The sequence below is a fragment of the Bacteroidota bacterium genome (genome assembly GCA_018692315.1).
Taxonomy (GTDB): Bacteria; Bacteroidota; Bacteroidia; order Bacteroidales; family JABHKC01; genus JABHKC01.
Genome location: JABHKC010000106.1, coordinates 1 through 57671, shown reverse-complemented (window position 1 = coordinate 57671; position 57671 = coordinate 1). Strand labels below are relative to the sequence as shown.

Genomic DNA, 57671 nt, shown 5'->3' with positions numbered 1-57671 from the left:
CAAAATCGAAATTTGCCCATTTTAGTAAAGACAAACTTGCCTGATGATCTTCATCGCTTTCGTTGCAAAATCCGGCAATAATATCTGTTGAAATTGAGCATTCAGGAATAATTTTTCTTATCGATTTAATTCTATCCATATACCATTCGCGAGAATAACCTCTTTTCATAAGCTCAAGAATTTTGGTACTCCCCGATTGTGCCGGCAGGTGAATGCTTTTGCAAATATTTTTGTGCCTTGCCATAGTTTCCAATACTTCGTCATTCATATCTTGCGGATAAGATGTTGAAAATCTAATTCTTAAGTTTGGAAAAGCATTTGCTACCATTTCCAACAAATTAGCAAAATTCACATTACTTTCTTCATTTTTCCATGAATATTTATCCACATTTTGCCCAAGCAAGCTTACCTCCTTAAAATTGTTTTCAGCTAATTTCGTAATTTCCTGCAAAATTGTTTCGGGCTCGCGGCTTCGTTCTCTACCCCTTGTGAACGGAACAACACAATAAGCACACATATTGTCGCAACCTCTCATTATTGAAACAAAAGCTGAAACCCCATTCGTACTATATCTGACAGGACTAATATCCGCATAAGTTTCTTCGCGTGACAATAGCACATTTATTGCCTGCTGTCCGCCTTCGGTTTGTTTTATCAAGTTTGGTAAATCTCTGTAGGCATCTGGACCTACAACTATGTCGATAAGTTTTTCATCTTCTAACAATTTCTTTTTCAAACGCTCAGCCATGCAGCCAATTACGCCAACTATCAGCCCGGGATTTTTCTTTTTTTGTTGCCTGAAAACATCCAATCGCCCTCGTACTCTTTGTTCTGCATTTTCGCGAATAGAGCATGTGTTTACAAGAATCAAATCTGCATTTGAAATTTCTTTTGTAACTTCAAAGTTTTCTTTTTGCAAAACAGATACTACAATTTCGCTATCGGCAACATTCATTTGGCAGCCATAGGTTTCTATATATAAATTTCGTTTTTCGGCGGCATCACTGTCTTCATAGTCAATCGCTTGGTTTTGAGATTGTGTCGCCAATTTTTCCTTTCTTTCTCTTTGCATATTTCGTTAAATTCAAATTTTGGCAAATATAGAAAATTGGAAATTAGAAATTGGGAATTGAAAGTATATACAAACTTTACTAATTTTTTATTGGAAAATTTAACTAAGATTTTTTCTTCGAAAGAAATTTATTTTTCAAAAAATATGTTTATATTTACATTGATTTTTGTTATTTAATGCTTTTAAGAATATTTTCTAAAGTCAATAGCGAAAACAAAATTTTTATCTTTTCTCAAAAAAAAATTTAGAAATTATGAAATGCAAAAACTTTTTTACTATAGTTTTTCTATGCTTAATCAGCTTAACGATTTATTCGCAAAATATTCAGTGGCAAGAGGCTTGTAGTTTTGGTGGTTCAAATTATTTCTATGGAAGTACTTTTGATTATGATGACAATGTAATAGTTCAAGCTGAGTACTGGGTACCTATTGTATTTAATGATACAATAGTTCCATGTCCTCAATGTTATAATGGAACTATTCATGTTGATCTAACATCTAAAACTGATTTAGACGGTAATTTATTAATCCAGAATTTACCATTATCACGAGATATGGTTGTTGACCAACAAAATAACTTCTATTGTACAGACGGGTACTTCGGTTCAGGCAATTTATTTAAAAAAGATAGCAATGGCAATCATTTATGGTCGAAGCAATTCTCAAGTAATTCTGCTTCATCAAATGTTTACATAAACACAATCTCAATTTCTGATAATAATTCTGTTTGTGTTGCAGGTGTATTTTTTGGAGGTACAGCACTTATTGCTGGGTATGATACTTTAGCTATGCAGGATACAATTCAAGCTTTTGCAGCATTGATGGATTTTACAGGCAATATTGAATGGATTGGTGCATTTCCAAGCTTGGATAATGTTTTTAGCAATAATGAGTATAGAATGGCATCAGCATTAGATTCGAACGAAAATGCATATGTTTACTGGGATTATGCAATATATAAAATTAATCAAGGAAATATTGTGTGGCAGCAACATTTTCCTGATTTTATTATATTTGAGATTGAAGCTTTTAACAATGACGACTTGTTTTGTATTGGTTCTTTTTATTGTGACACCATAAATATTGGCAATTTTCAAATAATAAACGATTCGTATCAACCTTCATTAGATTTTCTCATGGCAAGAATAGTATCTGTAAACGCAAATGTTATCTGGGCGAAAAGTGGCATTAATATCTCAGGGAATGTTCCGTTTTACTTATTTTCTATAGACCAATATGATAATATATATTTTACAACAAGGTCAGGTGGTAATATTTACCTCGATTCTATTTATTTACAACCAACCAATTATGTAAGAAAAGATATTTTAATGTGTAATTCTAATGGAATATGTCAATGGGTTGAAGAAGTGTTACCTGATAAGGAATTTTATATTTGGGATTTCCAGTTTAATCAAGATGATGATTTACTTTTGCTTGGGGAAATATGGGATCTAGGGAATTATTTTTTCGGTGAAGATACCCTTAACATAACTCAAAATCAATTCATCTTCGCCAAAGCAAACCTCTCCTCAGCCCAAATGCAAAGCCAAAATATTACTTTAGATTCAAGCTGGAGTATGTTTTCTACTTATATTGAACCTGCAAATAATGATATAGAAAATATATTTTCACCTATTGTTCAGAATGTAATAATTGTAAAAGATGGAGTAGGGATGGTTTATTGGCCTCAGTATAATCTCGATAATCTCGATAGCTTTTCGGTTGGTATGGGCTATCAGATAAAAATGAATGCTCAAAATACTTTGCAAGTTTCTGGTGAGCAAATTATTCCTGAAAATGTGATAATTCCATACCCTGCCGGCTGGAGTTTAATTGGATTTTTGTTGGATAGTATAGCTCCATTAGAAACATATCTAAGCCCAATTGTCTCAGAAATTTCTCTTGTAAAAGACGATTTGGGAAATGTTTTTTGGCCGCTTTATAATATCAATAATATTGGAAATATGACACCCGGAAAAGGCTATCAGATGAAACTTGCAAATGCTATGAATTTTACTTATACACCACCCCAATAAAAATCTACTCCATTTTTATTTTACCATTGTTTTATTTTTTGATACTCTAAGAAAATCTTTATAGACCCAGTGGGTTTTAAAAACCCGCCGGGTCATCCAAATAACAAGATGCCACCAACCACAAGTTTGAAATTATTGCAATTTTTTAAAAACTGAAAAGTAGCATCAATGAGTTGAACCTACCTTTCATTTTTTCATTCATAAAAATTTCATTATAAAAATTCAAATCTCTATTTTTGGGCTTTTGTATTTTAGTTTTTGAGGAGTTTATTAATAAAAATAAAGTAATATGTCAGGACATAGTAAATGGTCAACCATTAAGAGAAAAAAGGGAGCTGCCGATGCAAAACGTTCGAAAATGTTTTCGAGAATAGTTAAAGAAATTACTATAGCAGTGAAAGAAGGTGGAGGTTCGGATGAAGATTCAAATCCACGCTTACGAATGGCTATTCAAAACGCCAAAGGTGTAAATATGCCAAAAGATAATATCAGCAGGGCAATATCGAAAGCAAATAAAGATGAATCAAATTTTCAGGAAATTACTTTTGAAGGTTATGCACCGCACGGAATTGCAATTTATGTTGAATGTTTGACAGACAACAATAATAGAACGATAAGCAATATTCGGGCAATTTTTACCAAAAAGGGTGGTAGCCTTGGCACAAATGGTTCTTTAAGTTTTTTGTTCGATAGAAAAGGAGTTTTTAATATTCCTAAAGGAGAATTGGACCCAGACGAATTTGAGTTGGAAATTATTGATGCCGGAGTTGAAGATTTTGAGTTTGATGGCGATAATTTTATTATTACCACTGCCCTCGAAGATTTCGGAAACGTACAAAAAAAACTTGACGAAATGAAGATAGTTCCCGAAAATGCCGAACTTCAAAGAATCCCTAACGATGCAAAATCTTTAGATATTCAAGATGCAAAAAAAATACTGGCTATGGTCGAGACTTTTGAAGAAGATGATGATGTTCAGAATGTTTTTCATAATCTCGAAATTACTGATGAGCTTTTGGAGGAATTGTAGTTTGCATTTTTTTCGTTACAAACTATTAATAATCATGAAATTATAACTCTCATCATGTGTATTATTTTTGTGAATCTTTGATTCTACTGATTTAAGGTTTTGCATTTTTTATAAAAACTCAACTATTAAATTATTACAACTCAGCATATTATAATATGGGAAAAAAGAAAATTCAGAAACAAAATAAAACCAAAAAGGCTAATCAAAATGTTTCAAAACCAGCAAAACAATCAAAACAAAAATCTCTTTCATTTTTAGAAAAAGATACAAAAACAAGGAACAATTATATACTTGCTTTTTTCGTGGTTTTTGCATTTATCCTTTACGGAAATACTATCCCAAATAGCTATTCTTTCGACGATATTTATGTAACAAACAATCCCGAAATTAAAAAAGGATTCGATGCAATTCCCTCTTTGTTTACTTCACTTTATGCAAACATGTATGAAGACGGGAAACCGCTGAAGTTTGGCTATCGCCCGATAGTGAAAGCCACTTTTGCCTTCGAATACGGGCTTTTTGGAGAAGCACCCGGCATGAGTCATTTAATAAATATTCTGCTCTATGCCCTCACCGGCATTATTTTGTTTTTATTACTAAAAAAAATATTACACAATTATCATATATTCTTCTCCATAGCTACAACAATGATTTTTATGGCTCATCCAACTCACACAGAAGTAGTTGCCAGCCTTAAAAATCGAGACGAGATTCTTGCTTTTCTTGGTGTAATAAGCACCTTGTTTATTTTTGTAAAGTATATCGAAACTAAAAAGTTTTATTATATAATTTTTGGGCTATTAGTTTATTCGATTGCATACCTGTCGAAACCCACAGTTTTAGTTTTCGTATTTGTATATCCGCTTGTTTTATACTTTTTCACAAAAGCAAAAACAAGGCAAATTGTGCTTCTTACTCTAAGTGTTTTGGTAGTGGCATGGCTAACGAAAACTATTCCTCGATTCTATCTCGAAAGTGCTCAAAGACCAGTTTTATATATTGAAAATCCATTGTTGTACGATGGAACTTTTATGACAAAAATAACCACAGGTTTATACATTTTAATGTTTTATGTGAAGCAAATGATTTTTCCAATATCACTGAAATTTTATTATGGATTTAATACCATTCCCATTGTATCCTGGTCTAACTTTTGGGTGCTATTTTCAGTAGTTTTTCACTCGGCATTGTTTGTCGTTGCAATATTAAAAATCCGTAAAAAACATATACTATCTTTCGGAATCTTATATTATTTAATGACCATCTTTATTTTTTCTAATCTTCTGAAACCTGCAATGGGTATAGTTGCTGATAGATTTACTTATTATCCTTCATTGGGTTTTGCAATACTTATTACTTTTTTATTTTTCAAAATAGTGAAAGCAAATCCCAACAAATTGTCATTATCTTCGAAAAAAAGAAGTGGGATAATGGCAATTGTTGTTTTGCTTATGATTGCCTACACCATAAAAACCATTGATAGAAATAAAGATTGGGATACTCAAATGACACTTATGGAAGCCGATATAGACGATTTGGAAAACTCTGCAAAAGCAAATTTTATTTATGCCGGCTCATTAAAATCGCAAGTTTTTGCATCCTTCAAAAGAGGTGCTCCTTACGAAAAAAATAAACGAAATATCGATTTGGCATTCAAACACTTAGATATTGCAACCAAAGTATATCCCAATTATTATCAGGCATGGAACATGAAAGGGCAAATGTATATGTTCCTTTTTAAAGAATACAAACGAGCTATGACAAATTTTGAAAAAGCCAAAAGCATAGAAAATGATTATGCGCCGGCATATTTCAACATTGCTTTCTGCCATCATCAGACAAAAAAATTAGATTTAGCCATAGAATTTTACAACAAAACCATAGATTTAAATCCTGAAAATTTTCAGGCATACAAAAACCTGGCAGATATCTATAAAGAAAAAGATGATGTACGAAAATCGAATTTCTATATGGAAAAAGCCAACGAAATTAAAGAAATGCTTAAAGCAAGAGACAGTTAGAGAATTATCTATAAAATACACTAAAACCTAAACCGCTAATTACAAAATAATTAATAATCAAATTATTTATGACAAGACATAATAATAACCCAAATCAAAATAAAAAACATAAGAAGCCAGCAAAAGTTGATCTTGAAAAAACTCAAAAAAACAGATCATTTTTAGAGAAATTTTTTGGAAGCACTCTTGCAATATCCATCTTTTTTGTAATTGTTTCTTTAATTCTGTACGGAAATACTATCCCACATGGTTATACTGTCGATGATAATTATGTTACCGGAGCAAATCCTACAGTACAGAAAGGATTTGAAGGAATTGGTGAAATTTTCGTAACACCATATTACGACAAAGGTAAAAAAAATAGTTTCGAGTATCGGCCTATCGTAAAAGCAAGCTATGCAATAGAATATGGCTTTTTCGGGCGAAACCCAAATGCTGCTCATTTTTTTAATCTTATATTCTATGCCTTCACACTAATCCTGATTTTCTTTTTCCTGAAAAGAATAATGCGAGATTATAATATTATTTTTCCTTTTCTCGTAACTCTATTATTTGCTGCACATCCAATACATACCGAAGTTGTAAATAGTTTGAAAAACAGAGATGAAACTTTATGCTTTATTGGAGTTTTACTCGCCACAATTTTCATGATCAGATATTTCGACACAAACAAAATTTATAATCTCTTCGTGGGAATATTCTTTTTCTTTTTTGCTTTTCTATCGAAAGCAGGAGCACTTGCATTTATTGCGTTGATACCTTTGACTCTATACTTTTTCACGAAAATTTCTCCATGGAAAATTGTAATGATATTTTTTATATTATTTATGGTTCTTTTTTTGATAAAATATGTTCCCCGATTTTTCCTACCACCGCCCTTTCGCGACAAAGAATATTATGAAAACCCTTTAATGTTTATCGACAATATTTGGATACATTTTGGTACAGGTGCATGGATTTTACTCTTTTATATAAAAATGCTTATACTGCCGCACCCAATGTGCTACTATTATGGTTTCGACACTGTGCCGATAACAAATTTTGCAAATTTTTGGTCGTTCCTGTCTGTTGCAATTCATTTGGTTTTGTTCATTTACGCATTGAAAAAACTGAAAGAAAAGCATATAGTTTCTTATGGAATTTTATTCTATTTAATGACAATTGCAATGTATTCGAATGTAATTAAAAAAGCAATGGGAATAGTTGCCGATAGATTTATGTATGTTCCATCGCTGGGTTTTGCAATAATTATTATTTTTCTCTTGTTTACGGTTTTTAAAATTGATTTTAAAGGGAAGAAAATTCCAAAATTCCCAATCGGACTAAAAATTGTTCTTCTGGCAATTCTTATTCCATATACTTTAAAAACAATAGCAAGAAACAACGATTGGAAAGACAATCTTACTTTATACGAAAGAGATTCTAATGCAAATCCGAAATCATTTATTGCAACCAAAGGATATGCAAACGAAATAATCAGGAGTTTAAAGAGAGATGATAAAATAAAAGATAAAGAAAAATTAAGGGATATAGCAATTACTTATTACAACAGGTCTATTGATATTTATCCCGATCATCCTGATCCATGGCGAAATCTTGGCAAAATTTATCTGCAACGAAAAGAATATGAAAAATGTATCTATCATTTTAAGAAGGCTATAGAAATAACTCCCGACAAGTTTTCTTACAATTACTATAATGTGGGCTTGGCTTTTACAAAGCTTAATAGAAATTTAGAAGCAATTCCCTATTTCGAAAAAGCATTGGAGATTTATCCTGAAGACAGAGGATATATTTCTATGGCAAATTCACAAATAAATTTGGGGAATTTTGAAGTTGCAGCCCAATATGCCGATAAAGCTTTAGAGTTAAATTCTTTGTATTCACCTGCATTTTTCGTCAAAGCTTTTTGTGCACAGCAATTAGGCGATTTAAATAGTGCTATTTCATTTTATGAAAAAACTTTAGAAATCAATCCATCTGACCGATCAGCATTGATGTATCTATCAAACATATACTTAAGTTTGGATGACGAGGAAAAATTCAATCACTACAAGCAGCTTCTTCAGAAAGAAAAAAGCAGAAACTAAAAAAGGTAGTTTGCTATTGGTTAAATAAAATATTTCAAATTTTAAGATAATATTGAAATCAGATTTATGATAAAAACTAATTACATTAAAACTCTTGGACCGGGATTAATGTGGGCTGCGGCTGCAATTGGGGTATCGCATTTGGTACAATCTACTCGAGCAGGAGCTTCCTTTGGTTTTGAACTAATTTGGTTAATAGTAATTGCTAATCTTCTGAAATATCCATTTTTTGAATTTGCTCCGCGCTACACAGCTTCCACCGGCGAAAGCTTGATTGACGGCTACAGACGACTTGGAATTCTTGCGGTGATAGTTTATGTAGTTCTCACAATTTCTACAATGTTTACAATTCAATCAGCAGTTACTGCAGTAACAGCCGGTTTGTTTGCTCATGTTTTTGTAGATTCCTTCGATAGTTTCTCCTGGGCAATTATAATAATCTGTGTTTCTGCCTTAATAATTGCAATTGGAAGGTATTCATTGTTAGATAAATTTATTAAGGTTATTATTATAATTTTAACTCTTTCGACAATCATAGCCATATTTTCGGCAAGTTTTAAAGGATTCAATCCAAACCCGAGATTCTCAAAATCATTTAGTTGGGATACCGATATTGCGTTCATAATAGCTTTTGTTGGTTGGATGCCCTCGGCGATTGACATTTCGGTGTGGCATTCGATGTGGATACTTGCCAAAAAAAAAGCAACAGGATATGTCCCAAAACTTAAAGAGGCTCTGTTCGATTTTAATATTGGATACATTGGAACATCAATTCTTTCAGTAATTTTCCTAATGCTCGGAGCTTTTGTAATGTACGGCACAGGCGAAACTTTCTCCGACAAAGGAACTATTTTTGCTTCTCAGCTCATAAATTTATATACTGAAAGCATTGGCAATTGGGCAAACATATTTATTGCCATTGCAGCCCTTACAACAATGTTTAGCACAACAATAACTTGTCTCGACGCATTTCCGCGAGTTTTAAGCCCAAGCACAGAAATAATCTTCCCGAAATTGAAATTCAAAACAAATATTTTGACATGGATTTGGCTTCTAATATTAATAGTTGGGACATTAACTATTCTTCGATATTTTGCCGAAAGCCTGAAAACTCTGGTTGATATAGCTACAACTTTATCGTTTATGACTGCACCGATTTTAGGTTACCTAAATTTTAAGGTGGTAATGGGAAAAAATGTCCCTGAAGATTCAAAACCAAAGTTATGGCTTAAAATATTAACGTACATTGGTTTAAGCTTTCTAACAGGATTTGGAATATATTTTCTGATATGGCGATTTATATGATAATAATCTTATTTGAATTATTCAATATTAACTATTTTTGCGTTTTAAAAAATTATATAAAAAGTTATGACATATATTATTACAGGTAGTAATCTTACAATTGAAGATGTAGTTAGAGTAGCCAGAAATGGCGAAAAAGTAGAACTTCACTCCGATGCCTTAGAAAGAATTAAAGTTTGCCGTGCAATGCTCGAAAGAAAAATTGCTGCAGGTGAAATAATGTATGGTGTAAATACCGGCATAGGAGAATTTTCAGAGGTAGTTTTAAACAAAGACCAAGTTAAAGATTTCCAAAAGTATTTAATCTATAATCATGCTGCCGGAATTGGCGATCCTGCACCAATTGAATACATTCGAGGAGCTATGCTTGGCAGAATCAATGTTCATGCACATGGAAATTCAGGTTGCCGTCCGGAAATCACTCAAACTTTGGTTGAAATGCTAAACAAAGGTGTAACACCTTTTGTTTGCCAAAAAGGATCGGTAGGAGCTTGTGGAGATTTGGCTCCAATGTCGCAAATTGCTCTATTGCTGATGGGCGAAGGAAAAGCCTATTTCGAAGGTGAATTATTGGAAGGTAAAGAAGCTTTGAATAGAGCAAACATTCCAGTTCCAGGACTTAAAGCTCGTGATGGATTAGCCACTATCAATGGTTCAAATGTTCTCACTGCTATGAGTGCTATTTTTCTGTACGATGCAAATAATTGGCTCAAACAAGCAGAAATTGCCACAGCCATGTCGTTAGAAGCTCTAAAAGCAAATATGCGACCATATTCTGCAAAACTCCACGAAGTCAGAGGATTTAAAGGCGCAGTACGAAGTGCTGAATCTATTAGAAAAATGGTAGCAAACGGAGATTTGGCAGAAAATAGAGTGAAATGCAAAGTACAAGATGCTTATTCTATGCGTTCGAGCCCACAAGTAATTGGTGCAGCTCACGATGCACTTGCTTACGCACGCTCGCAAGTAGAAATTGAATTAAACGGAGTTGGAGACAATCCTATATTTTTTCCGGAAGAAGACCTTCAATTATCGGGTGCAAACTTTCAAGGAAGTCCGGTATCAGTACCAATGGACATGGCCGGATATGTAATTACCATGGTTTCAGTTCTATCAGAACGCCGACTGAACAGATTAAATAATCCTGCACTAAGTGTCGGATTGCCAGCATTTCTAACAAAAGGAGCAGGAATGTTTTCAGGATTAATGTTAAGCCAATATACTGCCGATATGCAAATTGTTGAGCAAAGAATTTTATCAGCTCCGGCTTCAATACAATCCATTCCGGCTGCTGCCGACCAGGAAGACTTTGTCTCGATGGGAATGAATACTGCAATAAAAAATTTCCAGATTTTAGATAATGCCTATGGAGTGCTGGGTATTGAATTTATGGCTGCTTCACAAGCTTTAGATTTCCGTGAATATAATTTTGGAAACGGAGTTTCAAAAGCAAAAGAAATTGTAAGAAAATATGTCGATTTCTTAGATATCGATCGTCCTCTATACCCAGATCATACTAAAATGAAAGAATTAGTAAAATCTTGCGAAATTCTTGAGGAGGTAGAAAAAGAAGTTGGAAGTTTGGAGTAAAACTTAGATAAATTATGAATTTTTGATTTGAATAGCAACCTTAAATAACAATTTACAATCTATAATTCATAATTTGAAAAACATAATTTGAAGAAAAAGTTTGTAACAAATCTTGGCTTAGTTCTATTACTAAATCTGCTGATAAAACCATTTTGGATTTTTGGCATAGAAGTAAAAGTGCAAAATGTAGTTGGAGCAGAAAACTATGGTTTGTATTTTTCACTGCTAAGTTTTTCGCTAATTATAAATATTGTTTTAGACTTAGGTGTTACAAACTACAACAACAAAAATATTTCTCAACACAACCAATTGTTGACAAAATTTTTGTCGAATATAATTGTACTCAAACTAATATTAGCTGTTGCCTATTTTGCTATTAGCATGATTGCAGCAGTTATTATTGGTTATAATATTGTTCAAATAAAATTGTTACTGTTCTTGGTTTTTAACCAATTTCTAATCTCATTTACACTTTATCTGAGGTCAAATCTAAGCGGCTTGCAATTGTACAGAACCGATAGTATTTTGTCTGTTCTAGACAAAACTATCATGATAATAATTTGCAGTTTTTTACTTTGGGGGAATTTTTCTACAAAACCTTTCCGAATAGAATGGTTCGTTTATGCTCAGACTGCTGCATATGTTTTAAGCTCAACAATAATTTTTTTGATTGTATTTTCTAATGCAAAATTTTTAAGATTAAAATTCGATTATAATTATTTACGAGTTATAATAAAACAGAGCTACCCTTTTGCAATATTAGTTCTAATAATGGCAACATACAACAGAATTGACTCAGTTTTATTAGAACGACTATTAGAAAATGGGAAAGAACAAGCAGGAATTTATGCTCAATCTTTTAGAATTTTAGATGCAGGAGCAATGTTCGGATTTTTGTTTGCAGGCTTGCTTCTGCCAATGTTTTCCAGAATGCTAAAACAAAAAGAAAATATAGGTCAATTATTACAACTTTCTTCACTTCTTATCTTAATTCCTGCAATAATTCTTGCAATTTGCTCATATTTCTATAATGTCGAAATTATGGACTTGTTGTACAAAGAACACATTCTTGAATCCTCAAAAATATTCACCCTTCTGATGATAGGATTTGTAGGAATTTCTACAACCTACATTTTCGGAAGCCTTCTCACAGCTAATGGCAGTCTTAGAGAGCTTAACATTATGGCTAGCATAGGATTAGTTATAAATATTGTTTTAAACATAATTTTAATTCCAAAATATCAGGCACTTGGAGCAGCCAGCTCAAGTCTTGCAACTCAACTGTTTACAGCAGTTGCCCAAATATTTATAGTGAAAAAGAAGTTTAATTTTCCCACAAACTATATTTTAATTTTTTCAATACTGTTTTTTATAGTTACTATTTTTATTTTTGGGTATGTATCTAAATTATATTTTACAAATTGGATATACGGATTTTTTGCAATTGTAATATTTAGTACATTATTAGCATTTTTTACAAAACTTATCAGCGTCAAAACACTTTTTGAAATTGTGAAAGGAGACGAATAAAAAAAATATTCCAATAGAATATAGTTGTAAACTTGCGGCAAATGGGAAACAAATTCCAATAACAATCAGTATTCATTTATAAAGTTGTAAATACAAAAGTTACAAAGGAACATCTATTTGTAGCCCTCTACCACCTTTTAGAAAAATTACGAAAAAATTTCAAGCTAAACTAATTATATATATTTTTGCCAGCTAAATTTTTAAAAAATATATAATGGCAAAAGCAGAAATTCAAACGGAGAAAGGAATCATGAAAGTCAAATTTTATGAAAAAGACGCTCCAAAAACGGTTAACAATTTCATTAAATTATCGAAAGAATCATTTTACGATGGATTGACTTTTCACAGAGTAATTCCCGATTTTGTAATCCAAGGAGGATGTCCCGATGGAACTGGTGCTGGTGGCCCCGGATATTCTATCGATTGTGAGTTAGATGGCGAAAATCAGCATCACGAAGAAGGTGTATTATCGATGGCACATGCCGGTAGAAATACAGGCGGATCTCAATTTTTCGTATGTTTTAATCGCGATAACACTCAACATTTAGATAGAAACCATACGGTTTTCGGAAAAGTTTACGAAGGTTTAGATGTAATCGGAAAAATTCAGGGAGGCGATAAAATTGAAAAAATTATTATCTTTGACGAATAGAAGAATCTGACGTAATAGATAATTAAATAAACCAAAAAATCAGACAAATGAGTTTTGAAATATTAGGAAAAATAATTGAAATTTACGATGAAGTTCAAATTTCAGAAAAGTTTAGAAAACGCGAATTTGTAATTGAAAATACCAGAAGAAGCAACGATTATGAATTTGTTGAAACAATAAAATTTCAGCTAACCCAAGACAGAACCAATGTTTTGAAATCGTATAATATTGGCGATGAAGTTAAGGTAGGATTCAATATTAGAGGCAGACGCTGGGAAAAAGACGGGAATGTAAATTATTTTACGAATTTGGAAGCCTGGAAAATTGAAAGACAAAGTCAATCGAATGGGCAGGCTGCTCCTCCCCCACCATCAATTAACGACATTCCACCCGAAACAGAGGATGAAGGGAATGATTTGCCGTTCTAAAGTTTATATGCAGGCAAAATCTTTCATAGGATTTGGTTTTTAGTAATTGGTAAATAAGTAGATGCTTATGTAAATAATTATTAGCGAAAATTAAGAAAACGCCAATAACAAGTTTATCGATCTGTATAAATTCAGAAATCCCTTAGTTTTGGAAAGACGATTTTTAACATTAGAGAAACCAAGTTATTGGCGTTTTTTGTTGCCAATATTTTAATTTCTTTGCATAAAATAGATTGACTTAAATAATAAACCATTATGAATTATTATAGATAATAGCAAAATATATATTGGAATTTAAACTCAACCATAAATTAATCTAATACATCTTGATAAAAGCATAATATGAATATGATAAGGTTCCTAATTTTAATTGGTTTTATTTTAGTACATAATAATTGTACTAAATCTGATGATACCCCAGTTGAGATAGATTATGATTTTATCCTTGCTGGAGTATCTGACTCAGCAAATTATATTCAAATAAATGACACAATTACTTCTGATAATTGGCACACAATATATAAGTTAGATATCAATAATGATGCAATTAATGATTTTGAATTTGTCTCAAAATCTCATGTGGATCAAGGTGGAATGGGGGGCGATTTTTCTAGTTCGATACATGGAATTAATAATACTGAAATCATGGTAGGTATTACTAAGAGATTAATATACACTTATACTGATACACAACTTTCAGATAGCACACATGTACTTGATACATTAATTAATTCGACTGATGAAATCATTCCTATTATACTTAGCCAGCATGATATAGTAGATAGCAATGGAGTATGATTAAAGGATTCAGAAATTAAATTCTGTCATACCTGGACGGGTTTTTCGTACGAACCTCCTTTGGTTACATTTAATCGTGGATATTTATATGGCTGGAGTAATTTAGAAAATAAATATTTAGGATTTAGAACTATAACTGCTAATGATTCAATATATGGCTGGATAAACATTAAGATAGATGGTTTTACTAAGATAAATATTATTAATGCTGCTTACAGATAAAACTGGCACTAATGAATAGAACTATCAACAATAGATTGTAAAGTAATTGCTGTTTGTGGCAATTTCGAGCCTTTGAAATCAAAACCTGAAATTATCTACACTACTCTAACAATTTTCTCATTAGAAACATACCAAAGATAAGCTTCAATATTTGAATAATTCTACTTATTATAACCAAAATTTTGAAAGGTTGTACCTAATCTTATGTTTAGATTAAAATTTACCTCCCAAAACAATGCTTTTTAACAGTATTGGCTTTACTATATTTTTACCAATAGTTTGCAGCAGATAAGGTCAGAGTAATTTTAATTTTTAACAATTCATATGACTATTCCGGATTTTCATTGATTATAGTCGCATTGATTTTTATATTTCAAATATATGGTGACTTTTCAGGCTGCTCCAATATTCTAATTGTACTTTAAGACTATCCAGATTCAATTTGAAGCAGAAAAATCTAGTAGTATAATATTGCTAAGCCATATTAGCATAAATTCTCGTCATCTGGGCTAAATACATTTTATCAGTCATCGTCCACCTTCGAAAAATAAACCAAGTAGTATCAATCAATCAATTTATATCCTATCCCCCTTACATTAACAATCTCAATTCTTGAATCTTTGATAAGATACTTTCTTAATTTGGTGATAAACACATCCATGGAACGTGCATTAAAGAAACTGTTATCTCCCCACAATTTCATCAATACAGCATCTCGTTCTAACACCTGATTCCGATTTTCACAAAGCATTCTTAAAATCTCTGTTTCCCGGTGAGTCAATTTTTTTTCATTTCCTTCAAATAGCAAGGTCTGCCTTTCGGTGTGGAATTTATAGTTACCAATATTGAAAATTATGTCCATTACTTCTCTGCTTAATTCACTCTTCTCTCTTCTTAGAATAAATTGCATGCGAACAAGTAGCTCTTCAATACTAAAAGGTTTTTTGATGTAATCATGAGCTCCCAATTCAAATCCTTTTACTACGTCGCTGGTTTGTGATTTAGCAGTTAAAAAAATGATAGGGATATTCTTGTCAACAGTCCTTATCTCTTTAGCCATTTCAAATCCATCCATCCCGGGCATCATCACATCTAATATACAAATTTCGGGTGACATGGTTTTGAAAGCCTGCAGACCTTCTTTTGCATTCTTACAAAAAAGTACATCAAAGCCACGACTTTCCATACTCTCCTTTACAATCATACCTAAAGACTCTTCGTCTTCGACATATAAAACTCTAATTGCTTCCATCGCTTAATGGTAATTGAATTACAAATTCACTTCCGACACCTGGCATACTAAAAACATAGATTTGTCCTTCGTGTTGTTCAACAACATGTTTCACATAACTCAAGCCCAATCCAAAACCTTTCACTGAATGCATACTATTTCCAGGAGCCCTGTAAAATTTATCGAAAATCAACCTTTGATGATCTTTGGAAATACCAATACCATTGTCTTTTATCCTTAATTCAGCCATACCATCTTTTATTTTGCATTTCACATTTATAACAGGAATTTTATCACAATACTTCACTCCATTATCCAGAAGGTTATTAATAAGATTCTGAATATGCATCCTATCAGCAAATATTTGTATATCACCCATTATCTCTTCTACAATCGAAGTTTTATCCTCATCCTGTAATCTGAAACGCTCAACAACATCTTTTGCAATATCAGAAAGATATATGACTTCTTTATTAAGAACAACTTTCTGCTTCTCATATGCAGAAATATCAAGTACTTTATCAACCATTGAATTCAAGCGAACCAGTTCTTTTTGGGAAATGTTCAGATAGTTTTTTGTTTTTACTTTATCATCCAATACTCCAAAGTTTTGCATCGATTCAATAGCTGCACTAACAGTAGCAATTGGAGTCTTACATTCATGTGTCATATTATTAATAAAATCATTCTTCATATCCGACAACTTCTTTTGTCGCATAATCACCGTAAGCATATAAATGAAAGTCCCTATAACAACAATAACCAATAATAATGAAGTAGACAAAGACATCCACATATTCAATAATAGAAAACTTGCTTTCTCAGGAATGACAACTCTTAACTCAGGACTCTCAGTGTAAAGTTTGTCAATGCAAGCCTTAGTATCTGGATTTTGAAAATCAACAGAATCACCTTTTGTTGATCCTATAAATTTTCCTCCTTTATACAGAGCCATTTTATAATCCAATTCAAGTCCCGTTTCGAGTAAACTTTCTTTATAAAGAGAATCAATTGATTCAAGTTGTGTTGCATGACCAGTTAAATCAGCAATAACTCTTAGCATCATATCTTTCAACGAACCATCCATACTAAAATCGGAGGATGTTTCAACAATGAAGGTCGTATCACCCATAATTTTTGCAGAATCAGGAAGCTTATCAAATGGAAGACCTTCGAAAGGTATCATTTCATCATCAGTTCCGGATATATGAATAGTAACATTTTCAGGAGGAATAGTGTCACTTCCACTCAACATTCCAATTAATTCTTCAAGTATAGTTGAATCACCTGATTGATACATATTAGATGATATATCTATCTGGCCTGCTCCATTCAGTGTACTATCCAACATAGGGAGTTTATCCTTTGTCTGATTAATGATATCATTTTTAATAGCACTTTGTAAAGCAGCCTTGATGTCTTTTTGAAAGCCTTCCTCATTAATTTTATAGGTATTAATAATCCAGTAGGACTGAAAACCGATAACACCTATTATCGGTAAGATCATTAATAGTAATATGTAATGTAATTTCTTCATATTTAAAATTTATAAAACAAAAGTACTTACAATTAAATTATTACCAAGTTTGTTAACACTCGATAACAATAGATAACCTTTCGATAACATATATTCTTTGATATTAGTAATACATTTGCATCAAAATAAAACCAAAAAACTTTTAAAATGAAACAAAGACATTTAATCCTTACATTATTTCTGGGAATCATCTCATATTCACTTTCAGCACAGAAAATTATTGAAGGTATTATTACTTACGAACAAAAGATTAATGTTCATGCAAACCTCAAAGGTGCTCAGAAAGCGATGAAAGCTTTTATTCCTGAATTTGCATCTTCCAAAATGCAATTACATTTTAAAGATGGTAAAGCCAGAATACAGGAAGTAAAGGAAGAGTCTAAAGATGGAATCATGATCAACACATCATCAGCTGATATGTTACTGGATGCTGAGAATAAGAAAATGCTCTCATTTACTAAATTGGGTGAAGAGAAGTTCTATACCGTAAATGAATTCGACCCGGAAGAATATAAGCTGGAATTATTAGAGGATACTAAAGAATTAGGTGGTTACACCTGTAAAGCAGCAAATATGGTATCTAAAGATGATATGACTTTCACAATATGGTATTGTCCTGAACTTTTAATGTATTATTCTCCTATGGGATTATTACCAATAGAAGGAATGGTTCTTGAAATTGAAAGTAACATGCTTAGCTATTTATTCCAAAGTATTGAAGAAAAAGTGGTTGATGAAAAACTACTTACAAAACCGGAAGGATATACACTGGTAACTGAAGAGCAATTGATGGATCTTACTGAAGAACATATGGAAGAAATACAAAAATCTATGGAAGGAGCGCATTAATTATCAAAAATCGGCACTCTATATTCAAATTTCAAATATTAAAAAATAAAAATCATGAAACTCAATATAACAGAATTATCGAAAACATATTCCAATGGTGTTAGGGCTTTGAATGATCTTTCACTTGAAATTGGAGAAGGAATGTTTGGACTACTAGGACCTAATGGCTCCGGTAAAAGCACATTAATGAGAACCATTGCTACATTACAATCTGCAGATGCCGGCAGTATTATGCTGGATGATATAGATGTGTTAAAGCAATCTGATGAAGTAAAGAAAGTCCTTGGATATTTACCTCAGGAATTTGGTGTTTATCCAAGAATAAGTGCACAGGATTTATTGGATCACTATGCATTACTAAAAGGCATCATTAAGAAGAAAGAACGAAAAGAAAGTGTTACTAACCTTTTGGAGATGGTGAATCTTTATCAATACAGAAAGAAGTATGTTAGCACATTTTCTGGAGGTATGAAGCAGCGTTTTGGAATAGCTATAGCACTATTGGGTAATCCTAAACTCATAATAGTGGATGAACCTACTGCCGGACTTGATCCTGCCGAAAGAGTTAAGTTTAATAATCTGTTAAGTGATATCAGCGAAGAGAAAATCGTAATTCTTTCTACACATATTGTGGATGATATCAGCGACTTATGTAACAATATGGGTATTATAAACAACGGTAAATTGGTTGTTCATGGAAAACCAGATTTACTAATAAATGAGATTAATGGTAAGATCTGGACAAAAAGGATTGAAAAAGCAGAATACTCTGATGTATCAAACTCATTTAATGTAATCTATTCCCACCTTAATTCAGGAAAACCTTTGGTTCATGTATTTGATGAAGAGCACCCCGGAGATGGTTTTGATAATTCACCGGCTTGTCTTGAAGATGTTTATTTCACAGCATTACGTAATTAAACCTATAAAAATCATGCTTCTACAAATAATATCGTTTGAATTACGTACAGCATTGAACAGCAAGGTAACTTATATCTACTTTGCAATAATGTTTGCCCTGACATTTATGTTTATTAATGCTGTGGGTGGAGCCTTTCCTGCTATACAAATAGGAATAGCAGGAGATAATATCAAGCTCAACTCCCCAATGGTAATTGATCTTGTATTATCATTCTTTAGTTTTCTTGGAATCTTTATCACTGCCGGAATTGTAAGTAATATCATTTATAAGGACTTTAAATATGATAGTTTGTCATTAACTTTCACTACACAGGTAAGCAAGTTCAATTACCTTATGGGAAGATATATAGCAGCATTACTGATTAATATTCTCGTTTTTCTTGGACCTGCTTTTGGAATTCTTATAGGATCAGAGATGCCCTATCTTAACAGCGATATGTTTGGAGACGTGATACCTATGGCATATATCAATACTTATCTTTCTCGTATTATTCCAAATCTGTTTTTCATTACAGCTCTATTCTTTACATTAACTCTATTATTAAGAAATATAGTAATCAACTGGTTTGTGATCATTGGATTATATGTGCTTTATGCTGTAGGTGGGAGAATGATCAACGATTTAGACAATCAAACTCTCGCTGCATTATTGGATCCATTTGGAATGGCTTCTTCAATGAAAGTAAGTTCAAATTTCTCTGCTGATGAAGCTAACACTCAATCTATTCCATTAGAAAGTGTTTATCTGTTAAATCGTATCCTATGGGTAATCATTGGTGCTATCACTTTAATAATTGGTTATTTCAGGTTTAATTTTTCGTTTGATATTGATAAAATTAAAATCAGAAAGAAGAAAGCAAAATCATTTGAGAACAATATACAAACAAATGGTTCTGAGAATTATATAGACCGACAAATTAATACTGTTCAACCTAATTATGGACTAAAACATAATTTACTGTCTTTTATTAGTCTGTTCAGAAGAGAGTTCAAAGGATTGATCACGAATATTTACTTTATTTTGATTATGATTATTGGTATTGGTTTTCTGATCACCACTTCTCAAGCAATAGGAAAGATATTTGACACAGTCACTTACCCTGTTACCTATCAGGTAATTGAAATCCTTGGAGGCACTTTCAATCTGTTTGTGATGATCATTATAATACTCTTTTCAGGAGAGATGGTATGGCAATCACGAAGTCTGAAAGTGCATGAAACAGAAAACATCTTACCTGTTAATAACTGGCACCTGTTGGGCTCTAAGATCACAGCTCTAATAACTATAATCTTTTCGATGTTAAGTATGCTTGTTATCACTGGAGTTATTGTTCAGGCATTTAATGGATATTATAATTTCGAAATTGGCTTGTATATTAAATCAGTTTTGGGATTACAATTCACATATTATATACTGATAATACTATTTGCATTTTTTGTACAAATATTGGTTAATCACAAATTTCTTGGCTATACCCTAATAATCATCTATTATATCTGGGATGCTCAATTTGCCGGTGCAGTTTTACAGAACAATCTGTTCATTTATGGTGAAGGTCCTTCTTATATGTATTCGGATATGAATGGATATTCTGAGGGTATGTGGGTAGTTTTAATATATCGTTTTTATTGGTTTGCCTTTGCAGTCTTGCTATCAATCCTTGCTAACCGATTTCTTGTAAGAGGAACAGAAGAAGGTTTTATTAAGAGATGGAAGAACTTTAAAACAAGCTGGTCAAAAATACGTATCGCTATTCCTATATCATTAATAGTTTTTCTTACAACAAGTGGATTCATTTTTTACAACACTAATATTTTAAATGATTTCAACCGTTCTTATGAATTTGAGAAAAGGATGGTGGAGTATGAAAGAAAATATAAGAAATATGAAAATATTACTCAGCCAAGAATAACTGCAGTCGATACAAAATTTGACTTATATCCTGAAGGCGGTGATGCACATATAGATGGTCAATATATTCTGAAGAACACCTCAAACACTCCTCTTGACACATTGATACTATCAATGGATAGAGAGACTGTAAAGTCAGTTAATGTAGATGGTGGGTACTCAACTCTGATTGAAGATGATATGCAAAAATTCCATATGTATAAGCTGAACCAAAGGCTTCAGCCAGATGATTCTACAGTGCTGACTTTTGAGTTTGATTATAAAGTAAAAGGCTTTACAAATAATGGTGTAAGAGTAATGACCAATAAGAATGGGACTTTCCTTAATAGTGGAATCTTACCTTCATTAGGATATAATTCAGGTGCAGAGCTCAATAGTAAAAAGCTTAGAAAGAAACATGATCTACCGAAAAAGGAAATCGAAAATCGCAGAGATGATGTAGAAGCTGTAAAGAATAACTTCATTACTGATGATGCCGACTTCGTCAGATTATCAGTTCAAATTAGCACTTCTGAAGATCAGACAGCCCTTGCTCCCGGTTATTGCAAAAAGCAATGGACAGAAAATGGCAGAAACTATTTCCAGTATGCAAGTGATGTACCGGTGATAAATTTCTTTGCAGTATTATCTGCAAAATATGAATTGGTAGAAGACAAATGGACTCCAGAAGACAGTGCACAAAATCCTGTGGCTATAAAGGTATATTATCATATGGGACATGAGTATAATATTCAAAATATTATTGATGGAGTGAAAGCTTCACTGTCATATTATTCGAAGAATTACTGCGAATATCCTCATCCGGAGCTTAAGATCATTGAGTTTCCTCGTTATGGATCTTTTGCTCAATCATTTCCGGCCATGATCCCATTTTCAGAAGGTCTTGGTTTTATTGCAGATCTTAGGGAAAAGGAGGATGAGGATATAGATTTTGCAGATCTTAAGATAGATTATCCATTTTGGGTAACAGCCCATGAAATGGCTCATCAGTGGTTGGCTCATCATATAATTGCTGCAGAAACAGAAGGAGCACAAATGTTGATGGAATCAGTAACACAGTTCAGTTCTCTTAAAGTTATTGAAGATTCATTCGGAAAGGAAAAATTGAAGAAATTCCTTCGTCAGGAGATGAACCGATATGCTATGTCACGTCAGAATGAGAATTTCGAAGAACAGCCACTTGCAACAGTCTGGGGACATCAGTCGGCAATATATTATCAAAAAGGGATAATTGTATTGAATGCTTTGAATGATTATTTAGGAGATGATAAACTTGTTAAAGTAACCAGTGATTTTATCAATAAGTATAAGTTCAAGGGAGCTCCTTATGCGACAACAGCAGAATACATTGATGAAATCAGAAAAGTAACTCCTGACTCATTACAATATATTGTAACAGACTGGATGGAAAAAATCACTTTCTATGATTTTGAAGTAAAAGAAGCTACATACGAAAGAAATGAAAAGCTGGAATACTTTATGAACCTGACTCTTGAAGCCAACAAGACATACTCAGATGGTCTGGGTAAAGCTACGCAAGCAGAAATGAACGATTATGTTGAAATAGGCGTGTACAATAGCAAAGAAAAGGAGATTTACCTTGAAAAGGTAAAGTTGAATTCAGATGAGAACAAGCTTAGAATAAAGTTAGGCCGTAAACCTTCGAAAGTAGTTATTGATCCATGGTATAAATTGATTACTAAAGATGTAGATCAAGCGAGCATGAAAGTAGTTAAGGATTATAATTAGCCCCATATTTTAGCCATTTTCAGAAATACTTAAACAATGTATCGGAAAATATGTCTATAATAAATCTACCCTACCATCACAATTTTCTCAATAGAAACATACCAAATATAAGCTTCAATATTTGAATAATCCATTTGTTGGAGACAAGCGACATATTCTTTTATTTGTGTTTTATGCGACTGACTTTCCTTATCTCCAAATTTATAGTCGATTACAATTACTTTATTTTCATCTACCAAAACACGGTCAGGAATTTTCGTTTTTCCATTTTTTAGCAAAATTGGACTTTCTCTTTTTACAAGCCACTTTTCTGAAAACCAATCGCCTACGACTTTATCTTCCAAAAGCCTACTTACTTTTTCTATATAGAAATTCATATTCTCCTTCGAAATTGAGCCCTCGCTAATTAAAATATTTACAGCAGGCAATAAATCTTCCTTTGTTTCAATTTTTTCGAGGAGGTTGTGTAAAACTATACCTTCCTGAATTTTATTTACCCTGCTTTCATCAGAAAGTTCCTTAATTTCTGAGTGTTTTAACCTAAGTTTCAACCTATTGTCCGACAGATTAATCGGATACTCTAAAATTTTATAATCAGACCTTTTTAGTTCAGCAGTTTGATTTTGAGATTTGATTTTCCCCAGTGTCAAACATTTTGTATCCGTATCCCAAAATTTATCAAGCTGAATAAGTTCTCTGCTATTTTCATTTTCTGAATTTTGGGAAATAGTATTTTGAATTAGATTTCCAATATTATCAATTTTGTCTTTTTGCTCATATGGCGAAAATGTTATGAGACCTTCTTTTGCACGTGTAAAGGCAACATAAAGCAAATTTAAATTGTCGATATATGTTTTTAGTTTCTCCTCAAAATATTCGTTACTAAATATAGTTTCTTCAAGTTTTGAAGAATAATTCAATGGAATATTTTCTAATTTATTGAATGGTTCAATTTTGGTTTTGCACCAAATTATATCACTGTTTAATCCGGTTTTGTCAATTTTCCAATCGCAAAAAGGAACAAAAACAAATTTAAATTCCAAACCTTTCGATTTATGAATAGTTAAAATCTTTATTGCATCCTGATCTTCTGAAGTACTTATTGCTTTTGTGTTGCCTTCTTCGTCCCACCATGCGATAAATGAATTTATGTCGGCAGCATCATTTTCTGTAAATTCATGAATTAAATTTAAAAAAGCATGCACGAAATGAAAATCTTCAGGTTTTTTATTCAAATTTAAAACACCAATAATGTATTCTGCCAATTCTAACAAAGGTAGTCTTGACATAAAAAGCAAATTTTCAGAAAACTCCTTTGGCAGAAAGTCATCGAACAAACAGTTTTCTTCATTTTGCAAATGATAAATAAAAACTGAATACAAATCCCTATTAAAACTTTCAGTTGAATTATGGTATCGCAAATATTTGTAAACAAAAGTAATTTTCGACAAAGAGTCTTTATTTGAATTCAAATATCTCAACACTAAAACAAGAATTTGTACAACTTCGGAACTGTCAATTTTCAGTGCTTCATCAGAAATCACATCATATTTGTATCTATCTGAGGCTTCATCGGAATTTTTATATGTCAAAATAAAATCTGCAATCTGTTCAGCCTGAGCTTTGGTTCTTACCAAAATTGCAATATCTCGCAATCTGAAATTTTTGTTTTGCAAATTTTCTATTTCCGAAACAAGATTAATTAAAGCTGTTTCCTTCCAATCTTTCGAATTTTCATCTTTTTCAATAAACTGGCATCGAATATAGCCACCATCATTTATATTATTGTCGGGAATTCGCTGAAAAACATCGGAATACGATTTATGAATTTGGCTTTCTAACTTTTCAAAAAAACTATGCTCAACATTACTTTCCTGCACTTTTGAATTAAATAAATCTTGCATTATTCTTACAGAAGCAGAAAAAATTGAATTATTAAAATCAATCACATTTTTTCTACTTCTCCAATTGTGATTCAAAATTCTAACATCAGATTCAAAAGGAAAAACGTCTTTTTCGATTTGTTGCGACAAAATTTTCCAATCACCGTTTCTCCAACGATAAATTGCTTGCTTTACATCTCCAACAATCATACATTGTCTATTTTCTGCCAAACTGTTTAATATCAGCGGCTTAAAATTATTCCATTGCATTGCCGAGGTGTCCTGAAATTCGTCTATCATAAAATGCTTAAATCTGTTGCCGGTTTTCTCGAAAATGAATGGCGAATCGTTCTGATTTATAACAGATTGAAGCAAATGAGCAGAATCATTTATCATAAACAAATTTTCATCTTCACAAACTTCCTTTACATTTTTGGAAATATCGGTAAGTATTCCAAGAATATAAATTCTGTCTAAAATCACTCTGGCACTATTTGCTATGTAAAATTGTTTATCGTATGTTTCTTTTGCACTAATTAATAATTGATTAAGACCATTTTGAAAAGCACTTTCAATATCAGAAATTCGTTTTGAAGATTTCTTATACCATTTTGAAACATCATCAATAGCCTCTTGAACTCTGGTTCCGTAGGAGAATTTCTTTTTTGTACTTAAATTAATAAAATGCCCAAAAACTCCATTTTTACCATATGAGAAATCATTTGTGTCGAGGCTATAACTATTTGCAAGCTCAATTGCACCATTTCCAATGTCAACCATTTTTTGCTGGAAATCCCTAATTATTATTTGCAATTGAGACATGTATGAATCTAAAAAATGTTTGTCTGACATTTTAACTATTGCAGCCAAATCGAAAGTTTTATAACTTTCCTTTAAAATTTCATTTGAGAATTTTAAAAGTTCATTTTTAATATTCCATGATTTGCCGTCCTCAATATTCAATTCGATAAATTTGAGCAACCACTTTTTTAAAGTATCACTTTTATTTATTGCCTGGAACAATCTATCTATGGCACTGTTCAGAATTTTTTGTGTATCAAGTTCAAGCGAAAAACCAATTTGTAATCCAATTTCTTTCACAAACGACTGAATTACAGATTGAAAAAATGTATCAATTGTTGATACTGAAAAATATGAATAGTTGTGAAGAATATTCGACAATACAATTTTTGCTCTTTTATCAATTTCATTGTTTTCAAGATTCAACTGCTTAGATATTAACTCTCTATAATTCGACTTTTCGCTTTTGCATAGATTATTCAATTCCGAAAGAATTCTACTTTTCATTTCTTCCGTAGCTTTGTTAGTGAAAGTTACAGAAAGAATATTTTTGTATAAATTTTCATTGCTTAAAACATTCAATAAATATTCTTCAGTAAGTTTAAATGTTTTACCAGAACCAGCCGATGCTTTATAAATTTGTAATTTCGACATATTTTATCTTTGAAGTTCAAAGATATTAAATAATTAGTAAGGAATTACTAATTTTCCTTTAAAATGATTTTAACATATCTGGGATGCTTTGAGAATAGTAAATATATACCATCAAAAAAAGACAGTTATGTTGTAAAACATAATTGTTTTGATAAATAAGATGTATTTTTAAAGTTTAAAATAATTAATAATTTAAAAAATATAAGATATGAAAAACATTGCTGTAATTGGTTCAGGAACAATGGGTAACGGAATTGCTCACACTTTTGCTCAATTTGGATATAAAGTTTCCTTAATAGACATTAATGGAAAAGCCCTTGAAAAAGCAATAGTAAAAATCACTAAAAATCTTGATAGACTTTTAAAGAAAGAAAAAATAAGTGAGGAGACTAAAACTCAAACACTTGAGAATATTAGTACTTTCACTACAATAAAAGAAGGTGTAGCCGATGCTGATCTTGTTGTGGAAGCTGCTACTGAAAACCCAGAACTTAAATTCAAAATATTTAGAGAATTAGATAATCTTTGCAAACCAGAGGCAATATTAGCTACTAATACTTCATCCATTTCAATAACAAAAATTGCAGCTGTAACCTCACGAGCTGATAAAGTAATAGGCATGCACTTTATGAATCCGGTGCCAATGATGAAACTCGTAGAAATTATTAATGGCTACAAAACTTCTGATGATATTTGTAAAACTATAGTTGAAACAGCCAAATCACTTAAGAAAGTTCCTGTTGTGGTGAACGATTATCCGGGCTTTGTTGCAAACAGAATATTAATGCCAATGATAAACGAAGCAATAATTAGCTTGCACGAAGGAGTTGCCGGTGTTGAAGAAATTGACACAGTTATGAAACTTGGAATGGCTCATCCAATGGGACCACTTCAATTGGCCGATTTTATTGGACTTGATGTTTGTCAATCAATTATGGAAGTACTGTATCAAGGTTTAGGAAACGACAAATATGCACCATGTCCGCTTCTTGTAAATATGGTAGCTGCCGGAAATCTTGGAATTAAATCGGGCGAAGGCTTTTATAGCTGGTCGCACGGAACGAAGGAATTGATTGTTTCAGAAAGCCTCAAATAATTTCAGATTCGCTTTATAAAAAAAGCCCTTTCAAGTAAATTGAAAGGGCTTTTTAATTTATAAGAATTTTACTTTTCTATTGTTGAACTTTTATTTCAATAGTAATTTCGCCATCGCCAGAGCCTCCTGTAATACCATTAATTTTGATAAGTCCCTTTTTACCATCTACGGTTTCGAAAGGTATCACGTCATCAGCACTCAAGTTAGTAGCAGCAGATAATGTTGCACTAGTACCAACAATTTGCTCATCGTCAGTAACTTCTGTCCATGTAACTGTAGTATTTGCTCCAAATTTAGTAGCATTTGGACTTGTCCAGTCTTTACAAACATAATTATCAACTAAAGATCCACCAGCTTGAAGTTCTGAATCGCTAGGGGCGCAAAGAGTAGCTCCATTGGTATCTCCAAAATAAAATACAAAATCAACTTCTGATTCGTGTCCAACAACTTGTGTTTGGTTAAATACGGAGCCATCAGCCGAAGCATAATAGCTACCTTCAGAACTTAGCCAAGAACCCATAGTTTCCTCGCCAAAAATATTAATAGGACCAAATTGTACTTCTGCAACAACTGTAAATGTTACAGATTCAATTGCTAAAGCTTCTTTGTCATTAACTTCAAAATCGATGGTGATTTCTGTTCCATCACCAACCGTAGTAGGAATGTTGTAAGTATAATCAAATTCTACTTTTGTAAGATTGTTCGTGAAATTCACCCAATCTCCTTCTTCAAATGCATCAGCGGGATCAACATTTGCAATAGAATGTCCGGGACTACTGGTTGTACTTTGTTCTCCCCAAAAATCAACTAAATCTTCATTGGCAGCAATTAATAGATGGTAAGTAACCGATGTGCCAGGAGCATAGGTTGGACTACCAGTTTCAGTAATTGCAATTGTGGGGGGATCCGATTCTTCTTCGGTACAACTGTTGAAAATGCCAACAGCTATTGTCAACATAATCATAAACAACAAATTAACTTTCTTCATAACTTAAAATTTTTGTTAATAATTTAATTCAAAATGCAAAAGTATAACAATTATTTATTTTAATTATTGCAGAATATAAATTAAACATTTTTAACATATAATTTAATCTTTAACAAATGGTATCTTCAATTCTACATTTGTGCCAGTAGAATTCCCTTCGGTGTCCATCAAATCGAAATATTTTACCGAATAGTTATCTTTTCCTTTTTTATTTAGAAGTTCAATTCTTTCTGCGGTTACTGCCATACCAAGAGATTTATGATCCTGTATTGATTTCATTTTTAGCTCCATAGATTTTCCACGCCCTATCCCATTGTCATAAACATTACAAATTATTTGATTTTCCGATTTATTAATATTTAAAGATATTTTGATTTTTCCTTGTACTGAATTTTGCAAAATTCCATGAATAATCGAATTCTCAACAAATGGTTGAATAAGCATGGGCGGAATTTTAGTGAAGTCAATATCAATTTCGTCAGAAACAATAAAATCATAATCAAATTTATCTGAAAACCTTAGTTTTTCTAATTCCATATACAATTTAAGAGTTTCACAATCATCGGAAATGGGAACATAAGATTGCCTTGAATGTTCTAATATTGAACGAATTAGTCTAGCAAATTTCGACAAATACGATTCGGCCATATAAGAATCGTTCTTCGAAACATAATATTGGATAGAATTTAGTGAATTGAAAATAAAATGAGGATTCATTTGTGAGCGTAGTAAACGTTGTTCAATTTCAACATTTCTCCATATCAACTCGTTTTGACGATTCTTTTGCTTCAATTTCGAGCGGCTATAAATTAAAAAGGTAATTATTATAACAACTACACTTACCACTATAAATAGATTTATAGTGGTTTTTTGCAACTTAACTTTTGATTCTTGCTTTTCTATTTCGAGTTTCTGAATTTCCTTTTCTTTTGTTAAAATTTCAATTTCTTTAACTTTTTTTTCTGACTCGAACTTAGTTTCAAGTTCTGCAATTTTGTTCATATTTTGCACAGAAAAAAGGCTATCTTTTTCGGCAGTGAAAAGTTTATAATATTTCAATGCTAATTTGCTTTCACCGTTTTGTTCAAAAATTTCAGATAGTTGCAAATAATTGTCGCAAACCAAACTCTTGTTATCTATCAATTGTGCAATTTTTAGACTCTTTTTAATATATCCTTTAGCCTTATTTAATTCTCCTCTGACTTTATAAACGCGACCAATTTCGGCATTTGAAGAGCTTTCTCCCTTTTTATCGCCTATCTCTTGTTTTATTTTTAAGGACTGTTTGAAATAATCTAAAGCAACATTATATTCTTTTTTCTGAAAATTCAAACTCCCAATATTGTTTAGGGAGTTTGCTACACCTAATTTATCTCCAAGCTCCTTTTTTATTTTTAATGATTTTGTAAAATAATCTAAAGCTTCGTCAAACTTCGACATTGATGTAAGTATAGTTCCAATATTATTGTATGAACTCACAAGTCTCTTTTTGTCGCCAATTTTCTGACGAACTTCCATTGATTTGTAATTGTACTCTAAAGATAAGTCAAGTTTACTTAAATCTTTGTAAACCAAACCAATATTATTATATGAAATCCCAATCCCGCTCGAATCTTTGAATTTTTCGTTTCCTCGCAAAGATTTCATAAAATATTCAATCGCTTGCTCATAATATCCCCAATCGTAATAGACCAATCCAATATTATTATAAGTACTTATCCAACTCTCTTCATGGTCATATTCTTGTTTCAATGCTAATGATTTCTTATAAAATTCTAATGCTTCGCTATAATTTCCTTGCTTGTATTTTGTGAGGCCCATATTGTTATATGTCTGAGCCGTTTCGCTAAAATAATTGTTAGCCTCGTTGATAGCAAGAGCTTTTTCGTAATAAACTAATGCACTATCATATTCACAAAAGTTTTTATAAATATTACCCTTAAATAAATATGTTTTAGCTAATCCCTTGCTTTTTGGGAATTCAGAAAGAATAGAGGATGCCATATTATAATAATGCATTGCCGAATCGTATAATAATAATTTCTTAAACGATAAACCAATGCTCAAATATTTGCTTGCAATTTCATTTATATTGCCTACTTTTTGATACTCTAATGCCGATTTCTTATAATACACTATGGCAGAATCTAAATTTGGCAAACGATAAAACATATATCCAACTGAAAGATAAGCATTTGCAATAGCTGTAGTATCACTATTCTTTTTTGCATATTTTAATGATATTTTTGCATATTCAATGGCAAGTTTTCTATCGATATATATCATTTGCTTTGCTAATCCCAAATAAATATCAACTTTTTCGGTATCAGTAGCTGATACCAACAAGTTTTTTAAACTATCAATCTGGTGATTTTGTGAAAAAACATTGTGGATGAAAAAAAATGCAAAAATTAATAATCTATATTTTGAATTAATCATAACAAGAATTTTGAATCTCAAAAACAGGTAATAAATAAATATTTATAAAATTGAATCAAAAATAGCAAATAATTGACAGTTTTAAAAGAATTGCAGATTCCAGATTATTAAAATCAATATTTGAGAGAAATATCAATTTGTTAAAAAAGTAAAAAATAATTGATTTTAATTACTATTTTTACAAAAACAAACAAAAAAGGTTTTGCAAGATTTTCTAAAAAAGATTCCATTCCTGCGCCTGGTTATTCCTTTTATAATCGGAATTTTTGTTGGTATTGAATTTGATCTTTCTCAAAACATAATACTAATTTTAATACTGATATTTTTCTTATGCCTTATTTTTCTTCAGTTTGCTAAAAAAATAAACAACCAGTATAGTCATAGATGGATTTTTGGAGGATTTCTTTTTGTGCTGTTTATCTTTTTTGGAATTACTTCGGTAAATATCAAAAAGTCTGATTCCCCAAAACAAACAAAGCCGGATGAGAAACTGATTATTGGAAAAATAATAGAACCACTACTGGAAAACAAAAATTTCTACAAAACCAAGCTGGAAATAGAAGCTATAAAATACGATTCTGCCTGGATACATAAAAATCAAAAAGCTATAATATATTTCAAAAAAATCGATTCGATTATACCAAAATTCGGAAGTAAGTTATTAATTTCTTGCAAATTAAATTTCATTTCCGAGCCAAAAAATCCACACGAATTTAACTACAAAAAATATCTGGAACATCAACAAATATATTTTCAATCTTTCGTGTCGGAAAATAAATGGCAATTTCTTGAAAAGCAAGCAATTAATCCAATTCTATATTCATCGCAAATTTTAAAAAACAAAATCCTGAATATTTATCAAAATCACGGAATAATAGATAAGGAATTTGCAGTACTTTCAGCTATAACTCTTGGCTACAGAGAGAAACTTGATGCAGAAACTAAGCAAGTTTTTTCGGCTTCAGGAGCAATGCACATTTTGGCTGTCTCGGGCTTACATATAGGAATTGTTTATTTCATTTTTAGCTATTTACTAAAATTTCTTGAAAAATTTAAGAAAGGAATTATTATAAAATCTTGTTTGCTGATTATTTTGCTTGCATACTATGCTTATCTAACTGGATTGTCGCCATCAGTAATAAGGGCAACTATCATGTTCATTTTCATAATTTTAGGTAAACTAATCAATCGGCAATCGAATATTTATAATATACTATCGATATCTGCTTTTTTCATGCTCCTTTACAATCCATATTACATCCTGAATGTTGGATTTCAATTGTCATATGTTGCAGTTGCCGGAATTGTTTTTATACAACCAAAACTCTACAATCTGGTTAAAATAAAATATTGGGTATTTCAAAAAATTTACGCTCTAATAACAGTGGCTATAGCTGCTCAAATTGCAACTGCTCCAATTGGATTGTTCTATTTTCATCAGTTCCCTAACTATTTTCTCATAACCAACATTTTGGCTATACCTCTCGCTTTTCTGATAATGTATTTTGCAATTTCTCTATTGGCTTTTTCTTTTTCGGAAACTATTGCGAACTTTTTAGCTGGAATTTTACACCAAATTGTTAAATATTTAAACAATTCGCTGAATTATATTGAGACATTGCCATTTTCTGTTACACAGAATATTTCTATTGGAATTTCAGAATTAATAATAATATATATTCTTACAGTTTTTACAATTGCCTTCTTTTTGCATAAAAAATATAAGTATTTGTTGATTTCATTAACATCAATATTAGTTTTGTTCGGGATAAATTTTGTTTCGCAAACAAATAAACACAATAAGCATTTTTTCGTTTATAACATTAGCGGACACTCAGCAATAAATTTTATTGGGTATAATGAAAATATACTTTTTTGCGATTCTGCATTAATTCATGATTCCAAAAAAATTGATTTTCATATTAAAAATAATTGGATAAAATCAGGATTAGAGCAAAACTCAACTCTTTGCATTCCTGACTCACAGCTATATAACTATCATGATATAAGTTTACAACAATTTATTATCAAGAACAATGCAAGTTTTTTTCGTTTTTATGATAAACAAATTTTCATTTTAAACGACAGTGAAATTTTAAGTTATACGGCAAAAGAAAAACTTGAGCTCGATTTTGTTATAATTTCAAAAAATATAAAAACCTCAATTTCAGACCTATTAAATTTATTTAGAATTAAAAAAATTATTTTCGATTCATCTATCAATAAAAAGAAATTATCAGTGTGGACTAATGAATGTGAAAATTTAAACATTGAATACCATGCAGTAAGTAATGACAATTTTTTTGTTTATAAAATTGACGAATAATGCAATTTTTCTTCACTATTAGAATCCTATATAACTGCAATTTACCAACTAATTTCAATTATTTCCTCTTTCTAAATAAATAAAAGAATAATTATCATTTCGTAATATTTCAGATTTGCTTTAATTTGTCTTTTAATTGAGATTTTAGAATTCGATAAAACAGGATTTGGGATGAAAAAAATGAAAATTATTATTGCTGGTGCTGGAGAAGTTGGAACTCATTTAGCTAAAATGCTGTCCTATGAAAATCATAATATAATTGTTATTGATAAAGACGAAACAAAACTCCAATATATAAGAAGTCATTTCGAAACCTTAACAATAAACGGTTCTGTAACATCGCCAAAGGCGCTCACAGATGCAAATATTGGGCAATGCGATTTATTTATTTCGGTAAGTCCCACCGAAGAATTGAACTTAGTCTCAAGTATAATTGCTAAAAATTTGGGAGCAAAACAAACCGTTGCGAGAATCAATAATTACGAATTTCTTAGTCCAAAAAATAAAGAGTTTTTCAAAACTAAAGGTATCGATTCAATTATCTATCCCGAAGTTCTTGCTGCACGGCAAGTTATAGGTTTACTCAGACAAGTTGGCACCACAGAAAAATTTGAATTTACTGGCGGCAAACTTTCATTGATGGCAATAAAATTAGACAAAAACGCACCTATTATTAATAAAACTTTAAAAGAAGCCTCACAAATTAATGATTCTTTTGACTACAGAGCAGTTTCGATTACTAGAAATTCTAAAGCAATAATTCCAAAAGGAGACGATATATTTTTAGAAAATGACTTGGTTCATGTGATTTCAAATCAAGCCGGCATCTCGAATTTAATGAAATTTTCAGGCAAAGAACAATATTTTATTAAGGACATTATGATTCTTGGTGGAAGCAGAATTGGAAAAAGAACTGCACGAGAACTTCAAAACAATTTTAATATAAAACTAATAGAACTTGATAAAGAAAAATGCGATTTATTGGCTGATGATCTTGAAAAAACCACCATTTTGAACGAAGACGGAACAAATATGGAATTGCTCAAAGAATCAGGAATTGAAAATATGGACGCATTTATTGCTGTTACAGAAAATTCTGAAACAAATATTTTGTCGTGTATGCTTGCAAAAAAGCTTGGGGTCAAAAAAACTATTGCCGAAATTGAAAATATTGATTTTATCGAATTGGCAAAAAGTGCCGGCATTGATACAATAATAAACAAAAAACTGATTGCAGCCAGCCATATTTTCCGTTTTACGATGAAAGCAAAAGTAGTTATGTTTCAATGCCTTAGTGGAATGGATGCAGAGGTTTTAGAATTTGTAGTTCAGCCCGATTCTTTAATTACGAAGAAAAATTTGAGGAATCTAAATTTCTCTAAAGATGCCATAATCGGTGGTGTAGTTCGCGGCGATTCGAGTTTTATTGCATCAGGCGAAACTGTGATAAACGGCTACGACAAAGTTGTAGTTTTTGCAAAACCAAGTGCCGTACACAAAATCGAAAAATTCTTTATTTAAATATATCAATTTGCTTTTGCACAATTTAAAATGAGAATAAACATCAGAATAATTTTCAAAATTCTTGGAATGCTATTAATCCTTGAGGGGATTTTTATGTTATTTTCATTGCCATTTTCCATATATTATGAAGAAGACGACCTTTTTTCTATAATAATTTCATCGGGAATTTCTTTGAGTATCGGACTATTAAGCTATTTCTCAAACAGAAATGCAAGCACAAGTATCAGAAAACGAGAAGGATATATATTAGTAAGTCTTGTTTGGATAGTTTTTTCAATTTTTGGTTCACTACCATTTATTATAAGCGGGTATATTCCAAATATTACAAACGCATTTTTCGAGACAATCTCAGGTTTTACTACCACAGGGGCTTCAGTATTGAACGATATTGAATCTTTGCCGCATGGACTCTTGTTTTGGCGAAGCATGACGCAGTGGCTGGGTGGAATGGGAATTATTGTCCTTTCTTTGGCTATATTACCTATTTTAGGAATTGGTGGAATGCAACTTTATATTGCCGAAGTACCTGGACCAGTACCTGATAAACTTCATCCGAAAGTTACAGCTACAGCTAAACGTTTATGGAGCATATATGCAATTTTTACACTCATAGAAACTATATTGCTATTTTTTGGAGGAATGGATTTTTTCGATGCAATTAACCATTCGTTAACCACAATGGCAACAGGAGGATACTCAACCAAACAAGCAAGCATAGCCTATTTTAACTCACCGTTTATTCAGTATGTTATATTATTTTTTATGTTTGTTGCAGGAATGAATTTTACACTTTCTTACTTTGCCTTAAAAGGAAATTTTAGCAAAATATGGAAAAATGAAGAATTCAGATATTATTTGGGATTTATTGTTGGTATTTCAATCATAATTTTCGCCGGCTTATTTTTCTCAAGCAATCTTTCTGTAGAAATTTCATTTCGAAATGCATTGTTTCAGGTTGTTTCAATAATGACAACAACCGGTTTCGTTACAGACAACTATCTTGCCTGGATGCCATTTATGATGATACTAATTCTGATGATAATGTTTTTTGGAGGTTCGGCAGGATCTACCGGTGGCAGCATGAAAATTGTTAGAATTGTTTTGATGCTAAAAAACAGCGTTTTAGAATTAAAAAGGCTCATAATTCCTAATGTCGTACAAAATCTAAAACTAAACAATCAATCTATTCCGAAAGAAACCATCTCAAATGTTTTAGCATTTATCGTTTTTTATATTTTGATATTTGTTTTTGGAGTGATAGTAATGTCGGCACTCGGATTAGATTTGGAATCTGCAATGGGTGCAGTAGCTGCCACTCTAGGAAATATTGGACCCGGCATTGGTTCAGTAGGTCCTATGGACAATTTTTACGCAATTCCTGATTTCGGGAAATGGTTTCTATCGTTTTTAATGCTATTAGGACGATTAGAGATTTTTACCGTTTTAGTTCTATTTTCTCCGCTTTTTTGGAAAAAATAAACTCAATTCAAAACTATTCTTCAGAAATATCAATCAAATGCTTTCGGTAAACAGAAAATAATTTTGATTTCGAAACAAATCCAACATATTTTCCATCTTCAACTACAGGAAGGTTCCAGGCATTTGTTTCCTGAAATTTTTCCATTACGATATTCATCGGATCATTTACTTGTATATAAGCCTGTGGAGCTATCATGACATTTGTAACAAAAGTATTATTGTACATTTCTGTATTGAACATTAATTCTCTGATATTATCAAGATAAACAATTCCTATCAAAGTCTTTCGATCGTCAATTACAGGAAATATATTTCGTTTCGATTTTGAAATTACTTTTACCAAATCGCCCAAAGATTTCTTTTCAGAAATTGTAAGAAAATCTTTTTCAATTACAGATTGTAAGTTCATAAAAGTCAGAATAGCTTTATCTTTATGATGAGTTATCAACTCTCCTGTTTTTGCAAGCTGCATTGTAAAAATAGAGTTTTTAACCAAAATTTTTACAGTTACATACGAAATTGTTGTAGCTAACATAAGGGGTAATATCAATTCATAGCCACCAGTAATTTCAGCAATTAGAAAGATTCCTGTTAAAGGAGCATGTAGCACTCCGCCCAGCAAACACGCCATACCAACGAGTGCAAATTCACTTTCGGGAATATTAATGCCAATATTCAGATGATTGATGGTTCTTGCAAAAACAAATCCGAGAATAGCACCAGTGAAAAGCGATGGTGCAAATATTCCACCTATCCCGCCAGCAGAAAAAGTTGTTGCTGTAGCTATTACCTTGAAAAATATAAGTAGTAAAAAAAATATTATAAATAGAAGAAAATTATTTTGAAATACTTCAAATAGGCTAGCATGTATTACATTTTGATAATCACCCTCAAGGACTGCCTTAATAGTCTCATATCCTTCACCATATAGGGGAGGAAATACAAAAATCATTATTCCAAGAATAATACCACCCACAATTACTTGATTGTACATTTTTTTTAGGCGGTCGAATTTTCTTTCTATATACAAAAACATTTTTGTAAAGTATAGTGAAACAAAACCTGAGAGTATTCCTAAAACAACAAAAAACGGAATATCATTTACATCTAAAATATCTGTAGTTTTAAAATCTATTAGAATTTCGTCTTTGAAAAGAAATTTATTAATAATAGCTCCACTTACGGAAGCAAGTAAAAGTGGGACCAAACTGAATCTTGTTAAGTCTATCATTAAAACCTCTATCGCAAAAACTATTGCAGCAATTGGAGTATTAAAAATTGCTGCTATTGCTCCTGATGAGCCACAAGCTAAAAGCACCGTAACTTGTTTGTAATTAAGATGAAAAACTCTACCAAAATTTGAACCAATTGCAGCTCCCGATGAAATTATTGGAGATTCTAATCCTATAGATCCTCCAAAACTGGCAGTTATTATTCCTCCGAGGAATGATGAGTAGGTTTTATGAGCTTTCATAAAACTTTTTCTTTTTGAAATTGATCGTAGAATTGCTGAAATATTATGTTTGATTTTATCTTTAATAATATATTTTTTCATTAATACAGTCAGGCTAATCCCAATGCTTGGATAAACCAACAGTAAAAAATTATCGAAATTTAGGTTTTCGAAATAACTATAGTGCATTCCTTCAAGCAGCAAATCGCTGAAATGCCACACTAAAGTCTTCAATGTAAGAGCCATTAGTCCACCGGCAGTACCAACTATTATACTGAGAATTAGCATGAAATATTGGTCAGGGATATTCCGAATTCTCCAAACCAATATTTTTAAAAATAAAGTTCTAAACATTTCGGAAACAAAAATAATATTTTACACTAAGCATTTCTATTTTCAATTGATTTTTATGAAAAGAAATTGTAATAATGAGAATTTTAAATTTTTGTAAAAAAAAATCCATCCTCAAAAATGAAGATGGATTTATATATTTTAGTTTTATTTGCTCAATTAGTGAGTAAAAATATTGCTTGTATTTCTACTACCAACTCCGTTTACATACCATTGTGTATTAGTTACACCTCGACTTTCTGCCCATGAACCAAAATCAAGGAATGCGGAATTAATATCAGATTTTTCTTTAGGATAATCAAATTCGGCAGGAAGATGTAATGCCCATGGCAAATACAAATCAGATTTATAATAAATTCCTTCGCCAGGATCACTATTATCGTTTAAAGTTCCAAAATATGAATTCCCAACTGCCAAATCGGTTGGTGGATAATCAGGAAGATGAACTTCTTTATCAACAATTCCATCTATCCTGATGAATGGATTATAAGGAGGAAGACCAATATTTGCTATTGATGTAGCATGAGTAAGTATAATCCTTTGTACAACCGTATCTGGTGTTGAGTATAGTTCACCAATTGTGGTGTTTACACCGACTACTCCATTTCCTGTACCTGGTAGTATAGTATATGCATCAGTAAAAGCTAAAATCACTGCTTTATTAGTCCCATACACCGTTTCTACTCCTCCTGTTACAGAGGCAATAAGACTTGGTGCAATCGGGAGTTCAATTCCAAAACCATTGTGGTAGGATGCACCAATAGCTCTAACAACCCAAGTAGCTTCAATTTCGTACACATTATTCCAGGCATTAGTAATCTGATTTATTGAATAACCAACTACTAAATCATTAAAGTCGAAATCGCCATATGCAGGCCATAAATCTTCAAAGGCTAATGTCCCTGTATAAACATTATCGAATGCACGTAATGAATCACAAGGGTAATCGTCAAGCGTATCCGAAATTCCATCGTTATCACAGTCTTGTGCAGGATCTAACCTTGCAATACTATCATCTACAATTTCTTCTACAGTGGCATAAAAGACAGCATCATTGAAATCGTGGTCGCATGTAGGTGCATATCTTTTGATATCTTCAAATCCTGCAAGGTAGCGCTCTCTTTCGAGGTCATTCAATAGTACCATATGTTGCTCTTGGTTTGCAGTTGTGTTCAGATTATCATTTGTATAAAGAATATAGGACCCATTATCTACAGTATCATTAGGCTCATCCCAACCATTTGCAATAAGAAAAAAACCGATTTCTATATTTGCTGGAAATGTATCCAACAATACTTTGTCTCCGGCTTGTAGTCCACCACCTGCACCGGCAAATGAAAGATTTGGAAATATCACAATATGCTCAGATATATTACTTGGAGTTGCTGGAGGACTTCCAGAAGGATAGGTATAGTAGCCTACTGTATTTTTATTATATGCACCTTCATGAACAAATGTTATATATACTGCACTTGAATCTGAAATAACCAGATTTGTTTCCACAGTGTCTGAAACATACTGTGGATGATGATTAAGAACACTATTACTTTCAGGTAATGAGTTAGTTATATCATTTAAAAAATATGTACTGATTACGTCACTAGTAGCTTCAAGATAATCTGGCACTCCATCTGTATCCCATGTTCCCATGAAACTTAATGTAACTGACTGGTTATTGCTTACTGAACGTGTACCTGTAAATCCTTTCGCGGTATTTATAGGATCGCCATATTTATACGAAATTCTATTATTAATTACTGGTAATATTATCTCATCTGGGAGCCCTAAATATTCATTTCGTAATTTAATTTGAGTAACATAAGAAGGAATTATAATGTCCTTCTTTAAGACTCCCATAATATTGGTAGATCCTGTGAATAAGTGAATTATTTCTCCCTCTGACTTATTTTCTGAATGCTCAAGAATATCAAGCCTAATTCTAGCCAATGGATGTCCGTTTCTTAATTCTGCAATTATTTCCAATTCTACCGATTTTGTGTTTGAAAAATCAAAACTCGGATCAATAATCAGTTCGGTCATCGAAACTGTATTTGTTGGATTATTTAGAGTGGGGGACTCTTTCTTGCAAAATGTTAGTGATATAAATATCAAGAAGATAATGCCAATTTTTACTATATTTTTCATAATAAATATTTTTATACAAAAGCGAAATTAAAAAATCACAAATAGAAATATTAAAATAATTGATTAAAGATACAAATTTATTGATTAATAACTACTTTCATTTTACAAAAAAAAAGTTTAAGTCTGAAAATATATTGCAAAATTAACCTTAACTACAATTATTTTACTTCATAATCATATAGAAAATCCGCAACCTGAACAAGCCGGAAGAAATTATTGCCAAACAATTAACGAATATTATTGACAAGATATTAGTAAAGGAAATATTTTACAATACGTACTATTTTTTCGGTTTTCTATCTTTAATTATATCAACAATTTCTTTTGGTGAAACATTTGCATTAATTGATATTTCGCGAATAGTCATTTCCTCATCTGCAGTGATTCCTTTTGCATTAAGTCTTTCTATAATTGTTTCTATCTTAACACCATATTGTAAAGGAAGCTCTTTAAGTTTTTTATTTACCGAACCAACTCCCTTTTTCCTTTTCCCACTGGCTTTATCCGATTTTTCAGGAACTCCGGCTTTTCCTGAAATCATATCTAACAATTGTACTGGTGTAAGATTATTATCTTCTGCAATTTCTTTTAGGCTTTGATTTGATCCGGAAACACTAATTCCATTTTGCATAATTCTATTCATTATCATATCGATATTTACATCGTAGCCATTTTCTCGGAATTTGTTTACAACTTCATTTAAATTGAAGTTTTGAATTGCATTAGAAAGTTGCTCAATGGGTATTTGTGAACTCTGATTATTAGTATCAATTAATTGAACAATTTCATAAGCTGATATATCATTCGCTAAAGCAATTTCTTCTATTGTTTGTTTGCTTTCGTAAGACATATTATTTTTTTTCAAAATAGCTATAATAGATGTTGTATCTATTTGTAAGCTATTTGAGAATTCCTTCAAAGTCATTTTATTATAATTCTGATTTGGGAATACTTTATTCTGCTGTTTATTTGCTGAATTCCCAACGCTATGATTATTTTCCAATTTTGATAAAAGAGTTTGAAGTTCAGCTTGTGAAATGTAATTCCGCTCGCTTATTTCAGACATTGTTTCCAACTTTGAGTCAATTATAATATCGTTTTCTTTAAGAAAATCAATAACTTTTTCTCCTTCTAAACCATTACGAATCGAGTAATCGGCAATAGAGATTTTCGAAAACTCTTTTGTTTTCAGTGGTGTTCTTATTTCGGACATGGAGATAATAATTCGCTTTATCTCATTTACCGGAAAATTGTTTTTTTTACTTAATTCAGTAAGGCTTTGGTTTTTATCTTTTACACTCAGACCTGATACTTGGAGTTTATTTATAATGTCGAAATTAGAAATATTTGGAAATAGTTTGGCTACCTCACCAATTGTCATACTATTGCTCAATTTTACCGGTTCTCCTTGATTTTTGTTCTTCCAGCCAATTTCGAAGGTTTCGCTCAAATATGAAATTGAACTAATCGGCGGTATTTCTAAAACAGAAATAGAAAATACGATTATTACTATCGCAATCGAACTGAACAATTCTTTGCTTTCAGATAGCTTTTTAAACTTTTCCTTATTAAAATATTTTCCGAAGAATTCTTTGTCAACTTTAGATACGTATAGTATTGCTAAAATTATTAATACTAAATTGAAGCTTATGAAAATGCTTCTCCAAATTGATTTAGTTAAACCAAATATTTGCCAATCTTGAAGTTTTGCAAATTCAGAATTAGGAGAAATATATAAAACTATACCTGAAAAAATTACAAATATAATTGAGAATACAAAACCGTAGATTATAAAATCTTTCCAATTAAATTTCGTGTTCATAGAAAATATAAAAAATTAAAAATGCAATTTTATAAATTTTATCTAAAAAAAATAAAAACATAAATTAGCTATTCACTTTTTCATCAAACTAATCGGATTTGACTAATCGGATTTAGCTTTTTTATTTCAAATTTTTGCAAAAAAAATATCCTAAGATTTGAAAAACAATAACTCAGGATATTCAATTTGTTTAAATTTCTTCAACAAAACTAAGAATGTGAAATTTTCATTAATTCTAAATGTTGATTATTAGTCGTTTCTGCGAAATCTCCTGTTTCTATCAGGATTTCTTTTTTCACCATCGTTTTGTCCTCTTCTATCTCCTTCGGGTTTTGGTAAAAGTGCTTTACGCGAAAGTTTAAGTTTTCCGTTTCTATCAACTTCTAACAACTTCACTTCTATTTCTTGGCCTACTTTCAAAACTTCTTCAACAGTATTTAGTCTTCTCCATTCGATTTCCGAAATATGTAACAAACCATCGGTTCCGGGAAGTATTTCAATAAATGCACCAAATGCGACAATCGTTTTCACTTTCCCTTTATAAGTTTTGCCTACCTCGGGAACAGCAACAATTCCCTCTATCCATTCTGTAGCACTTTTTATTGCTTCTTCGCCTGTTGCCGAAATTTGAACTATACCAAATTTTCCATCTTCTGTAATCGAAATTACTGAATTGGTTTTTGCCTGAATTTCCTGAATAATTTTTCCACCTGGACCAATTACCGAGCCAATCATGTCTTTTGGTATTGTCAAGCTAACTATCTGTGGAGTATGAGGTTTATATTTCTCGCGAGGTTCGGCAATAACTTCCGTCATTTTTTCAAGAATATGCAAACGTCCTGATTTGGCTTGATCTAATGCTTCTTCAAGAATTTCATAAGGAAGCCCATCAACTTTAATATCCATCTGACAGGCAGTTATACCATCTTTTGTACCGGTAACTTTAAAATCCATATCTCCTAAATGATCTTCATCACCCAAAATATCAGAAAGAATTGCGTATTTTCCATCATTATCGGTAATTAGCCCCATTGCAATTCCTGATACAGGTTTTTTCATTTTTATCCCGGAATCTAACAAAGCTAATGTTCCGGCACAAACCGTTGCCATAGAAGACGAACCATTTGATTCTAAAATATCTGAAACAATTCTAATTGTGTATGGATTAATTTCAGGATCTTTCGGAATCATGCCATTTAATGCTCTATGAGCCAAATTTCCATGTCCTACCTCTCTTCTACTTAAACCTCTGTATGGACGGGCATCTCCAGTCGAAAATGGAAGAAAGTTATAATGTAATAGAAATTTACTGGTTCCTTGAAAAACTACTTCGTCAATAATTTTCTCATCTAATTTAGTCCCTAATGTAACAGATGTAAGTGATTGTGTTTCACCTCGGGTGAAAACTGCAGAACCGTGTGCTGCTGGCAAATAATCTATCTCGCACCATATTGGTCGAATTTCATCTGTTTTTCTACCATCAATTCGCAATTTTTCTTCTAATACAAGATTTCTGACTGCTTTTTTTTCAACATCATGAAAATATTTTCCAATGAGTTTTTCGTCAATTTCTTCCTCTTCTTCAAATGTATCAATAAATTCTTGCTTAATTGCAGAAAACGTTTCGTGTCGCTTGTGTTTATCAATTATAATTGATTTTGCTGCAGTAAAAAGTTTTTCGTATGAAAATTCTTCAACTTTTTTCTTTAAATCTTCATCGTTTTGTTCATGATTGTATTCTCTTTTTATTGCTTTTCCAGTCTCCTCGGTCAATTCCATTAAGACCTTGCAATGTATTTTTATAGACTCATGTGCAAACATTATGGCCTCTAACATTTCCTTTTCAGAAGCTTCACTCATCTCGCCTTCAATCATTAAAATATTATCGTAAGTAGCACCTACTATTATATCAATATCTGCATCTGCAAATTCATCAATGTTTGGATTAATAATAAATTCTCCATTGATTCGAGCTACTCTGGCCTCGGAAATTGGGCCATTGAATGGAATATCTGAAACAGCCAAAGCGGCGGCTGCTGCCAAACCTGCCAGTGCATCGGGAAATATATTTGTATCTGATGAAATAAGTGTAACATTTACAAAAGTTTCGGCATGATAATCGTCTGGGAAAAGAGGTCTTAAAGCTCGATCAATTAATCGAGATATTAGGATTTCGTAATCTGAAGGACGAGCTTCTCGTTTTAAAAAGCCCCCCGGATATCTACCTGCTGCTGCATATTTTTCTCTGTATTCTACCGACAAAGGCATAAAATCAACATCCTCTCTTGCTTCTTTTGCCGAAACAACTGTTGCCAACAACATTGTGTTTCCCATTCGTACTAATGCTGAACCATCGGCTTGTTTCGCCAATTTGCCTGTTTCAATGGAAATCGTTCTTCCATCGCCTAATTCAATTTTCTTTTCAATAATGTTCATAATCTTTTTCTCGTCTTGTTTATTTATTCAATTTCGGATAATTCTTGTTTACTTTTGTTTTAAAATAATTGTATAAAATTGTTTGTTTGTTAAATTAAATTCAAAATATTAGATTTTCAGTTAAACGAAAATAAAAAAAAAGGCAATATAACAATTGCCTTTTTTCTTTTTACTTCCTCAATTTAAGTTCTTTAATTATCTTACGATATCTTTCGATATAATTATTTTTTAAATAATCTAATAATCTTCTTCGTTTCCCAACCATAACAATTAAAGCACGTTGAGTGCTATAATCTTTTCTGTTTTTTTTCAGATGCTCGGTGAGATGCGAAATCCGATGAGTAAATAATGCTATCTGACCCTCGGCTGAACCGCTGTCGTTGGCACTTTTACCGTAAGTTTTAAAAATCTCTTCTTTCTTTTCAGTTGTTAAATACATACTTTCATATTAAATGAATAAATCTAATTAAAGCGCTGCAAAAGTATATAAATTAATTTATTAAACAATATATGAACTTGAAATTTATCGAATTATTTGATGACACAAAATTTCCTAATTTCATTTTAATAAATTTAATATTTAGCATATATAAAATACTATAATCATGACTTTTAGCAATTAATAACTTGAATCGTGTTTATGGTGTTCCTTGCTTTTTACAATAAATTTCGTAACTTTGCAAAAATTAACAGAGAAATACAATTATTCTCATAGTTAGTAGTTAGATTTGAAAAATGAATTTATGAAATTTAAGACATATACTTTACAAAATTACAAAGAAATTCCACAAATATCGCAATTAGCTAAAAAGGATATTGCAAGCATTGATGTAGTTAGCCATGTTTTACCATTTAAAACTAACAATTATGTTGTTGATGAATTGATAGATTGGAAGAATTACGAAAATGATCCTATTTACAAAATTAACTTTCCTCAAAAAGATATGTTAATTCCTGAGCATTTTAAGGAAATGGAAAGTGTAATTAATTCAAATACAACAAAATCGGAAATTAGAGAAACAGCAAATAATATACGATTACAATTAAATCCACATCCCGCGGGGCAATTAGAGCATAATGTGCCTGAAATTAATGGTGAAAGATTGCTCGGAATTCAGCATAAATATAATGAAACAATGCTATTCTTCCCTACGCAAGGACAAACTTGCCATGCGTATTGTACATTTTGTTTTCGTTGGCCTCAGTTTGTAGGTATGGACGAACTTAAATTTGCTATGAAGCAAGGCGAATTAATGGTCGAATATTTGAAAGAGCACGATGAAGTTACCGATGTTTTATTCACTGGAGGCGACCCAATGACAATGAAAACTAAGCATTTAGAATCGTACATAAATATATTGTTAGATGCCGATTTGCCACATTTGCGAAACATAAGAATTGGAACCAAAGCCTTAACGTTTTGGCCTCAACGATATGTCGATGACAATGATACTGACAATTTATTGCGTCTTTTCGAGAAAGTATCTAAATCGAAAAAGAATTTAGCAATAATGGCACATTTTAATCATCCGAGAGAATTAGAAACAGACATTTTGCATACGGCGGTCAATAATATAAGAAACACTGGTGCATTAATCAGGACACAATCGCCACTTTTAAATAATATTAATGCTGAACCCGAGCTATGGTCAGCGATGTGGAACAAACAAGTGGAGCTCGGAATGATTCCTTATTATATGTTTGTTGCCAGAAATACCGGTGCTCAACACTATTTTTCTGTACCATTAGTGAAAGCATGGCAAATTTTCAGAAAAGCATATTCAAAAGTTGGCGGAATTTGCAGGACAGTGCGAGGACCAAGCATGTCGGCAGATCCCGGAAAAGTCCTTGTTGCTGGAGTTTCTAAAGTTAATGGGACAAAAGTTATTAATCTCACTTTTATTCAAGGGAGAAATTCGAAATGGGTTCGTCGTCCGTTTTTTGCAAAATATGATGAAAAGGCAACTTGGCTAAACGATTTAGTGCCAGCTTTCGACGAAAAAGAATTCTTCTATGAAGATGAGTTTAAAAGAATGTACAATTAAAACCTGCGATAAAAGCTTTCAAAAAACAGGAATTTATACAGAAGTAAAACTTTAATACTACCTAAATAAGGTATCATTTCTATTTGCACCTATCGAAATTATACTTATCGGAACTTTTAGTTCATCTTCAAGAAATTTGATATAAGCATTTAACTCCTTCGGTAAACTATCAACCTTAAATTCACTAATATTACATTTCCAACCTTTAAATTCACGATAAATTGGTTCAATTTCATTTAAATCGTGTGGGAATTGATCAATAGTTTTGTTGCCTTTTTGATACCCTACTGCAACTTTAATTTTATCGAAAGCATTTAGAACATCAACTTTTGTCATAATCAGTTGAGTTACACCATTTATCATTATGGAATATTTTAATGCTGTAAGATCTAACCATCCGCAACGGCGCGGTCTGCCAGTAGTTGCACCAAATTCGTTTCCTTCTTTTCGTAATAATTCTCCTTCTTCATCGTTAAGTTCGCTTGGAAATGGTCCACTTCCCACACGTGTACAATATGCTTTGAAAATTCCATAAACCTCTCCAATTTTATTTGGAGCAACACCCAGACCTGTGCAAGCTCCGGCACAAATAGTGTTCGAAGAAGTTACAAAAGGGTAAGAACCAAAATCGATATCAAGCAAGGTTCCTTGCGCTCCTTCGGCAAGTATTGTTTTTTCTTCTTCAATATAATTATTGATAGTATGTTCGCTATTAATTAGTTTGAACCTTTTTATCATTTCGATTCCTTCAAACCATTTTTTCTCATATTCAGAAAGGTCATAATCAAAACTATATGCTTTTAACAATTTCTCATGCTTCGATTTTAGTTTGTTATATTTCTCCAAAAAATCAGCAGAATTAATATCTCCAATTCTAAGACCATGCCTTCCAATTTTGTCGGTATAAGTTGGACCAATTCCTTTTAAAGTAGAGCCAATTTTTGCTTTTCCTTTCGAAGATTCGTAGGCAGCATCTAATATTCTATGGCTTGGAATAATTAAATGTGCCTTGTTAGAAATTAATAATCTTTCAGAAATATCTACATTAAGTTTCTTTAAATCACTAATTTCTTTATAAAAAATTGCCGGATCAATCACCACCCCATTTCCTATAACATTTATTGCATTCTCTCGGAAAACTCCTGAAGGGATAATGTGCAAAACATGCTTAATTTCGTTAAATTCGAGTGTGTGCCCAGCATTTGGACCTCCTTGAAATCGTGCAATAATTTCATAATTCGGCGTTAAAACATCTACTATTTTTCCTTTTCCTTCGTCTCCCCACTGAAGACCTAACAAAACATCTACTTTCATATTTTTTTCTAAAATAGTTCTCAATTACTTTGACTTATTGGTTGAGCAAAAAGTTTGACATCATTAGCCTCAATTTGCTTTGGACAAAGAATAATCAGCCTTTCAATTACATTGCGAAATTCGCGAATATTACCTGTCCAGTTTATATTTTTTAATTCAATAATTGCATCCTCAGAAATTTGTTTAGCTGGCATTCTATGTTCGGTACAAATTTGTTCTATGAAATAATTTGCCAAAATTAGAATATCCTCTTTTCTTTCGTTCAAAGATGGAATTCTCAACAAAATCACACTTAAGCGATGATATAAGTCTTCTCTAAAATTGTTTTTTGCAATTTCTTCTTTTAGATTTTTGTTTGTAGCCGCAATCACTCTTACATCTACTTTTATATCTTTATCGCTACCTACACGAGAGATTTTGTTTTCTTGCAAGGCTCTAAGTACTTTTGCTTGTGCTGATTGGCTCATATCCCCAATTTCATCGAGAAAAATTGTGCCGCCATTTGCTTGTTCAAATTTTCCTTTTCGTTGTTTATGTGCCGAAGTAAAAGCACCTTTTTCGTGTCCAAACAATTCGCTTTCTATCAATTCTGAAGGAATAGCTGCACAATTTACCTCAATAAAAGGACTGCTTGCTCTGTGACTTTTTTCGTGTATCCAGCGTGCAGCAACTTCTTTTCCTGTGCCATTTTCGCCGGTGATGAGAACTCTTGCATCTGTAGGAGCTACCCTTTCTATCATTTCTTTAATTAGATTTATTGCCTCAGAATTGCCAATCATGTCGTATGATTTACTGACTTTCCGTTTCAGAATTTTTGTCTCACTTATCAGATTAGATTTATCTTTTGCATTTTTGATAGTGATGAGCATTCGATTCAAATCTAAAGGTTTTTCAATGAAATCAAATGCTCCTTTTTTTATAGCTTCAACCGCAGTATCGATGTTTCCATGCCCCGAAATCATTATTACCGGAGTGTCGTTTGTTATTTCCATAATTTTCGGAAGCATTTCCAAACCATCCATTTTGGGCATTTTAATATCGCAAAGAATAATTTCGTATTCATTAGATTTTATTAATTCTAAGCCAGCAAATCCGTCTTCGGCCAAATCGACTTTATAATTTTCGTATTCAAGAATATCTTTCAGTGAATTACGAATACTCCTTTGATCATCTATTACTAATATTTTTGACATAATATTTTTTTATTTAGTTCATAGATATAAATCAGAATGTTTTACAAATTCTAAACTTCATATAAAAACTTATCAAACAAAATTTAACTATAAAAATTTACTAACATTTAGTTTTCTTTAAATTATCGATATTTCATAAATTAATCTTAATTGCCTCAAAGCTTTTTAGTGCTTCTGTATTCTCGTTCGTAATTAGCAAAATATCAAAACTGAGGCTATCATTTTTTAATTCTGCAATTCCGCTTTTAATATATTTATGACTGTCGTCCCAGTACGATTGTTGGTCTATTAAAATGAAAGTTGAATCGACGCTTGCATTACAAAATAGCTTATCGTCAATAAAAACTATAATTGAATTGTTGACATTTCCTGATTTTATGCTTAAAAGCTGAGTACTGTCATTAAAATTTGTATTGTAATATCCAAGAAACTTCTCACATGCATTATTAATTTTCAAAATCTTATTCATTTCATCGGCTTTTGCATCGAATTTTGATTTAGCAACAAGTGTAACAGTAAAAGAACCCGAATCAGGAAATACATGATATGGTGAAAAGTCTGTTGAGAATAAATTCTCACTTATTTTCCATTCATATGAATCTCCTTCGACAGAACAATTTATAAAATGTATAGTTTCGCCAGTTTCATAAACGGTTTTTGCTGTTTCAAAACAAGCTGTCGGTTCCTCGGTGCAAGATTGAAAAACAAGAATTAATATGGGAAAAATAAAACCCTGAATGATATTAATTTTCCTTCGTAAATATTTCCAAAGCATTTTTAGCTTATACAACTGAATTTGTTTAGTTTATTAAAAAAATACAATTTTAATGTTGAACAATAATCAATTTTGACTATTAGTTTCCGTAGCTACAATCGAAAGACGCAGGATTATAGAAAAATGTATCTTCCTTAATTTTTATTATCGTATCAATATTTGCTTCTAAAAGAACCGAATCTAAATAATCTTCTAACCAATATCTGTTTCCACACAAAATTAGGGAATCAATGGTATCCAATTCGAGTGTTACAATAAAATATTTTCCGCAAACTCTATTTTCGGCAGCAAATTCAACATCTCTTTTACGAGCTTCAACTTCATCGCTAGTACCACATAATTCATCATATTGCTTAAAATAATTATCTATAAAAACGGTATCGACAGTATTTCCTTGAATTTCGCACGTAATACATTCTTTGCAAGAGGAGAATACGATGGTCAATAATAATATGCCAATAGTGAATATTCCTAATTTTTTCATATCAAATAATTAATAATTTTGCCTACAAAAATATTTATTAATATCTAATAATCAATTCTATTTTATTAAAGTTCTGGATAAAACTTGAACTAATGCAGAAGTGCGAATAATAATTTCAAATCTAATAACTTCCGAGATATTTTCTAAAAAACCATTCAAGAGATAGCAGAAATAGTATTATAAATGCTATCCATTTCAGATTTATTAATTCTATAAATTTCTGCTCGGAATGAGAAATTGGGACTATATTATTATTGTTTTCTAAATCTTTTTGCAATTCTGAAATTTGTTGAGGAAAATACATTTTACCATTGTTGTTTTCAGCCAATTGATTAAGTAATTGATGGTTAGCCTTTGAATTTATTGCTTCTATATTAACTGGCAAAACACTGAATTTTCCTTCTTTCGTTAAAATTTCATCGCTAACCTCAGCAGTAGCTCTAAACTTATAATCGCCAGCGGGGAAAAGTCCAGCATCGAGTCGGTAAGCTTTTGAAGTTTTGTCGAATATGAAATTGAATTTATTTTCGTTTTGGTCGGAAATTTCAATTTCAAGATCCTCACTATTTATCAACTCGTAGCTTTCGTTATAAACTTCAGCCCTAATAATAATATTTTCGTTTTCGGAATATAAATTTTCGTAACTAACAATAAATCTTTCCTTTGAAATGCTAAGTGCTAAATATTGCACCACGCTGTTAATGAATTCATTAAAAAAATTATGATTCGAATTATTTAAGAAATCGTTCAATCTCCATCGCCAAATTCCTTCGCCGGATATAACTGCAATTTTGTTTTCGGAATGTGTATTAAATAAAATCAGAGGTTTTTGTGTATTGATATTCTTAATTTTCTGATAGAAAAGAACATTTGCAGATGGATTGGTTTTATACTCTCCAAAAGGAGAAATCAGAGGAGGAGCTTTCGAGAAAAATTGTATCGACTCCTCATTCGATTCAAACAATGGAAACTTAGAATTTATTTTCGCTTGTGTTTCTTCAGTTGCTCCCTTAGTTTGATAAATATTTAGCCCAATTTTCAAATTGTTAAATTTTTCTGTTGATGATGAAGCTCCAAGAATAAATAAGCAAGGAATTTTATTTTTGAATACTTCGGATAGCAAAGTTGTGGCAGCATTTGTTTTCGATGGTAATTGATGAAGGATTAGCAAGTTATAATCTTTCACATTTTGGTTTAAATCGTCTATCGGGCAATAATCAAGCTCGAAGTTTTCGTTCAATTTCAAAGTTTTTCGCAGTGCTCCTATATCCGGATGAGCCGAATTTGCTACTATTAAAATTTTTTGTTTGCTGTCGATAACATCAATAATTATATCCTGAGAATTATTCTTTTTGCTAATTTCATGATTATTAGGTGAGACAACAATTTTATATCGTTGTAAACCTTTCTCATTTGCTTCAATTTCTGCATCAATTGTTACAGAAAATCGATTATCGGTAACCAAAATCTCTTTCGAGAACAAGGTTTTGTTTTTGTGTATAATGCCAATTTTAGTGTTAGTGCCTTTCAGTTCGTTTATATCAACCACCGAGCGAACAGGAAATTTGTTACCAAGAAATGCAATTTTATTATACAAAACTTCCGACAGAATTATATCTTTTTGAGGATTTGTATCGCCTAAAGCAATTGTATAAATCGGGAAATTGATCTCGTCTGTCGAATAAATTGGATTTTTTCCATTATTATAAATTCCATCGCTTGAAATTATTATAGCTCCAACATTTCTTTTATAGTAATTATTGCCAATTTGGCCTAACAATGAAGTAAAATCTGTTTGTTTGTCTGTGTAGGAAAATTGCAAATTTTTCGTTAACTCATTGCCAAAAGTATAAGTATTCGTACTAAATTGTTGCTTTAAATCTGTGACAAAATTTTCGACAATTTGAGGATATTCTTCTTTGTAAAAAATTGAATCTTTATTAATAATTACCGATTCGCTGTTGTCTTGAGCAAAAATTACAATTGGATTTTCAATTGTAATTTTTTCAGATTTAATAAATGGCGAAAGTAGCAGAAAGCATAAAATAAAAACAGCAGCAAATCTAAAAACCGATAGTGTCGCAATTTTCCATTTTCCAATATCCTTTAATGTTTTATCTCTTCTGTAAAGAAAAAAAGCATATAAGAAAGCTATTAAAATGCAAGCCAAAACAAGCCAAATAGGATATTCGGTAACTATAGTATTGTTCAAAGTAAAAAAAGAGTTGAAAGTTTATAAAGTTCTTAAAGTTGAAAGTTGAACAGCTAATAATTATGAATTATAAAATAATCAATAATCTAAGTGTTCATAGCACCGCAAACATTCAAAACTTGTCCGCTAACAAATGTTGAAAGATCTGATCCTAAGAATACGCATACATTTGCAACATCTTCAGGTGTTCCGCCACGTTTCAAAGGAATTTTTTCAATCCATTCGTTTCTTAGGTTTTCAGGAATTTTTCCGGTCATTTCAGTAATAATAAAACCAGGAGCTATGGCATTGCAACGAATATTTCGCGAACCTAATTCTCTTGCTATAGATTTAGTAAATCCGATAATACCAGCCTTTGATGCCGAGTAGTTCGATTGTCCTGCATTTCCGCTTACTCCTACCACCGAACTCATATTTATTATTGAACCAACTCGTTGTTTCAGCATTGTTCGTTGAACAGCTTTTGTTAGATTAAAAACCGATTTAAGGTTAATATTAATCACAGCATCCCATTGATCTTCAGTCATTCGCATCAATAATGTATCTTTAGTAATTCCAGCATTATTCACCAAAATGTCTATCCTATCAAAATCTTTTAAGATTGCATTTATGGTTTCTTCCGATTTCTCGAAACTGCTGGCATCGGAGGCATATGCTTTTGCTTTTACGCCATATTTATTAAGTTGAATTTCTAATTCTTTCGCATTTTCATCGATAAACAAATCAGTGAATGCAACATTTGCACCTTGCTCTGCAAATTTCAAAGCAATTTCTTTCCCAATTCCTCTGCCTGCACCGGTAATTATTGCAGTTTTTCCTTCTAATAATTTCATAGTTTTCTATTTAGTAAATTTTTAATTTTCTGACTTATTCAAGTATAGATTTTATTGAGTATGGTGGTTTTCTGTTCTGAACGACAAAAATTCTGTTTAAATATTCTCCAATCACTCCAAGGCTAAAAAGAATAATACTTGTAGAGAAAAGTATTGTAACAATAATTGAAGTATATCCGAGCGGAACATCAAAAACAACTTTTCTAATAAGGAATCTTATTCCAAAAATAAAACTCAATATTGAAAAAATAACCCCTCCATATGTCATAATTTTTAATGGCACTTTTGTGTAATATATTGAGATATTGAAAAATAATCTGAATAATTTTCCATAGGTATAGGTTGAGGAGCTAAACTTTCTTTTTTCGTGCCGCACTTTAGTGAAACTGATATATTTTGTGTACCAAAGCAATATTTCATCGACATAAACAAAATTTTGCGAGTGGTGCAAGATTTTTTTTATCAACTCTGCTTTTATCAATTTAAAAGAAGAGCCTTGACCAGTAGCCAAATCATGTTTTCTTTTTGCAGATTTTTTCAGAATATTGCTGCCAAAATTCCTAACTTTTGAATGCTGTTTCTCAACCAAATCGCCATAGACAATATCTGCTTGCGATATTTTATATTCATCAATCAATCGTTCAATTTCTTCGGGTGGGATTTGAAGATCGTCATCCAAAGTTATAATGAAATTGCCTTTTGCAAAATGAAAACCACAAAAAAGTGCATTGTGTTGCCCAAAATTTTTTGCTAATTGAATTGCTGTGATACTTTCAGGATTTGAATTTTTAAGTTCAATAATTTTTCCCCAACTATTATCTCTTCCGGAATCTTCAACGAAAATTACTTCAAAAGATAATTTCAATTTTTCAAATGTTGCTTTAGTTCTTGCAAACAGTTCTTCAAGCGACTCTTCGCTGTTATAAACCGGAACCACAACCGAGTATTCTGGATTTTGAATTTTGTTCATTTCAAATTTTTTTGCTTACAATTGCAAACAATTTTCTACAATTTCATATAAAAGATAAAACCGATTTAATTTCCCCCTAATGGCAAGTTTGTTCCGGTAATCCATCGAGAAGCATCGGAGAGAAAAAATATTGCAGCATTTGCAACATCAATCGGATCTCCAAATCCTAAAGGAGACATTCGTTCAAAATTATCCATAACTTCCTTGGAAATAGTTTGTTCGGCTCCATCCACCATTGGTGTTTTCACAAAAGTAGGAGACAAACAGTTTGCTCTAATTTTTTTTGGAGCTAATTCAGATGCTAAAACTCGCGAATAGGTTTCCAATGCAGCCTTACTACTCGAATACATTGCTCCACCAAAATATGAATATTTAGATCCTATTGACGAGAGAAAAACTATTGAGCCACTATCAAGAATTTTTCTTTTTTTCAATAATCGACCGGTTGCCAGAACAGGCGATTCGAAATTAATATTAAAAAGATGATCGATGTTTGCTTGACGAATAAATTTTGCAGGCATATGCGCAGTCAGTCCTGCTGAAAAAACTACTCCATGAAGTTTCGGCAGCTTATCAACTAAAAATGCTATTTGCTTTTCGTCAGTCAAATCTGCCGGCAAAGCTAAATGTCCTTCGCCAGAAAGTTCAGAATATGTATTATTTAATCGTTCTTCGTTTCTTCCGGTGATAATAACTTTTGCTCCATATTTGCTCGCAGAAATTGCAATTTCTCTTCCAATTCCTGAAGAAGCTCCTGTTACAAAAATATTTTTATCGGTCAATTTAAAAACATCCATCTTTTTCCTTTTTCAAATATATCAACACGAAATAATTTCAACACAAAAAGGCTAAAACATTAAATTTAAATAATTTAATACAATAGCCTTTTCTCATTTAGATTCTAAATATAGAGCATCTCCGGCACTACCAAATTTTCTGTTTCAGCATAAACCGAACCCCACGATAAACCAACTCCAAAACCAGAAAATACGAGCTTGAGTTTTTGTTTTCTAAGCTCTTCGCTCAAGGCAAAAACCATAGTAATAGGTATTGAAGCACAACTTGTATTTCCAAGCTTATGTATTGAATATGGTAATTTTTCTGGCGGAAGTTTCAATCTTTTCCTTACCAATTCATTTATCATTTTGTTTGCCTGATGAAGTACTGCATAGTCAACATCTTCAATGCTTTTATCAAAATGTTTCAGTAAATTCTTAACATTTTTTGCTACTTCTTTCAATGTAAAATTGAAAACTTTTATGCCATCGAGGTGAACATGAGTCTTATTTCTATAGATTCCTTCATCGTATTTTTCAATTATGAACGATGTGTCTTTATCAATAAAATTCTTTATTCCTCCATCGGGAATCATAATTGCATCCCATCCCGATCCATCGGTCTGTAAATTGAAAAGCATTGGTGAGGCAGATTCGTCGTATTCCAATGCAGTTACAGTGGCAGCATCGCCAAACAATGGGTATGAACTTTTATCTTTATAATAAGTACTTAGAGATGACAAATCGCTTACCATAAGCAACGATTTTTTGAATTTTGCTGTAGTTATATGCGATGCAATGGTTGACAATCCGTAAACATATGCCGAACATCCTAAGCTAATATCGAAAGCCATGCAAGTTTTTGGTAAACCTAATCGGTCTTGCAGAATAGATGATGTTTGTGGTAACACATAATCTCTTGATTGTGAGACAAAAACTAAACATTCGATCTCAGATTTATCCCATTTTAATTCTTCAATGAGTTTTTCTGCTGCCATAACGCACATATCGGAAGATGTAACTGTACGAATACCTGGAACTACACGTCTTTTTTCAACACCGGTATTCTTAATGAACAATTCTCTTTCATTTTCCGTAATCCAATCATAATCTCTATTGTCAATTTCTTTTTTCGGAACAGTTCCTGCTATTCCTACAATTTTAGTATTTGGAATTGAAAATATTGCCATAATTGTATTTTTCTAAACTCTACTTTTAATAATTTCGAAAAGATCTTGAATTGTTTTTGATGAATTCAAGTCTTCGGCATTGATGGTTACATCATATTCAGAATCGACAAGTGCTATGAAAATCAGTGCATTAATCGAATTCCATTCAAAATTTTTCCTGAATTCGCTTTCTGGTTTTAACACTCCTGGCTCTAAATCATCAAATTCTTCTTCAAGTTGTTCGATAAATTCTTCTATTGACATTCTTTTGTTTTTTAGTTATTTGATTAATAAAAATTTATAATTCTAATACACATGCCGCCCAGCTATACCCGACACCAAAGCTTACAAACATTACAGTATCTCCTTTTTTTGTACGATTATCTTCCATAGCATGGTAAAGTGCAATTGGAATTGTCGATGAAACTGTGTTACCACAATCTTCGATATGTATATAATATTTTTCTTTAGGAATATTTGCTTTTCTGGCAACAGTTTCCATTATAAGTTTACTTGCCTGATGAAAAACAACGAGGTCGATATCGTCTAAGGTAAGTCCGGCCTTGTTCAAAAGGTCTTTGATTAACTTAGGTCCAGTCTTTGCCGAAAAAAGAAAAACAGCACTTCCGTTCATATAGAAACTAGTATTGTGCCGAATATTTCCATAATTATCGGTTACTTCATATATTTCATCTGCCTGAGGCATATCGTTTCTGGCACATCCGTAATCAATAATTATATTTCTATACCCCTTGCCATCTGTACCAAAAACAAAGTCTCCTATGCCGGAGCTTTCATCAGTTGCTTCTACAAGGCAGGCAGCTGCTCCATCGCCAAAAATTGGTCGTGAACTTTTGTCTTTCGGATGAATATATCTGCTAATTGTTTCGGCAGTGAGAACCAAAACATTGTTTGCTTGTCGGCTTTCAATCAAAGCTTTTGCAAGCGACAGACTGTAAACAAATCCTGTACATCCCTGATTAATATCGACAGTACCACAAGATTTTGATATTTTCAATTTCTCTTGGATAACACAAGCTGTTGTAGGACAAATATAATCATTACTTTGAGTACAAAAAACTATATATTCTATATCAGAAGGATTAATGTCGTTTTTCTTGAATAGTTTTTTTGCTGCTTCTACAGCTAAATCGGAAGGAGTTTCGCCTTCGGCTCTAATATACCTTCTCCTAACTCCTGTAACTTTAAATAATTCGTCCATATCCCAATCGGGATTTTCCTTTTTTAAATCATTATTATCAAGCACTTTTTCAGGCAGGTAATAATCAATTGCTTTAATAAAACTTTTCATAAAAAACTACATCGGTATTAAAGATGCAAAAGTAACAAACATATTACATTATGAAACTAATACTTCTATTTATTAATAGGGCAAACGCATGAAACATTTTCATCATCCATATTTAGTTTTAGTACTATTTTCATTCAATTACCTATAATTGTATGGGCATAGGTAAGCTACTATCAGGAACTTGCTGATATTTTGGAGGGTTTTATTTTTAGTTTT

41 protein-coding genes (1 of these 41 running past the window's edge) are annotated in these 57671 nt (G+C 31.8%); 19 read left to right on the top strand and 22 right to left on the bottom strand.

Going from position 1 to position 57671, the window contains the following annotated elements; genetic code table 11:
• A protein-coding gene (gene miaB, locus HN894_08735) for a tRNA (N6-isopentenyl adenosine(37)-C2)-methylthiotransferase MiaB (GenBank protein ID MBT7143410.1) crosses the window boundary here: on the bottom strand, positions 1–1072 show its 5' portion. 329 nt of this gene lie to the left of the window's left edge; the window shows 1072 of its 1401 coding nt (coding positions 1–1072); it begins with the start codon at positions 1070–1072; the stop codon falls past the left edge of the window.
• 253 nt (positions 1073–1325) lie between these two features.
• Here miaB and HN894_08730 point away from each other — a divergent pair, with 253 nt between their 5' ends.
• The 11 genes from HN894_08730 to HN894_08680 all read left to right on the top strand — a co-directional run bounded on the left by HN894_08730 (position 1326) and on the right by HN894_08680 (position 14776).
• Positions 1326–3110: a hypothetical protein gene (locus HN894_08730; protein MBT7143409.1), complete on the top strand. Its 1785-nt coding sequence runs from the start codon at positions 1326–1328 to the stop codon at positions 3108–3110.
• 289 nt (positions 3111–3399) lie between these two features.
• Positions 3400–4140: a YebC/PmpR family DNA-binding transcriptional regulator gene (locus HN894_08725; GenBank protein MBT7143408.1), complete on the top strand. Its 741-nt coding sequence runs from the start codon at positions 3400–3402 to the stop codon at positions 4138–4140.
• Positions 4141–4295: 155 nt separating this feature from the next.
• Positions 4296–6161, top strand: coding sequence for a DUF1736 domain-containing protein (locus HN894_08720; GenBank protein ID MBT7143407.1), 1866 nt, complete (start codon positions 4296–4298; stop codon positions 6159–6161).
• Positions 6162–6229: 68 nt separating this feature from the next.
• A complete protein-coding gene (locus HN894_08715; protein MBT7143406.1) occupies positions 6230–8251 on the top strand; it encodes a tetratricopeptide repeat protein in 2022 nt (673 codons plus the stop codon).
• A gap of 69 nt (positions 8252–8320) precedes the next feature.
• Entirely contained in the window at positions 8321–9556 is a 1236-nt protein-coding gene (locus tag HN894_08710; GenBank protein ID MBT7143405.1) for an Nramp family divalent metal transporter, read from the top strand.
• 66 nt (positions 9557–9622) lie between these two features.
• Positions 9623–11146 carry an aromatic amino acid lyase gene (locus HN894_08705; protein ID MBT7143404.1) on the top strand — a complete coding sequence of 508 codons (1524 nt, stop codon included), beginning with the start codon at positions 9623–9625 and terminating at the stop codon, positions 11144–11146.
• 87 nt (positions 11147–11233) lie between these two features.
• Positions 11234–12676, top strand: a complete 1443-nt coding sequence (locus HN894_08700; protein MBT7143403.1) for an oligosaccharide flippase family protein — start codon at positions 11234–11236, stop codon at positions 12674–12676.
• Positions 12677–12890: 214 nt separating this feature from the next.
• Complete coding sequence (locus HN894_08695; protein MBT7143402.1) at positions 12891–13328, top strand: peptidylprolyl isomerase; 438 nt, start codon at positions 12891–12893, stop codon at positions 13326–13328.
• Between the two features lie 47 nt (positions 13329–13375).
• Positions 13376–13756, top strand: a complete 381-nt coding sequence (locus HN894_08690; GenBank protein ID MBT7143401.1) for a DUF3127 domain-containing protein — start codon at positions 13376–13378, stop codon at positions 13754–13756.
• A gap of 342 nt (positions 13757–14098) precedes the next feature.
• Positions 14099–14554: a hypothetical protein gene (locus HN894_08685; protein MBT7143400.1), complete on the top strand. Its 456-nt coding sequence runs from the start codon at positions 14099–14101 to the stop codon at positions 14552–14554.
• 60 nt (positions 14555–14614) lie between these two features.
• Positions 14615–14776, top strand: coding sequence for a hypothetical protein (locus tag HN894_08680; protein ID MBT7143399.1), 162 nt, complete (start codon positions 14615–14617; stop codon positions 14774–14776).
• Between the two features lie 562 nt (positions 14777–15338).
• Here HN894_08680 and HN894_08675 read toward each other — a convergent pair.
• Positions 15339–16028: a response regulator transcription factor gene (locus HN894_08675; protein MBT7143398.1), complete on the bottom strand. Its 690-nt coding sequence runs from the start codon at positions 16026–16028 to the stop codon at positions 15339–15341.
• A complete protein-coding gene (locus tag HN894_08670; protein ID MBT7143397.1) occupies positions 16015–17358 on the bottom strand; it encodes a HAMP domain-containing histidine kinase in 1344 nt (447 codons plus the stop codon). The genes HN894_08675 and HN894_08670 overlap by 14 nt, the downstream gene beginning before the upstream one ends.
• A 333-nt stretch (positions 17359–17691) precedes the next feature.
• Here HN894_08670 and HN894_08665 point away from each other — a divergent pair, with 333 nt between their 5' ends.
• From HN894_08665 to HN894_08655, 3 genes are read left to right on the top strand one after another with little or no spacing between them, the layout of a single operon-like run.
• On the top strand, positions 17692–18393 hold the full coding sequence (locus HN894_08665) for a GLPGLI family protein (protein MBT7143396.1): 702 nt from the start codon (positions 17692–17694) through the stop codon (positions 18391–18393).
• A 54-nt stretch (positions 18394–18447) separates the two neighbouring features.
• A complete protein-coding gene (locus HN894_08660) occupies positions 18448–19314 on the top strand; it encodes an ABC transporter ATP-binding protein (protein MBT7143395.1) in 867 nt (288 codons plus the stop codon).
• 13 nt (positions 19315–19327) lie between these two features.
• A complete protein-coding gene (locus tag HN894_08655; GenBank protein MBT7143394.1) occupies positions 19328–22975 on the top strand; it encodes a hypothetical protein in 3648 nt (1215 codons plus the stop codon).
• A 65-nt stretch (positions 22976–23040) separates the two neighbouring features.
• Here the strand turns inward: HN894_08655 and HN894_08650 are convergent, their stop codons facing one another.
• A complete protein-coding gene (locus tag HN894_08650) occupies positions 23041–26313 on the bottom strand; it encodes a UvrD-helicase domain-containing protein (protein ID MBT7143393.1) in 3273 nt (1090 codons plus the stop codon).
• Positions 26314–26521: 208 nt separating this feature from the next.
• Between HN894_08650 and HN894_08645 the strand changes: the two genes are divergently transcribed.
• Complete coding sequence (locus tag HN894_08645; protein ID MBT7143392.1) at positions 26522–27409, top strand: 3-hydroxybutyryl-CoA dehydrogenase; 888 nt, start codon at positions 26522–26524, stop codon at positions 27407–27409.
• Between the two features lie 76 nt (positions 27410–27485).
• Here the strand turns inward: HN894_08645 and HN894_08640 are convergent, their stop codons facing one another.
• Positions 27486–28397: a hypothetical protein gene (locus tag HN894_08640; GenBank protein MBT7143391.1), complete on the bottom strand. Its 912-nt coding sequence runs from the start codon at positions 28395–28397 to the stop codon at positions 27486–27488.
• A 102-nt stretch (positions 28398–28499) separates the two neighbouring features.
• Entirely contained in the window at positions 28500–30836 is a 2337-nt protein-coding gene (locus HN894_08635; protein ID MBT7143390.1) for a tetratricopeptide repeat protein, read from the bottom strand.
• Between the two features lie 202 nt (positions 30837–31038).
• Between HN894_08635 and HN894_08630 the strand changes: the two genes are divergently transcribed.
• The 3 genes from HN894_08630 to HN894_08620 all read left to right on the top strand — a co-directional run bounded on the left by HN894_08630 (position 31039) and on the right by HN894_08620 (position 36165).
• Positions 31039–33162 (top strand): ComEC family competence protein, encoded by a 2124-nt coding sequence (locus HN894_08630; protein ID MBT7143389.1) that lies wholly within the window; start codon positions 31039–31041, stop codon positions 33160–33162.
• 180 nt (positions 33163–33342) lie between these two features.
• On the top strand, positions 33343–34683 hold the full coding sequence (trkA, locus tag HN894_08625) for a Trk system potassium transporter TrkA (protein MBT7143388.1): 1341 nt from the start codon (positions 33343–33345) through the stop codon (positions 34681–34683).
• Between the two features lie 30 nt (positions 34684–34713).
• Positions 34714–36165, top strand: a complete 1452-nt coding sequence (locus HN894_08620; protein MBT7143387.1) for a TrkH family potassium uptake protein — start codon at positions 34714–34716, stop codon at positions 36163–36165.
• A gap of 13 nt (positions 36166–36178) precedes the next feature.
• Here HN894_08620 and HN894_08615 read toward each other — a convergent pair whose 3' ends face one another.
• The 5 genes from HN894_08615 to rpsO all read right to left on the bottom strand — a co-directional run bounded on the left by HN894_08615 (position 36179) and on the right by rpsO (position 44811).
• Positions 36179–37972: a chloride channel protein gene (locus tag HN894_08615; GenBank protein ID MBT7143386.1), complete on the bottom strand. Its 1794-nt coding sequence runs from the start codon at positions 37970–37972 to the stop codon at positions 36179–36181.
• A 156-nt stretch (positions 37973–38128) separates the two neighbouring features.
• Entirely contained in the window at positions 38129–40114 is a 1986-nt protein-coding gene (locus HN894_08610; GenBank protein ID MBT7143385.1) for an LruC domain-containing protein, read from the bottom strand.
• 280 nt (positions 40115–40394) lie between these two features.
• Positions 40395–41936 carry a DUF4405 domain-containing protein gene (locus HN894_08605; protein ID MBT7143384.1) on the bottom strand — a complete coding sequence of 514 codons (1542 nt, stop codon included), beginning with the start codon at positions 41934–41936 and terminating at the stop codon, positions 40395–40397.
• Positions 41937–42185: 249 nt separating this feature from the next.
• Entirely contained in the window at positions 42186–44375 is a 2190-nt protein-coding gene (gene pnp, locus HN894_08600; protein ID MBT7143383.1) for a polyribonucleotide nucleotidyltransferase, read from the bottom strand.
• Between the two features lie 166 nt (positions 44376–44541).
• Positions 44542–44811 (bottom strand): 30S ribosomal protein S15, encoded by a 270-nt coding sequence (gene rpsO / locus HN894_08595; protein ID MBT7143382.1) that lies wholly within the window; start codon positions 44809–44811, stop codon positions 44542–44544.
• 304 nt (positions 44812–45115) lie between these two features.
• On the opposite strand from rpsO, the gene HN894_08590 reads away from it, so the two are divergent.
• Positions 45116–46417: a lysine 2,3-aminomutase gene (locus tag HN894_08590; protein MBT7143381.1), complete on the top strand. Its 1302-nt coding sequence runs from the start codon at positions 45116–45118 to the stop codon at positions 46415–46417.
• Between the two features lie 57 nt (positions 46418–46474).
• On the opposite strand, the gene HN894_08585 is transcribed toward HN894_08590, so the two are convergent.
• The 11 genes from HN894_08585 to HN894_08535 all read right to left on the bottom strand — a co-directional run bounded on the left by HN894_08585 (position 46475) and on the right by HN894_08535 (position 57455).
• Positions 46475–47731, bottom strand: coding sequence for an adenylosuccinate synthase (locus tag HN894_08585; protein MBT7143380.1), 1257 nt, complete (start codon positions 47729–47731; stop codon positions 46475–46477).
• A gap of 20 nt (positions 47732–47751) precedes the next feature.
• Positions 47752–48924, bottom strand: a complete 1173-nt coding sequence (locus HN894_08580; protein MBT7143379.1) for a sigma-54-dependent Fis family transcriptional regulator — start codon at positions 48922–48924, stop codon at positions 47752–47754.
• A gap of 133 nt (positions 48925–49057) precedes the next feature.
• Positions 49058–49699 (bottom strand): PKD domain-containing protein, encoded by a 642-nt coding sequence (locus HN894_08575; protein MBT7143378.1) that lies wholly within the window; start codon positions 49697–49699, stop codon positions 49058–49060.
• Positions 49700–49778: 79 nt separating this feature from the next.
• A complete protein-coding gene (locus HN894_08570; protein ID MBT7143377.1) occupies positions 49779–50183 on the bottom strand; it encodes a hypothetical protein in 405 nt (134 codons plus the stop codon).
• 121 nt (positions 50184–50304) lie between these two features.
• Positions 50305–52395 carry a hypothetical protein gene (locus tag HN894_08565; GenBank protein MBT7143376.1) on the bottom strand — a complete coding sequence of 697 codons (2091 nt, stop codon included), beginning with the start codon at positions 52393–52395 and terminating at the stop codon, positions 50305–50307.
• 86 nt (positions 52396–52481) lie between these two features.
• On the bottom strand, positions 52482–53228 hold the full coding sequence (fabG, locus tag HN894_08560) for a 3-oxoacyl-[acyl-carrier-protein] reductase (GenBank protein ID MBT7143375.1): 747 nt from the start codon (positions 53226–53228) through the stop codon (positions 52482–52484).
• Positions 53229–53262: 34 nt separating this feature from the next.
• A complete protein-coding gene (locus HN894_08555; protein MBT7143374.1) occupies positions 53263–54198 on the bottom strand; it encodes a glycosyltransferase family 2 protein in 936 nt (311 codons plus the stop codon).
• A 65-nt stretch (positions 54199–54263) separates the two neighbouring features.
• Positions 54264–54995, bottom strand: a complete 732-nt coding sequence (locus HN894_08550) for an SDR family oxidoreductase (GenBank protein ID MBT7143373.1) — start codon at positions 54993–54995, stop codon at positions 54264–54266.
• A gap of 104 nt (positions 54996–55099) precedes the next feature.
• Entirely contained in the window at positions 55100–56164 is a 1065-nt protein-coding gene (locus HN894_08545; GenBank protein MBT7143372.1) for a ketoacyl-ACP synthase III, read from the bottom strand.
• A gap of 12 nt (positions 56165–56176) precedes the next feature.
• Positions 56177–56407 carry an acyl carrier protein gene (locus tag HN894_08540; protein MBT7143371.1) on the bottom strand — a complete coding sequence of 77 codons (231 nt, stop codon included), beginning with the start codon at positions 56405–56407 and terminating at the stop codon, positions 56177–56179.
• A 34-nt stretch (positions 56408–56441) separates the two neighbouring features.
• Positions 56442–57455 carry a ketoacyl-ACP synthase III gene (locus HN894_08535; GenBank protein MBT7143370.1) on the bottom strand — a complete coding sequence of 338 codons (1014 nt, stop codon included), beginning with the start codon at positions 57453–57455 and terminating at the stop codon, positions 56442–56444.
• Positions 57456–57671 lie beyond the last annotated feature (216 nt).

Bases quoted from the DNA above. Each gene is read 5' to 3' on its own strand.
- HN894_08730 (MBT7143409.1), top strand. From the start codon at position 1,326: ATGAAATGCAAAAACTTTTTTACTATAGTTTTTCTATGCTTAATCAGC.
- HN894_08725 (MBT7143408.1), top strand. From the start codon at position 3,400: ATGTCAGGACATAGTAAATGGTCAACCATTAAGAGAAAAAAGGGAGCT.
- HN894_08720 (MBT7143407.1), top strand. From the start codon at position 4,296: ATGGGAAAAAAGAAAATTCAGAAACAAAATAAAACCAAAAAGGCTAAT.
- HN894_08715 (MBT7143406.1), top strand. From the start codon at position 6,230: ATGACAAGACATAATAATAACCCAAATCAAAATAAAAAACATAAGAAG.
- HN894_08705 (MBT7143404.1), top strand. From the start codon at position 9,623: ATGACATATATTATTACAGGTAGTAATCTTACAATTGAAGATGTAGTT.
- HN894_08695 (MBT7143402.1), top strand. From the start codon at position 12,891: ATGGCAAAAGCAGAAATTCAAACGGAGAAAGGAATCATGAAAGTCAAA.
- HN894_08690 (MBT7143401.1), top strand. From the start codon at position 13,376: ATGAGTTTTGAAATATTAGGAAAAATAATTGAAATTTACGATGAAGTT.
- HN894_08685 (MBT7143400.1), top strand. From the start codon at position 14,099: ATGAATATGATAAGGTTCCTAATTTTAATTGGTTTTATTTTAGTACAT.
- HN894_08675 (MBT7143398.1), bottom strand. From the start codon at position 16,028: ATGGAAGCAATTAGAGTTTTATATGTCGAAGACGAAGAGTCTTTAGGT.
- HN894_08670 (MBT7143397.1), bottom strand. From the start codon at position 17,358: ATGTTGGATAGTACACTGAATGGAGCAGGCCAGATAGATATATCATCT.
- HN894_08665 (MBT7143396.1), top strand. From the start codon at position 17,692: ATGAAACAAAGACATTTAATCCTTACATTATTTCTGGGAATCATCTCA.
- HN894_08660 (MBT7143395.1), top strand. From the start codon at position 18,448: ATGAAACTCAATATAACAGAATTATCGAAAACATATTCCAATGGTGTT.
- HN894_08655 (MBT7143394.1), top strand. From the start codon at position 19,328: ATGCTTCTACAAATAATATCGTTTGAATTACGTACAGCATTGAACAGC.
- HN894_08650 (MBT7143393.1), bottom strand. From the start codon at position 26,313: ATGTCGAAATTACAAATTTATAAAGCATCGGCTGGTTCTGGTAAAACA.
- HN894_08645 (MBT7143392.1), top strand. From the start codon at position 26,522: ATGAAAAACATTGCTGTAATTGGTTCAGGAACAATGGGTAACGGAATT.
- HN894_08640 (MBT7143391.1), bottom strand. From the start codon at position 28,397: ATGAAGAAAGTTAATTTGTTGTTTATGATTATGTTGACAATAGCTGTT.
- HN894_08635 (MBT7143390.1), bottom strand. From the start codon at position 30,836: ATGATTAATTCAAAATATAGATTATTAATTTTTGCATTTTTTTTCATC.
- trkA (MBT7143388.1), top strand. From the start codon at position 33,343: ATGAAAATTATTATTGCTGGTGCTGGAGAAGTTGGAACTCATTTAGCT.
- HN894_08620 (MBT7143387.1), top strand. From the start codon at position 34,714: ATGAGAATAAACATCAGAATAATTTTCAAAATTCTTGGAATGCTATTA.
- HN894_08615 (MBT7143386.1), bottom strand. From the start codon at position 37,972: ATGTTTAGAACTTTATTTTTAAAAATATTGGTTTGGAGAATTCGGAAT.
- HN894_08610 (MBT7143385.1), bottom strand. From the start codon at position 40,114: ATGAAAAATATAGTAAAAATTGGCATTATCTTCTTGATATTTATATCA.
- HN894_08605 (MBT7143384.1), bottom strand. From the start codon at position 41,936: ATGAACACGAAATTTAATTGGAAAGATTTTATAATCTACGGTTTTGTA.
- rpsO (MBT7143382.1), bottom strand. From the start codon at position 44,811: ATGTATTTAACAACTGAAAAGAAAGAAGAGATTTTTAAAACTTACGGT.
- HN894_08590 (MBT7143381.1), top strand. From the start codon at position 45,116: ATGAAATTTAAGACATATACTTTACAAAATTACAAAGAAATTCCACAA.
- HN894_08585 (MBT7143380.1), bottom strand. From the start codon at position 47,731: ATGAAAGTAGATGTTTTGTTAGGTCTTCAGTGGGGAGACGAAGGAAAA.
- HN894_08580 (MBT7143379.1), bottom strand. From the start codon at position 48,924: ATGTCAAAAATATTAGTAATAGATGATCAAAGGAGTATTCGTAATTCA.
- HN894_08575 (MBT7143378.1), bottom strand. From the start codon at position 49,699: ATGCTTTGGAAATATTTACGAAGGAAAATTAATATCATTCAGGGTTTT.
- HN894_08570 (MBT7143377.1), bottom strand. From the start codon at position 50,183: ATGAAAAAATTAGGAATATTCACTATTGGCATATTATTATTGACCATC.
- fabG (MBT7143375.1), bottom strand. From the start codon at position 53,228: ATGAAATTATTAGAAGGAAAAACTGCAATAATTACCGGTGCAGGCAGA.
- HN894_08555 (MBT7143374.1), bottom strand. From the start codon at position 54,198: ATGAACAAAATTCAAAATCCAGAATACTCGGTTGTGGTTCCGGTTTAT.
- HN894_08550 (MBT7143373.1), bottom strand. From the start codon at position 54,995: ATGGATGTTTTTAAATTGACCGATAAAAATATTTTTGTAACAGGAGCT.
- HN894_08545 (MBT7143372.1), bottom strand. From the start codon at position 56,164: ATGGCAATATTTTCAATTCCAAATACTAAAATTGTAGGAATAGCAGGA.
- HN894_08540 (MBT7143371.1), bottom strand. From the start codon at position 56,407: ATGTCAATAGAAGAATTTATCGAACAACTTGAAGAAGAATTTGATGAT.
- HN894_08535 (MBT7143370.1), bottom strand. From the start codon at position 57,455: ATGAAAAGTTTTATTAAAGCAATTGATTATTACCTGCCTGAAAAAGTG.